The organism is Streptomyces sp. NPDC055254, assembly GCF_053606025.1.
Genome location: NZ_JBSGQV010000023.1, coordinates 1 through 55832, shown reverse-complemented (window position 1 = coordinate 55832; position 55832 = coordinate 1). Strand labels below are relative to the sequence as shown.

53 protein-coding genes and 2 pseudogenes (1 of these 55 running past the window's edge) are annotated in these 55832 nt (G+C 71.3%); 42 read left to right on the top strand and 13 right to left on the bottom strand.

Annotated features, from left to right (window positions below; genetic code table 11):
- A protein-coding gene (locus ACWFQ8_RS21675) for a SpoIIE family protein phosphatase (protein ID WP_453787888.1) crosses the window boundary here: on the top strand, positions 1–1396 show its 3' portion. It extends 668 nt beyond the left edge of the window; 1396 of the gene's 2064 nt are visible here — the last part of the coding sequence; the start codon falls outside the window, past its left edge; it ends in the stop codon at positions 1394–1396.
- 14 nt (positions 1397–1410) lie between these two features.
- Here ACWFQ8_RS21675 and ACWFQ8_RS21670 read toward each other — a convergent pair whose 3' ends face one another.
- From ACWFQ8_RS21670 to ACWFQ8_RS21660, 3 genes are all read right to left on the bottom strand, one after another.
- The gene (locus tag ACWFQ8_RS21670) at positions 1411–2289 is read right to left on the bottom strand and encodes an isocitrate lyase/PEP mutase family protein (RefSeq protein ID WP_453787887.1); all 879 of its coding nucleotides are present in this window, start codon (positions 2287–2289) and stop codon (positions 1411–1413) included.
- Positions 2290–2448: 159 nt separating this feature from the next.
- Positions 2449–3942: a cellulose binding domain-containing protein gene (locus ACWFQ8_RS21665; protein WP_453787886.1), complete on the bottom strand. Its 1494-nt coding sequence runs from the start codon at positions 3940–3942 to the stop codon at positions 2449–2451.
- A gap of 622 nt (positions 3943–4564) precedes the next feature.
- Complete coding sequence (locus ACWFQ8_RS21660; protein ID WP_453787885.1) at positions 4565–5758, bottom strand: hypothetical protein; 1194 nt, start codon at positions 5756–5758, stop codon at positions 4565–4567.
- Between the two features lie 1002 nt (positions 5759–6760).
- Here ACWFQ8_RS21660 and ACWFQ8_RS21655 point away from each other — a divergent pair.
- Entirely contained in the window at positions 6761–8137 is a 1377-nt protein-coding gene (locus tag ACWFQ8_RS21655; protein WP_453787884.1) for a replicative DNA helicase, read from the top strand.
- 275 nt (positions 8138–8412) lie between these two features.
- Positions 8413–9189, top strand: a complete 777-nt coding sequence (locus tag ACWFQ8_RS21650) for an NUDIX domain-containing protein (protein ID WP_453787925.1) — start codon at positions 8413–8415, stop codon at positions 9187–9189.
- Here the strand turns inward: ACWFQ8_RS21650 and ACWFQ8_RS21645 are convergent.
- Positions 9173–10303: an XRE family transcriptional regulator gene (locus ACWFQ8_RS21645; protein ID WP_453787924.1), complete on the bottom strand. Its 1131-nt coding sequence runs from the start codon at positions 10301–10303 to the stop codon at positions 9173–9175. The two genes, ACWFQ8_RS21650 and ACWFQ8_RS21645, sit on opposite strands and share 17 nt — an antisense overlap.
- 577 nt (positions 10304–10880) lie before the next feature.
- Between ACWFQ8_RS21645 and ACWFQ8_RS21640 the strand changes: the two genes are divergently transcribed.
- The 19 genes from ACWFQ8_RS21640 to ACWFQ8_RS21550 all read left to right on the top strand — a co-directional run bounded on the left by ACWFQ8_RS21640 (position 10881) and on the right by ACWFQ8_RS21550 (position 24357).
- Positions 10881–11150, top strand: coding sequence for a DUF6284 family protein (locus tag ACWFQ8_RS21640; protein ID WP_453787883.1), 270 nt, complete (start codon positions 10881–10883; stop codon positions 11148–11150).
- Positions 11147–11416, top strand: a complete 270-nt coding sequence (locus ACWFQ8_RS21635; protein ID WP_453787882.1) for a hypothetical protein — start codon at positions 11147–11149, stop codon at positions 11414–11416. Before ACWFQ8_RS21640 ends, ACWFQ8_RS21635 begins: the two co-directional genes overlap by 4 nt.
- 56 nt (positions 11417–11472) lie before the next feature.
- Positions 11473–12489 (top strand): hypothetical protein, encoded by a 1017-nt coding sequence (locus ACWFQ8_RS21630; RefSeq protein WP_453787923.1) that lies wholly within the window; start codon positions 11473–11475, stop codon positions 12487–12489.
- Positions 12486–12824, top strand: coding sequence for an RRQRL motif-containing zinc-binding protein (locus tag ACWFQ8_RS21625; RefSeq protein ID WP_453787881.1), 339 nt, complete (start codon positions 12486–12488; stop codon positions 12822–12824). Before ACWFQ8_RS21630 ends, ACWFQ8_RS21625 begins: the two co-directional genes overlap by 4 nt.
- Before the next feature lie 44 nt (positions 12825–12868).
- Positions 12869–13483, top strand: a complete 615-nt coding sequence (locus ACWFQ8_RS21620) for a hypothetical protein (protein WP_453787880.1) — start codon at positions 12869–12871, stop codon at positions 13481–13483.
- Positions 13484–13485: 2 nt separating this feature from the next.
- Complete coding sequence (locus ACWFQ8_RS21615; RefSeq protein ID WP_361752383.1) at positions 13486–13701, top strand: hypothetical protein; 216 nt, start codon at positions 13486–13488, stop codon at positions 13699–13701.
- Between the two features lie 680 nt (positions 13702–14381).
- Positions 14382–14852, top strand: coding sequence for a hypothetical protein (locus tag ACWFQ8_RS21610; protein WP_453787879.1), 471 nt, complete (start codon positions 14382–14384; stop codon positions 14850–14852).
- 16 nt (positions 14853–14868) lie between these two features.
- Entirely contained in the window at positions 14869–15261 is a 393-nt protein-coding gene (locus tag ACWFQ8_RS21605) for a hypothetical protein (RefSeq protein WP_453787878.1), read from the top strand.
- A 15-nt stretch (positions 15262–15276) separates the two neighbouring features.
- Positions 15277–17445: a type IV secretory system conjugative DNA transfer family protein gene (locus ACWFQ8_RS21600; RefSeq protein ID WP_453787877.1), complete on the top strand. Its 2169-nt coding sequence runs from the start codon at positions 15277–15279 to the stop codon at positions 17443–17445.
- Entirely contained in the window at positions 17442–17900 is a 459-nt protein-coding gene (locus tag ACWFQ8_RS21595) for a DUF6197 family protein (RefSeq protein ID WP_453787876.1), read from the top strand. Before ACWFQ8_RS21600 ends, ACWFQ8_RS21595 begins: the two co-directional genes overlap by 4 nt.
- Positions 17901–17916: 16 nt before the next feature.
- The gene (locus ACWFQ8_RS21590) at positions 17917–18072 is read left to right on the top strand and encodes a hypothetical protein (protein ID WP_453787875.1); all 156 of its coding nucleotides are present in this window, start codon (positions 17917–17919) and stop codon (positions 18070–18072) included.
- 105 nt (positions 18073–18177) lie between these two features.
- Positions 18178–18363: a hypothetical protein gene (locus ACWFQ8_RS21585; RefSeq protein WP_453787874.1), complete on the top strand. Its 186-nt coding sequence runs from the start codon at positions 18178–18180 to the stop codon at positions 18361–18363.
- On the top strand, positions 18360–19004 hold the full coding sequence (locus tag ACWFQ8_RS21580) for a hypothetical protein (RefSeq protein WP_453787873.1): 645 nt from the start codon (positions 18360–18362) through the stop codon (positions 19002–19004). Before ACWFQ8_RS21585 ends, ACWFQ8_RS21580 begins: the two co-directional genes overlap by 4 nt.
- An 85-nt stretch (positions 19005–19089) precedes the next feature.
- Positions 19090–19815 carry a DNA methylase gene (locus ACWFQ8_RS21575; RefSeq protein ID WP_453787872.1) on the top strand — a complete coding sequence of 242 codons (726 nt, stop codon included), beginning with the start codon at positions 19090–19092 and terminating at the stop codon, positions 19813–19815.
- A complete protein-coding gene (locus ACWFQ8_RS21570; RefSeq protein ID WP_453787871.1) occupies positions 19812–20717 on the top strand; it encodes a bifunctional DNA primase/polymerase in 906 nt (301 codons plus the stop codon). Before ACWFQ8_RS21575 ends, ACWFQ8_RS21570 begins: the two co-directional genes overlap by 4 nt.
- Positions 20714–21025 (top strand): hypothetical protein, encoded by a 312-nt coding sequence (locus tag ACWFQ8_RS21565; RefSeq protein ID WP_453787870.1) that lies wholly within the window; start codon positions 20714–20716, stop codon positions 21023–21025. The genes ACWFQ8_RS21570 and ACWFQ8_RS21565 overlap by 4 nt, the downstream gene beginning before the upstream one ends.
- Positions 21022–22563: a YfjI family protein gene (locus tag ACWFQ8_RS21560; protein WP_453787869.1), complete on the top strand. Its 1542-nt coding sequence runs from the start codon at positions 21022–21024 to the stop codon at positions 22561–22563. Before ACWFQ8_RS21565 ends, ACWFQ8_RS21560 begins: the two co-directional genes overlap by 4 nt.
- Positions 22564–22908: 345 nt before the next feature.
- Positions 22909–23103 carry an excisionase family DNA-binding protein gene (locus tag ACWFQ8_RS21555; protein ID WP_359116978.1) on the top strand — a complete coding sequence of 65 codons (195 nt, stop codon included), beginning with the start codon at positions 22909–22911 and terminating at the stop codon, positions 23101–23103.
- Positions 23104–23175: 72 nt separating this feature from the next.
- Positions 23176–24357, top strand: a complete 1182-nt coding sequence (locus tag ACWFQ8_RS21550) for a site-specific integrase (protein WP_453787868.1) — start codon at positions 23176–23178, stop codon at positions 24355–24357.
- A 266-nt stretch (positions 24358–24623) separates the two neighbouring features.
- Here the strand turns inward: ACWFQ8_RS21550 and ACWFQ8_RS21545 are convergent, their stop codons facing one another.
- Entirely contained in the window at positions 24624–25688 is a 1065-nt protein-coding gene (locus ACWFQ8_RS21545; protein ID WP_453787867.1) for a DUF5954 family protein, read from the bottom strand.
- Positions 25689–25885: 197 nt separating this feature from the next.
- Here ACWFQ8_RS21545 and ACWFQ8_RS21540 point away from each other — a divergent pair, with 197 nt between their 5' ends.
- The gene (locus tag ACWFQ8_RS21540) at positions 25886–26431 is read left to right on the top strand and encodes an N-acetyltransferase family protein (RefSeq protein ID WP_453787866.1); all 546 of its coding nucleotides are present in this window, start codon (positions 25886–25888) and stop codon (positions 26429–26431) included.
- 184 nt (positions 26432–26615) lie between these two features.
- Here the strand turns inward: ACWFQ8_RS21540 and ACWFQ8_RS21535 are convergent, their stop codons facing one another.
- A complete protein-coding gene (locus ACWFQ8_RS21535; RefSeq protein ID WP_453787865.1) occupies positions 26616–27062 on the bottom strand; it encodes a DoxX family protein in 447 nt (148 codons plus the stop codon).
- 198 nt (positions 27063–27260) lie between these two features.
- Here ACWFQ8_RS21535 and ACWFQ8_RS21530 point away from each other — a divergent pair, with 198 nt between their 5' ends.
- The 5 genes from ACWFQ8_RS21530 to ACWFQ8_RS21510 all read left to right on the top strand — a co-directional run bounded on the left by ACWFQ8_RS21530 (position 27261) and on the right by ACWFQ8_RS21510 (position 32011).
- Positions 27261–27674 (top strand): hypothetical protein, encoded by a 414-nt coding sequence (locus ACWFQ8_RS21530; protein ID WP_453787864.1) that lies wholly within the window; start codon positions 27261–27263, stop codon positions 27672–27674.
- 428 nt (positions 27675–28102) lie between these two features.
- Positions 28103–28804, top strand: coding sequence for an SLAC1 family transporter (locus ACWFQ8_RS21525; RefSeq protein WP_453787863.1), 702 nt, complete (start codon positions 28103–28105; stop codon positions 28802–28804).
- Positions 28805–28813: 9 nt separating this feature from the next.
- Complete coding sequence (locus tag ACWFQ8_RS21520) at positions 28814–29248, top strand: VOC family protein (protein WP_453787862.1); 435 nt, start codon at positions 28814–28816, stop codon at positions 29246–29248.
- Positions 29249–29361: 113 nt separating this feature from the next.
- Positions 29362–31656, top strand: a complete 2295-nt coding sequence (locus tag ACWFQ8_RS21515; RefSeq protein ID WP_453787861.1) for a phosphatase domain-containing protein — start codon at positions 29362–29364, stop codon at positions 31654–31656.
- The gene (locus tag ACWFQ8_RS21510) at positions 31646–32011 is read left to right on the top strand and encodes an NTP pyrophosphohydrolase (protein WP_453787860.1); all 366 of its coding nucleotides are present in this window, start codon (positions 31646–31648) and stop codon (positions 32009–32011) included. Before ACWFQ8_RS21515 ends, ACWFQ8_RS21510 begins: the two co-directional genes overlap by 11 nt.
- Positions 32012–32022: 11 nt before the next feature.
- On the opposite strand, the gene ACWFQ8_RS21505 is transcribed toward ACWFQ8_RS21510, so the two are convergent.
- Entirely contained in the window at positions 32023–32526 is a 504-nt protein-coding gene (locus ACWFQ8_RS21505; RefSeq protein ID WP_453787859.1) for an SH3 domain-containing protein, read from the bottom strand.
- A gap of 356 nt (positions 32527–32882) precedes the next feature.
- Here ACWFQ8_RS21505 and ACWFQ8_RS21500 point away from each other — a divergent pair, with 356 nt between their 5' ends.
- Entirely contained in the window at positions 32883–33257 is a 375-nt protein-coding gene (locus tag ACWFQ8_RS21500) for a YbjQ family protein (RefSeq protein WP_453787858.1), read from the top strand.
- 69 nt (positions 33258–33326) lie between these two features.
- Positions 33327–34760 carry a VWA domain-containing protein gene (locus ACWFQ8_RS21495; RefSeq protein ID WP_453787922.1) on the top strand — a complete coding sequence of 478 codons (1434 nt, stop codon included), beginning with the start codon at positions 33327–33329 and terminating at the stop codon, positions 34758–34760.
- 96 nt (positions 34761–34856) lie between these two features.
- On the opposite strand, the gene ACWFQ8_RS21490 is transcribed toward ACWFQ8_RS21495, so the two are convergent.
- Positions 34857–35861, bottom strand: coding sequence for an EamA family transporter (locus ACWFQ8_RS21490; protein ID WP_453787857.1), 1005 nt, complete (start codon positions 35859–35861; stop codon positions 34857–34859).
- Positions 35862–35889: 28 nt separating this feature from the next.
- Between ACWFQ8_RS21490 and pdxR the strand changes: the two genes are divergently transcribed.
- The 3 genes and pseudogenes from pdxR to ACWFQ8_RS21475 all read left to right on the top strand — a co-directional run bounded on the left by pdxR (position 35890) and on the right by ACWFQ8_RS21475 (position 39666).
- Positions 35890–37365 (top strand): MocR-like pyridoxine biosynthesis transcription factor PdxR, encoded by a 1476-nt coding sequence (pdxR, locus tag ACWFQ8_RS21485; RefSeq protein WP_453787856.1) that lies wholly within the window; start codon positions 35890–35892, stop codon positions 37363–37365.
- Positions 37366–37473: 108 nt separating this feature from the next.
- Positions 37474–37950: pseudogene (locus ACWFQ8_RS21480) on the top strand (MFS transporter); the annotation flags it as partial.
- A gap of 60 nt (positions 37951–38010) precedes the next feature.
- Entirely contained in the window at positions 38011–39666 is a 1656-nt protein-coding gene (locus tag ACWFQ8_RS21475; protein WP_453787921.1) for a beta-N-acetylhexosaminidase, read from the top strand.
- Positions 39667–39701: 35 nt separating this feature from the next.
- On the opposite strand, the gene ACWFQ8_RS21470 is transcribed toward ACWFQ8_RS21475, so the two are convergent.
- From ACWFQ8_RS21470 to ACWFQ8_RS21460, 3 genes are all read right to left on the bottom strand, one after another.
- Positions 39702–40016, bottom strand: coding sequence for a DUF3040 domain-containing protein (locus ACWFQ8_RS21470; protein WP_453787855.1), 315 nt, complete (start codon positions 40014–40016; stop codon positions 39702–39704).
- Between the two features lie 129 nt (positions 40017–40145).
- The gene (locus ACWFQ8_RS21465; RefSeq protein WP_453787854.1) at positions 40146–40955 is read right to left on the bottom strand and encodes an endonuclease I family protein; all 810 of its coding nucleotides are present in this window, start codon (positions 40953–40955) and stop codon (positions 40146–40148) included.
- 171 nt (positions 40956–41126) lie between these two features.
- Positions 41127–41939: a glutamate ABC transporter substrate-binding protein gene (locus ACWFQ8_RS21460; RefSeq protein WP_453787853.1), complete on the bottom strand. Its 813-nt coding sequence runs from the start codon at positions 41937–41939 to the stop codon at positions 41127–41129.
- Positions 41940–42332: 393 nt separating this feature from the next.
- Here ACWFQ8_RS21460 and ACWFQ8_RS21455 point away from each other — a divergent pair, with 393 nt between their 5' ends.
- Positions 42333–42887: a TerD family protein gene (locus tag ACWFQ8_RS21455; RefSeq protein WP_453787852.1), complete on the top strand. Its 555-nt coding sequence runs from the start codon at positions 42333–42335 to the stop codon at positions 42885–42887.
- 267 nt (positions 42888–43154) lie between these two features.
- On the opposite strand, the gene ACWFQ8_RS21450 is transcribed toward ACWFQ8_RS21455, so the two are convergent.
- The gene (locus ACWFQ8_RS21450; protein WP_453787851.1) at positions 43155–43763 is read right to left on the bottom strand and encodes a TetR/AcrR family transcriptional regulator; all 609 of its coding nucleotides are present in this window, start codon (positions 43761–43763) and stop codon (positions 43155–43157) included.
- A 177-nt stretch (positions 43764–43940) separates the two neighbouring features.
- Here ACWFQ8_RS21450 and ACWFQ8_RS21445 point away from each other — a divergent pair, with 177 nt between their 5' ends.
- The 6 genes from ACWFQ8_RS21445 (at position 43941) to ACWFQ8_RS21420 (ending at position 50677) form a co-directional block, all read left to right on the top strand.
- Positions 43941–44855: a phosphatase PAP2 family protein gene (locus ACWFQ8_RS21445; protein WP_453787850.1), complete on the top strand. Its 915-nt coding sequence runs from the start codon at positions 43941–43943 to the stop codon at positions 44853–44855.
- On the top strand, positions 44852–45892 hold the full coding sequence (locus ACWFQ8_RS21440; protein ID WP_453787849.1) for a DMT family transporter: 1041 nt from the start codon (positions 44852–44854) through the stop codon (positions 45890–45892). Before ACWFQ8_RS21445 ends, ACWFQ8_RS21440 begins: the two co-directional genes overlap by 4 nt.
- Before the next feature lie 29 nt (positions 45893–45921).
- Positions 45922–46182 (top strand): GlsB/YeaQ/YmgE family stress response membrane protein, encoded by a 261-nt coding sequence (locus ACWFQ8_RS21435; protein ID WP_453787920.1) that lies wholly within the window; start codon positions 45922–45924, stop codon positions 46180–46182.
- Between the two features lie 242 nt (positions 46183–46424).
- A complete protein-coding gene (locus tag ACWFQ8_RS21430; RefSeq protein ID WP_453787848.1) occupies positions 46425–48146 on the top strand; it encodes a peptide-N4-asparagine amidase in 1722 nt (573 codons plus the stop codon).
- 27 nt (positions 48147–48173) lie between these two features.
- Positions 48174–49859 carry a serine/threonine-protein kinase gene (locus ACWFQ8_RS21425; RefSeq protein ID WP_453787847.1) on the top strand — a complete coding sequence of 562 codons (1686 nt, stop codon included), beginning with the start codon at positions 48174–48176 and terminating at the stop codon, positions 49857–49859.
- A 653-nt stretch (positions 49860–50512) separates the two neighbouring features.
- Positions 50513–50677 carry a hypothetical protein gene (locus ACWFQ8_RS21420; protein WP_453787846.1) on the top strand — a complete coding sequence of 55 codons (165 nt, stop codon included), beginning with the start codon at positions 50513–50515 and terminating at the stop codon, positions 50675–50677.
- Positions 50678–50815: 138 nt separating this feature from the next.
- Here ACWFQ8_RS21420 and ACWFQ8_RS21415 read toward each other — a convergent pair whose 3' ends face one another.
- Positions 50816–51310: a ricin-type beta-trefoil lectin domain protein gene (locus ACWFQ8_RS21415; protein ID WP_453787845.1), complete on the bottom strand. Its 495-nt coding sequence runs from the start codon at positions 51308–51310 to the stop codon at positions 50816–50818.
- Between the two features lie 184 nt (positions 51311–51494).
- On the opposite strand from ACWFQ8_RS21415, the gene ACWFQ8_RS21410 reads away from it, so the two are divergent.
- Positions 51495–54407 (top strand): AfsR/SARP family transcriptional regulator, encoded by a 2913-nt coding sequence (locus ACWFQ8_RS21410; RefSeq protein ID WP_453787844.1) that lies wholly within the window; start codon positions 51495–51497, stop codon positions 54405–54407.
- A 28-nt stretch (positions 54408–54435) separates the two neighbouring features.
- A pseudogene (locus ACWFQ8_RS21405) lies at positions 54436–55572 on the top strand (IS1380 family transposase); the annotation flags it as partial.
- Between the last annotated feature and the right edge of the window lie 260 nt (positions 55573–55832).

Here is a 55832-nt window from a genome sequence, read left to right as displayed (position 1 = left end):
GCCCGACCGCGACCAGGTGCGGTCGGTGAGCTTCTTCCCGCTGAGCGGGGCGGGGGGCACCCGGCCCGGAGTCGGCGGGCTGCTCGTCGACGTGACCGACCGGGAGCAGGCCCTGCTCGAAGCCACGGCCGCCCGGCAGCGGCTGGACCTCCTGGACCGGGCGGCGGCCCGGGTCGGTACCACCTTGGACCTGGAGGTCACCGCCCGCGAGCTGGTCGACGCGGTGGTGCCCGAGTTCTGCGACGGCGCCGTCGTCGAACTGGTCGAGTGGATGGACGAGTCGGAGATGTTCGACCCCGGACTTCCCCTGGTCACCCGCCGGATCGCGGCCCGAACCACCCTCCCGCCGCCCGCCCCCGAGCTCGTCGGCGGCCTGGAGCGGATCACCTACCCGCCCGGCTCCGGCATTCACGACATGCTGAGCACCGGCCGACCGCTCTCCGTCGTCGTCGACGAGGAGTTCGCGATCCGGACCGCCGCCCACCAGGACCGGGCCCGCCTGCTGCTCGACAGCGGCCTGGCCGGCATCGTCATCGCCCCGCTCATCGCCCGGAACACGGTCCAGGGCATCACCATGTTCGGCCGGGCCGCCCGCCGCCCGGCCTTCACCGAACAGGACGTCACCCTCGCCGGCGATCTCGCCTCCCGCGCCGCCCTCTGCCTGGACAACGCACGCCTCTACGGCCGGGTCCAGGACATCGCACTGACCCTCCAACGCGCGCTGCTGCCCAGCGCCGTGCCGACCGGCGACCACGTGCGCGTCGCCCACCGCTACCTGCCGGGCAGCCGGATCACCGAGGTCGGAGGCGACTGGTACGACGTGATCAACCTGCCCGGCGACCGGGTCGCCCTCGTCGTCGGCGACGTCATGGGACACGGCGTGCCCGCCGCCGCGTCGATGGGCCGGCTGCGCATCACGGCCAAGGCACTGGCCCGCCACAGCCGCGAGCCCGAGGCGCTGCTGGCAGAGCTCGACGCGTGCGCCCGGGAAGCCGGCATCGAGCTGGCCACCTGCCTCTACCTCGTCTACGACCCGCACACCGGCCGGGCCCGCGTCGCCAACGCCGGCCACCCCCCGGCCCTGGTGCGCCACCCGGACGGCACCGTCGAGACCGTCGGCGAGGGACTGGGCGTCCCGCTCGGAGTGGGCGGCGTTCCCTTCCGGTCGACCGGCATCGATCTCCCCGAGGGCGCGGTGCTGGCGCTGTACACCGACGGTCTCGTCGAGGCGCGGGGCCAGGACATCGATGCGGGCCTGGAGGCGCTGCGGGCGCAGCTGCGCACGGCCGCCGGGCCGCTGGAGGAGAGCGCCGACCGCATCCTGGCGAACCTGCTGCCCGCCGGGGCGACCGACGACACCGTCCTCGTGCTGGCCCGGATCCACCGGGCGGCGTAGCACTCCGGCCCCGCTCAGGAGGTCCGGACGCCGCGCCGGGGACGGCCCAGGTTGCGGGCCAGCAGCTCGGTCGAATGGGCGACGCCGACGACGGGGCGGACGGCGGCGTCCGCGTCCCCGATGTCGGGCAGCCGGCCGTCGTCCGCCTTCAGCTCCAGCAGTGCCTCTTCCATCGCCCGGTGCGCGGCGAACAGGCACGGGGTGCTGTAGACGGCGGCGTCGACGCCCAGGCCGTCGAGTTCGGTCAGTGAGAGCCGGGGGGACCTGCCCCCGCTGATCTGGTTGAAGAGCAGCGGCTTGTCCCCGGCCGCGGCACGGATGCGGGCCAGCTGACCGGTGCTCCGTACGCCGTCCACGAGCACCATGTCGGCGCCGGTGGCGGCCAGTCGCTCGGCCCGCAGCAGCATCTCCGACTCCTCCGTGGCGTCGGTGCGGGCCACGACGAAGAGGTCCCGGCGCGCGTCGAGCACCGCCTCCAGCTTGTCGAGGTACTGCGGCAGGGGCAGGATCTGCTTCCCGTCCGCGTGCCCGCAGCGGCGCGGCCGCTGCTGGTCCTCCAGGACGACGCCGGAGGCCCCGGCCCGCTCCAGCCGGCGCACGACGTGGCCCGCGACCTCCGGGTCGCCGTAGCCGTCGTCGACATCCACGAGGAGGTGGTGGTCGGGGAAGGCGGAGCGCAGGCGCTCCGTGAAGGCGACCATGTCCGGCCAGGCGATGAATCCGACGTCCGGCAGGCCGTAGAAGGAGGCCGCGAAACCGAAGCCGGAGACGAACAGGGCGTCGTAGTGCCCGGCCGCCACCGACGCCGAGTACATGTCGTACACCCCGACCAAGGGCGTCGTGCCCGGCTCCGCGACGAGTTCCCGCAGCGCACTCCCGTAATGCCCGACCACCGTGCCTCCTCGCCCGCGGGATCCCGGCGGGACCCCGCGGACGATCTTCGCGGGGCGGGCCGGTGCAGGAACGATCCGGCCCGCCCCGGCCGCGGGTGTTTCACCCGGACGGTCGGCCGCGGGGGAGTGAGGGAGAGGGGGAGCGGGAGCGTTACCGGACTACTTGAGCGCCGCGAACGCCTTGGTGAAGGCCAGCGGCTCCTGGAGGATCGAACTGCACGTGGCGTCGGCGTAGTTGACCGCGCCGGCCGCGCACTGCTTGTCACGGGTGGCCGACCACATCGCCAGCCGCCCGATCCCCTTGGCCGCCGCGAAGTCCACGAGCTGCGTGGCGTCCGAGACGGTGAAGATCTCGGTCGTCACGTCGTTGACCCCGATCATCGGCGTCACGGCGACGGCCTTCCACGCCGCCGCGTCGGACAGCCCGAGGACCCCCTTGAGCTGAGCCTGCGTGGCCGTCGCCGCATCGATCGCGTACTGGCCCATGTCACCGCTGTACGCCGGCCCGTAGTCCATGGCCATGATGTTGACGGCGTCGACGCGCACCCCGTTCGTGCGGGCGTCGGCGAGCAGTGCCACGCCCGGCTGGGTCAGCCCCTCGGGCATGACGGGCAGGGTGAACGCGACGTCGAGGCCGGGGTGGGACTTCTGGAGCTTGGCGATGGCCTGGGCGCGACGTGCGTTGGCCGAGGTGTCGGGCAGGGCGGCGCCCTCGATGTCGAAGTCGACCTTGGTGAGCCGGTACTGGTCGATGACCTTCCCGTACGCGCCGGCCAGCTCGTCGGCGGTGGCGCAGTTCAGCGCCAGCTCGTGTCCGGCCGCACCGCCGAAGGAGACCCGGACGTCGCCGCCCTGGGCGCGCAGCGCGTCGATCTGGGAGGCGACCTTGTCGTTGGCGAGGTCGGTGACCCCGCCCCACAGCGGCGCACAGCCGCCGCCCGAGGTGATGAAGGCGAGGTGGAACTCCTTCACGCCGGTCTTGGCGGCGGTGTCGAGGAGGTCGTAGGAGGGGAACAGCGAGGTGTCCACGTACGGGGCGAACCGCGCACCCGCCACCGGGACGGGCGGCGCGGTGGGGGTACGGGTGGGCGAGGGCGAGGAGGTGACGGACGCGGTCGGGGTGGTGGGCGCGGGAGCGGTCGGCGTGGCCGACGCGGTCGGAGCGGAGGTGGGCCGGACGGTGGGGCGCCCGCTCGGCGGGGGCGTCGCGGTCGGGTCGGCCGAGCACTTCTGCCCGTTGATCTTGCAGCCGGTCGGGTCGCCCGGTGCGGCGCCCCCCTTCGTCACGAAGCCCACGGTGACCGAGGCGCCGGCCGCGAGCGTCCCGTTCCAGCCGGCCGGCTTCACGGTCACGCGGTTCCCGTCGACGCTGTGCGAACCGTTCCACAGCGACTCGACGGAGGTTCCGGCCGGAAGGTCGAACTGCAGCGTCCAGTCGGACTGCGCCGTGCCGGTGTGGTTGGTGATGACGTACTGACCGGTGTAACCACCGCTCCAGGACGTCGACTTCGTGTACACGGCCCCCACGGCGGAGGCCTGCGCCGTACCGGAGAAGGCGAACGCGGCGCCTCCGACGATCACCGCCGCCCCGATCACCCCCACGGCCTTCGTCGTACGACCTGCCCTGCGCCGGTGACCGCCTGTGCTGTTCATCGCGTGCCCGCCTTGGTTGTGTTACTGGGGAGTTGGGTGATGCGGGCAGCACGCTAGCCGCCTCGAACCGGACATTCGTTCGTTTGTGGGCGCCCGTAACGAACCTTAGGTTCCACTTAAGGAAGGGGAAAGCGGGACATCAGGAAGCGGCGTCGCCGAGCCCCTGCGTCCCAGGGTTCTCGGCGCCTCGCCGTCCGTGACAGTCCACACAGATCTATCGTGTGCTGGATGGGGTGGCTCCCTGATTGGCTCCCCGCACGTCAAAGGGCCGTCTCTCGCGTGCGGCACCTGCCTCGTTGCGGAACTTACGGTGCACCGTTGTGAGCTTGAAGGGACAGCCCTTTGGCAAGCGCGAGGGCGGGTGGTGCCGTTGACCCCTGGCTCGTACGACCCAGGGGCGGCCCAACTGCCAGCGCCATTCGCACAGCCGGTGACCTACCGGAGGGGTACGGCGGGAGCGGGCGCAAGGCCTTGCCTGACTCAGCCCGCCTATGAACCAGTTTCCGAGGAGCCATCAAGGCCACCGGCCACCCCTCGAAGGCCTGCAGCCGGCCCAGGAGATTGGACGCCACCGGGTGAAACCGCTCAAGGCAGCCCCGTTCATGCTCGGAGAAGTAGCCCTTCACCTCCCCTGCTGCAGGTTCCGAGCAGCATTCTTCGCTGCCTGCTCCACCTCGGAGCGCGACATTCCCTCACGCGCCGCGTACTCGGTGACTGCACCCTGAAACCTCTCAGCCGCCGTGCGCCATGCTTTCCACTGCGCCTCGAAGGCTTCCCCCTGGAGGCCGGCGAGCTTCTCTTGAGCTTCCCTGCTCGATCGCCGCAGATTGATCAGCTCGTCCGGGACGTCCTCTACAGCCTGGCGCTCGCCCGTCCCTTGCTGTGTCACGTCAGGCATGTGGTCTTTGGCTGCCGTCCGGCGCGAATGTCCGTCGGCCTGCCGCTCCTTCCGGGGCCGCGGCGTCCCGTCGGTACTGGGCCGAGTCCCTTCACCGTGGTGGTCTACCCAGGTCTGGTAGTCGTGGGTCGTTGTCCAAAAACCGCTGCGATCGAGCGGCCTCACGGGCACCACCAAGCCGGCGGGGGCCTGACGTATGAAGTCGTCCAGGGTGATGGCAGCGGGCTGCGAGTCGACGTGCGTGGAGCCACAGCCGGCAAAGCGCTTGAACGGGCAACGGTGCCCCTCTCGGCTTGTGCACTTCCATTCAAGCACCTTCCGGTATCCACCGAGGATGCGAAGTTCGTAGCGCGGATTGTCGATCTGCGGGAGGCGGGCCTGGTTGGAGCGGAGCATGGCGACGCTCGCACCACTGGCGATGATGGAACTGTCGGTATGCCAGGCAACTGCGTCCCGTTTGGCGGCCAGGGAACGACGTGTCCGTTCCCTGGCTCCGTACGCTTGCTTAAACGGTGAGTGCTGCATCTCGTACGAGACGTGCAGATCTCCAACGAGAAGAACATCCGAGCGCGTACGGCCGTCGCTGGCACGGGCCTCACGCAGCGCCTTGAACCCCTCGGACTCACCTACTCGCTCGACGCGATCGCAGTACGCCTTGTGCTCATCGCTCTCCAGTGCTTGGTACGGATGGTCGGCGCATTCATTGGGCTGGTGGGCAATGACACGGCTGCCGTTGCGACAAAAAGTCCTCATCCAGTGGGTGACCTTGTCGTCATCCCAACACCAGGCGCACTTCACCAGCTGGCGGCGCGTGGAGTCACGGTTGTCGGAGACCAGGCGCATCCACTCGATGTCACTGAGCCGAGTAGCATCAACCTTGCCCCGGCCGTCGGTGATGTAGATCAGGTTGTTATGCACGACAGATCCGCTCCTCTGCTCCAGGGAACATCTGTAGTCCAGTGACTTTCGCGGGCATCCAGGCTTATGGTGCAGCACAGCGCTGACAGCAAAGCCCCGCTTCTACGGACTGGGGCCGCTCGCCGTTGGACCCCTCACCCCGGTTCGGCAAGGAGCCCTCGGCGCTGCTGAGCGCGGTGCGAGTGCACCACCAGCATCTCCTTCGAGGTTCGACCAGTCGGGCCACCCACTGCGCACTCCCCAACCTCAACTCCCCCAGATCCTCGTGGGAGGTCAAGCCAGCTCGAGCGAACCTGCTGCGGCCAGCCAGGACAGGTGACTTGTCCCGCTGCGCGGCTGACACCCTGCCCCTCTCACTGCAGCCACGACAAGACATAGATCGCTAGCGCGTTCATGCCCACGGCGACGACCGTTTGAACAGTCGTAGCCAGCAGCAACGCTCCCAGTCCCTGGGGTGCTCCGCTGCAGTCCGAGCTGGCCGTCCTCTTCTGACAGCAACCCATGTGTGCCTCCTCCTGGTTGGACTTCCAGCATTGGGGGTGGTCGGCAGGACATGAGCAGTTCGCGTCACAACGAGTCAGTTCGCGGGTTCGGGTAAGTGCCTGACCTGCGAGCGAAATCCGTGCCACCCTGCGACGGAGACACTCGGAGACACTTGGGGGGCTAGTGGGGACGACGAGAGGGAAGCGCGGACTAGTAATGCCGCCTGAGGACCAGGTACCCCCTGGACCACACCGACAGATGCTTATCGCGCTGCATGAGACCTACGCCGCGGCTGGCCGTCCGGGGCTTCGTCAGATATCGCAGGGACTACTGCTTGACGACTCCGCCCCGGCGACGCTCAACTATCAAGCGATCGGGAAGATCCTTAACGGCAGGCAAATCCCAAACCCAAAGCAACTGACTAGTCTGACTACATGGCTCCTTCGCGAAGGAGCTGGCGGAGGAAGGTTCGCAGATAAGGATTACAGTCAATTCATCGACCACCTCCAGGCTCTATGCTTGAGCATTCATCAGCAGCATGGAATTCGAGCAGTCAGCGCAGAAGAATATCCCAGCACAGTCGGTTCGAGTCACCAAATCGAAGACGAAAGGAAGCTTCTGGGTTGCATGATATTGTCGCTCGACGCCATTTCAGACACTGAAGGGGTAATCGGTCGAGACGACTTCGTCGACGAGTTCAACGGTAGGGTGTACACCGCCCTGATAGCTCTCTATAGTAGCGGCAAGAGCGTCTCCATCGAGGGAATCCTCGAAGAAATGGAGAACCCATCATCAGTCTCGCCAAGTCGCGCTGCGCACCTCTTGCATGGCATCGTGGCGGATGCACCTGATCCCCATACTGGGGAAATTTACTCCACCCGAATGTCAAAGAGATCTTTTGCGCGCAAAATTTCGGTCGCCAGTGAAGAGGTGGCGGAGCTCGCAAAGTCGATGTCCAAGGCCGACGACCCGGAGACCGACCTTCTGTCCCGACTCGTCGAAGACAAGCTCCTTAGTACCTCATTCCCGCTGAGTTCGATATATCGGGCAACGGATGCCATTGAAGGAGCCCTAGATGTCGTAGAGGCGGTTGGGTCATCACGGGGCCCCATAGGCATACCTTCCGGGTTTCGAGAGCTCGACTGCTTGAACTCTGGTTTTCGCCCGGGTGAGTTGATTGTGGTCGCCGGGGCTTCCAAGATGGGTAAATCCACACTGGCACTTAACTTCCTTCGCGCCTGCTCCGTCGCCAGCAACCGCCCCAGCGTTCTGGTGTCCTTGCAGTTCACCCGCTACGAGATCATGATGCGCCTAATGTCGGCAGAGGCGAGTGTTGCGCTAAATCACATGACTGCCGGCACTATGGACAATGTGGAATGGACTCGTCTCGCCCAGAGAATGCCGAGCATCAGCGGCGCCCCGATGCACATAATCGACGAGCCGAGCTACTCGGTCGATGAACTCGTTCGAACGTGTAGAAAACTCGTGAAAGTCAACGGAGTTTGCCTTGTGGTGATCGATAGTATCGACCTGCTATTTCCCGGCCTCGAAATGGCGAGCGATGAAATGGAGCGGAGCCTTGCTGCGGCGGCACGCGAGCTTCGCGCCATGGCAAAGGAGATGGACCTTGTCGTGATAGCTTTCTACCAGTTGGGGCGAGTCGCGACCGATCGTCGTAGCGCTAACCAACCCGAACTGCACCATGTTCCATGGGCGCTGGAAAGCGCTGCGGATATTGCGATTCTCCTACATCGCGAGGATGCGTACGAATTGGACAGCCCTCGGGCGGGCGAAGCCGATTTCATCATCGCCAAGAACCGCACGGGGCCTTCCGCAGTCATCGTCACTGCTTTCCAAGGGCACTATGCGCGTTTTGTGGACATGAGCCAATCTTAGTTAGCGAGCCCTTCCCCCACCCCTAGCCGCAGGCGCAGCCGCACCGGGAGCATCCCGCCTCGGCCCTTGGCCTTCGGCCGTCGTGCTGCCAGAGGTGTGTCATGGCCGTGATCACTCGGCATGTTGGTCACCAGCCCTGGGCACGCTCCGAGGTGCCCGTCCCCGCGATGCCCTCACATCAGATCAGGAGAGAGATGAGCATGGCTGAGCCTTCCGTCCTTCTCCCCGATTACGCTGGTCATGACCAGCTGGCGAACGGGGAGAGTGCTCTGAGGATGGGACCGAAGTCGACGAGGGTCTACCAGACGATCCGGTCTTGGATCGAGTCGGGCAAGTACAGCCCCGGCGAAAAGCTTCCCTCCGAGCGGACCATGAGCGCTGAGCTGGAGATCGGCCGTACCGCCCTACGGCAGGTGCTCGCACGACTGGCGAGCGAGCACCTCATCAAGGCGTACGACCGCAGCTCGTACCGAGTCGTGGGTGGCGAGACCGTACCCACGCCGGCAGAGCAGGAGCCCTGGACGATCCACGGCAGCAGGACGGTCTACGAGAACCGGTGGGTGAACCTCGACCTCGTCGACGTTGAGCCTCCCGGGGTCGAGCGGTTCGAGCACCACGTGGTGCGCCTCCACCACGTGGCGATCACCGCTGTCATCGATGAGCAGCAACGCGTCCTGATGTTGTGGCGCTACCGCTTCGTCCCGCAGCAGTGGGGATGGGAACTCCCCGGCGGGATCGTGGACGAAGGCGAGGACGCGGCCACCACGGCGGCACGCGAGACTGAGGAAGAGACCGGTTGGCGTCCGACGAGCGTGGAGCACGTCGTGACGTATCAGCCCATGATCGGCATGGTTGATTCACCTCACGAGATCTTCGTGGCACGGGGCGCGGTGAAGGTGGGCGAACCCACGGACATCGAGGAAGCCGGGCAGATCGCCTGGGTGCCACTCGCGGACATTCCCCGGCTCATGGCCGAGGGGAAGCTCATGGGGTCAGGAACCCTGGTTGCCCTGCTGCACGTCCTCGCGTCGCGGGCTACAGCCGCCCCGTAAGTAGCTCCACACGCCGGCGGTGCCGCACGGACCCCGTGCGGTTCGCCAGCAGTCGCGCCTGCTGGAGGTTCGAGCGGGCCTCGTCGAACTCGCCGCGAGCAAGGTGCGCCTGCGTCAGGTCGCTGTGCAGTCCTGCCTTGGCGCGGACGAACGTGGGATCCGTCGCCTGGAGAGACGCGTACAAGTCACCCATGGCCGAGCTGTCGCCCAAGAGCGCCAGCACGTTTCCCCGCCAGCGCGCCAGGTGGTCGGCGTTCAGGAAGATGCTCAGCATGTCGGAATCCCGAGGATTCGCGCCTTCGGGCAGCGCGGACGCCGCCCGGTCCAGCGCATGACGGGCATCGTCGTGCATGCCGGCGGTAGCGCACAGCTCCGCTTCGGCCGCACTCAGCCAAGCCCGAAGGCGAGGCGACTGCCGCTCTGCGTGGGTGCGCTGCGCGTCCCGAATCAGCTCGACCGCCATCTCGGGTCGGCCGGCATCACCCAGGACGTACGCCTGCTCCCCCATGGCGTGGGCCAAGTACTGCGGCGCGTCAGCATCCTGCGCGGCGCGCTTCGCCAGCTCGTAATGTCGCCAGGCGCGCTCCACAGAACCCGCGTCCAACGCTTGCCAGGCTGCCAAGGTCGCCGCCCCTGCCAGGGCCGTTGCGATGGGACGGCGAGTTCCAGGCAGGACCGCGAAGGTGAGCGCATCCTCCATCGTCGTCAGGTGACCGTTCATCTGGTCGACCAGGCCCGACGCGCCCATCTGCCGATCCATGGTGCGAAGTAGCTCCGTCTGGTCCATGAAGGTGCTCACCATGGAATCGCTGACGCTCCGCGCCGAGTCGATACGACCCAACAGGTCCTCATAGCCGTCTGCTTGCTGTGGGGCCGAGCGTGCAGACTCCCCGCCCAGTTCGGCATCCGTCACCCCGAGCAGCGGCCGGAGGATCACGGCGTACCGCTCTGTGATGGCCCGTCGGCCGTTCTCCCACTCCGACACGTACGTCTTCAGGCTCGCGCTCGATGCGACATTCAGCATGTGCTGCCGCGCGTAGCGCTCAATCTCGAAGATCAGCCGCTCCTGCGACCATCCCCGCGCGGTACGAACAACTCGTAATCCCTTGCCCACGTGCATCGCCTCCGATGGCCGTGCCACCTGGGGAGGGATTAACCAAATCGCCGCAGGTGGGAGCGGGTTAACACCCTTGAGGTTAACCCCTGTTGGCTACCGAGAGCCCCTGTCTGAGCCGTTTCCTGAAGTCACACCGGAACACACCGGCAAGCCCCGAACGAACCAGGGGCTTGCATCTGGTGCGCACCAGATGCCATCCTTCTGGTGCGCACCAGATGGCCCGTACGGGCTCAGTCTTCCTGTGTACGCAAGACCGATAGCACCACTCCACAGCCCGGAGGAAAGCCCCGAGGGGTGAGTACGAAGGCAGCGTTCGTTGTTTGAGAACTGAACAGAGTGCCGGCCCAGCCACCTGCACAGGGGTGGTCGATGGGTCCTAGCGAACCAACCTTTTTCGCAGGCCTTTCGGGGCCTGCGGTGAGCACCAGTGCTCACGGTCCCCGGCATCTACGGATGCCGGGAGGCCGTGGCTGCTCGTGCGAGCGAGATGCCACCCGAACGCAGTGCAGCCCCGGCGGTAGGACGCCGGGGCTGCTGTTCGGGCCCCGTTCCTGTCTGAGAGGAGCAAGGCCCAATGAAGTCCATCGTTGCACGTCACACGGGTGTTACCCAGCTGCCGGCCGACCTGGAGCCGACGGATGCGGAGCTGGACGCGATCGAGGCGGAGATGCCGGTCATCTCCGCCGAGGTCGAGCTGTGGGACGCACTGATCGTCCTGCTGGACCGGCCGATCACGGAGTTCGACGCCCGCCGGATCCGCCGGGCCCACAACCGGGTGCTGACCGCCCGCCGGGACGCGGCCAACCGCGCCGCTGGTACGCAGGTCTCGGGGGACGCGGCATGAACGACCGCACCGAAGCTCACGTCGACCTGCTGGAAGCGATCGTGGATGCACTGGATCTGCCGCTGCCGTCGATCGAGAAGGCGGACGAGCGGCTCTACTACCGGCTGCTGGAACGCCGGGCCCTGGCTGTGCGGATCGTCATCGAGTCGAACCGCGCCGTCACCCGGGACCCCCGGTTGGCCGCGGACGCGATCCGCATCCGCACCGCTGAGGAGCCCGTCACCTACACCCCGTTCGAGCCCGTGAAGGACGGGGTGGACCGGTGAACGGCCGCCCGCTGACGGGAGCCCAGAAGGCTGTCCTCGGTCTGGCGTTCGTCCCGATGCTGGCCACGGGTGCGGCTGGCGGGTACGGGACGTACTCCAACATCAAGGGCGTCTACAACTCCGGCACTGCGCTCGGCGCGGTCGCCGCCGGTGAGGGCGCCACGGCCGTCCTGGCGCTGGTGCTGCTGGGGCTGACCATGCTGGGTCAGTCCTCCCCGGCCGTGGTCCGTGCTGGACTGTGGGCGCTGCCGGCCGCCGCGTCGGCCATGTCCGCGGTCGCCGCCCCGGACGGGCCCCGCACCGTCATCTACGCGATCACCCCGCTGGGCATGTCCGTTTCGGCCGAGGGCATGGCGTTCCTTGCCCGCCGGATCGTGGTCCATGTCGATGGCCGGGACGCCGAGGCCGAAGCAAAGGCCGCGTCGGTGGTGCAGGCGCTGGCCTACCACCGCGCCCGCGCCGCCAACCACCCTGACAAGAAGATCCGGGAGCGGTCGGATCGGGCGTCGTGGCGTCTGGCCCGCAAGGTCGGCAGGTCGGACAGCACGCTCGGGGCCCGGCTGCTGGATGTACAGCGGGAGCGGATCACCACCGGTGCGGACGTGGCCCTGGGTGACATGTTCGCGATCACCGTCACACCCCCCGCCGAGCCCGTCACGGCTGGCCGTGACGCCGTCACGGCGACCGTGACTCCCGCCCTCCCCCCGGCTCCCGAACCGGGCTCCGACGAGGGTCCCGTCACGGGTGGGCGTGACGCGGAAGACACGCAGGTCAGCGACCCATCGCCCGGTCTGGAAGAGGGGGACGTCACGCCCTCCGTCACGCCTGCCGTCACGCCCGTGACGCTCGACGAGGTCGCCGCCATCGCCGGGGTGCCCACCCCACTGATCGGGGAGCCACTGACCGACGAACAGATCGTCGTCGTCCTCCGCTATCTGCGCTACTCCACCGACCCGCCCCTGTCCTATCGGCAGACCGCCGCGGCCTTCCGCGACTCCGGATTCACCGGCGGCGAAGCCCGCATCCGGGGCGCCTGGGCCACCCTCATGGCCCAGGAGGAAAGCCCCCGGTGAGCCCCCTCCCCGTCTACCGGTGGCACCTCGCACCCGAGGGTCTGGCCACCCGTCGTCAGCTCCGAGCCGTCGGGCTTCGGCCCGGAGGGCAGGACGTCGTCGCCCAACTGGAGAAACCCCGCCGCCGACGGGACCCGCTGATCGCCTACCTGTACCGGATCGACCGGGCCCGGCCCGTGCGGCCGATGACCCCCAACCGGTGGGCGGCCCTCGCCGAAGCGGATGCGGCCCGCCGCCGCTGCCCGGTCTGTCGGGATCACCTCCCGTACGTGATCCCGACCTCCCTCGGCATGTGCGTGGCCTGCCACGACTTCCCTGAACAGCGCGCCGCCTGAACACCCGACGCTTCACCCCTGAGCACCGGAAGGAGGGGGCCGCCATGTCCGGCATCGACTGGGACAAGGAGTTCACCCGCATGAACCCCGCAGCCCCGGAAAAGCCCAGCACGTCGTCCAAGTTCTCCGCCAAGTTCGGCGGAGTACGCCGCAACACCGCCGCTCTCGCCGTGTGCGGCACCATCGCCGTCCTCGCCGTGTGCGGCACCGTCGTGGCCGTCACCAGCATGCAGGGCGAGCAGGCCGCCCAGGACCGCGCGCGGGCCAAGGAACAGGCCGCGAACACCCTGGTCGAGGTCGAGGCCGACAAGCAGCGGGCTCAGACCGAGGAGGCCGCGGCCAAGGCCCTGTACGAGCGGGAGATGGCCGTCTACCTGGAGTGCATGAAGGTGAGGGCGGCGGCGGTCGCCAAGGCCGCCTCCTACGAGGTCGCGAAGATCCCCGCCTGCGCCGCCCCCACCCTCGGCGGAGCCTCGGCACCCAAGGCCAAGGAGGCCGCCGGCGGTTCCGGCGGTGGCGTCACGTCCAGCCCGTGGCTGTGGGTGGCGCTGGTCGGCGGCGGCGGGCTCGTCGCCTACAAGAAGCTCTCCGCGCCCTCCGGTTCCGGTGCGATCACCCCTGCGAACAACAAGGGATTCACCTTCGAGAAGGGTGCCTGAGAATGACGCTCCAGTTCTTCGCCCTGGCCCTGTTCTGCTGGGCCCTGTTCTTCACCTTCAAGAAGACCAAGGGAAAGCAGATGGCGATCTGCATCATGCTGATCGTCTCCGGGATCTTTCTCCCGTACACGCCGTTCAGTGACGAGATCCGCAGCACCCTCGAATCCGTCTTCAACACCGCGAACGACACCGTCAGCGACATCGGCACGTCACGCTGAGTCGACTCTGTGCCGGTTACTGGTTACCGGTTACAGCCCCCAGACGCCGCGCATGGGCCGCCCTGGACGGCCCGAACCGGCGCCCGCAAGGCCTGTAACCGGTAACCGGTAACCCCCGAACTACACAGTGTCATGAAAGGAGGCTCGTGGAACTCCTCATCCTGCTCGCCATCACCTACCTCGTCGGCGTCGACAACACCCACGGCAAATACGAGCAAGCGGGCATCAAGAAACCCCCACCCAAACCGAAAACCAAATGGCAGCCCACCCGGGCGCCCGACACCTTCCGAAACGCCCCCTACAACGCCGCAGCGAAAGCGCATTACGGGCTGCTGGCGGGTGCTCACTGGGCCGGTGGACTGCGTGACGGATGGCGGTCCGCCTACCTGAAAAAGCCCGGCGCCGCGCCTTCCGGTTCGCCTTCCGCCACGACTCCTCCGGGGTCCTCTGCGCCTGCCTCCGGGGCAACGGTGCCGCCGAAGCCCACGACACCGCCGACGCCCTCCACACCCCCGACGGCCCCGTCGCCGAAGCCTCCAACGCCGCCGACCGCGCCGCCTCCGCCGCCGTCTGCCGGCGCACCTCCCACACCTGCTGCAGGGCCGACGATCCCGCCGCCCGGCACGGTCTCTGCACCTCCGACCGTCACGATTCCCGAGCAGATCAGGAAGGACCCTGCGATGCAGCCCAACCCGCCCGTCCCGCATACCGCGACCGTCGACGCCAACGGCGTCCACGTCACCACCGCCCAGGGGAAGTCCCGCACCTACAGCAGCGGCGAGGTCATCACCCTCACCCAGGTCATCGACCTCGCCGAAGGCGCCGCCACCCTGTGCCAGACCAGCATCGACACGGCCATGGAGCTCGTGGACGAGTCGTCGCAGCTGGCCGCGGACTGCGATGCGCTCGTCGCCGAGATCACCGAAAAGGGCGTCGGCACGAACCTGATCGGCAAGTGCGAGCACCTGAAAGAGCAGCTCGACCTTCAGGCCGCCGCCGCGCAGAAGCTCCACGACCAGATCCAGGGCGGCGAGGAGGCCTGCCGGACCGCGTCCGCGAACGCCGAGGTCCGCCACGGACAGATCTTCCGGGCCGTGGCGGACTCTCCGCTGACCAAGCCCGCCGAACGCGACTTCTACAACGCCCGATAGCCGAGGAGCAGCCCGGATGTCTGTCACAGAAACCCTGAAGGACGCCGCCACCTACGCGGCCCTGCGCACGAAGCTCGCCTGGCTCACCCACCAGGTCCACGTCCACGCCGAGACCGTCACCAAGCTCGCCACTGACGTCGACGAGACCGCAGAGCAGATGCAGGACGCCTCCGAAACGATGAAGGCGCTGGCCGTGGACGCGGCCACCACCGCCGAGTTCGCGGACGCCGCCCTGACCATGACGGGCGCCAAGGACGCGGCCGGCGCCTACACGGCGGCGGCGGACAGTGCGGCCGCGGCCGCCGACGACGCGAAGACCACCACCGAGGCCGAGCACGGGGGCATCGCCGACGCGGTGGACACCTCGCCGGTCGAGATGGCCGAAGCCGCCTTCTACACCCAGCAGTAGGAAGGAGCAGAGGCCATGGGGCCGACCCGAACCCAGTTCATCCAGTACGCGCCCGCCGCCCTCGCCGTGGGGGCGCTCACGGTCGGCCCCTGGTCCGCTCTCGCCGCCGCGGCGGCCGGAGCGGGGGCGTGGGCCATCAACGCCTCCGCCCCCGCCCTGCGGTCCCTGATCGCCTGCGGGATCACGACCAGCGGGTGCGGCATCGCCGCCCACGAGATCCTGGCGAGCGGGATGGACCCGCTGTTCGCTCTCGGTCTCGCCGTGCCGGCCGGGGCCGCGGCCCTGGCTCACTGCCGCAACACCGGCGGTGAATTCGTAGCCCTGCAAGCCACGATGGCCGCGGTTCCGGTGGGGCAGTCCTCGCAGGTGCAGGTGATCACTGCGTGGTGGGCGGAGTTCATCTCCGGCCCGACCCAGACCGAGGGCCGCAAGCTCATCCAGCCCGGGGCCGTCCTCGCGCACCTCGCCCTCGACGTCGGAGACGAGCACGTGTCGTTCACCGGGGTCATCACGCTGCCCCAGGGCCAGCAGGTGAGGGTGAAGGCCGCGGACATCGCTTCCGTCTACCGGGTCCCCGTCTCGCAGGTGGAGCTGGGCGACCCCAAGCACTACGCGCCGAACGCACTACCGGTCACCGTGCACCTCAAGAAGGCGACGGCCGCGCCGGAGATTGCGGCCGGCGTGCCGACGACTCCCGAGGAAGTGTGGGCCGCGCACGTCGCCGTCCCCGACGGAGCGATGCCCGGCACGCGCCTGACCCTGACCCGCTACGACGGCCCCCTGGACTGGGAGGGCATCGCCACCCGGGAGCGGAAGGCCATCGGAACCGTCAATATCCAGGACCTGGCCGGGAACCTCGACCTGTCGAACATCCAGGTCGCCCTGGCCGCCACCGACAAGCCCACGCAGATGGGCGTGCGTGTGATGAAGGAGCACACGCTCATGCACGGCACGATGCTCTCCACCGTCGTCGACGAACTGTCCATGGACTCCCGCGGATACGTCCGCCTGGGCACCTACATCGACGCGCAGCCCGCCCTCGTCCCCCTCGCCCAGCCCGGATCCGGCGCCCGCCACCTGTATCTCGTGGGCGGATCCCGCTCTGGGAAATCGGGGGTGCTGGAACAGATCCTGCTCTCCGCCCACCGCTCCCGGATCGCGGTGATCCTCTCCTCCCCGCAGGCCGGAACCATCGCCGGAGCACCCCTGGCCGCTCACTGCGGGGACGGTCTGGACGAGGCGATGGGCGCCCTGCGCCTGGCCTACGCGCTGATGCTCGACCGCGAGAGCCGCTACCGCTCCCCGTCCTTCCCCTTCACCGACCCGCTGGTCCTGGCAGTCATCGACGAAGCACACATGCTGCTGGCGACCTCCTCGCCCTATCACGCTGAGGCGAAGGCGATCGTGGAGCAGATGACCCGCCGGTCCCTCAAGCGCGGGATCGGCGTGGTCCTGGCCACCCAGACCCCGCTCGCCGAGGACCTGGGCAATTCCTCGATCATCCGCTCCCAACTCCTGATCGGCGGCGGTGCGGTCTTCCTGCGCTGCGCCAAGGGCCAGGGATCCCTGGTCGGGGCGAACGCGGTCCAGGGGGCGGAGGGAATCGACCTGTCGCTGATCCCCGACTCGTGGCCCGGCCAGGCCCAGAAGGTCGCCGACCGTGACATGTCCGGCCTTGACACCACCGCCGTCGCCAGGCCCGAGGACGCCACCTTCGGCCTGGGCTACCTCCTCACCCCCGGATCCCAGGCCGTCCAGTTCCGCTCCCTCTACCTGGACGTCCCGCCCGCCTCCCTCGCCGGAAACCAGCAGCCCGTCCCGGTCGAGCACTGCGAAGCCTGGCAGCACCGGGAGGCGATCGCGCAGACCCCGATGGTCGATCAGCGGGGCAAGAACCTGATCGGCAGCCTCGCCGATCTCCTCACCAAAGCCCAGCACGGAACATCCGCGCTGCCCCAGCAGCGGGCCCAGAACGACCCCGCCGGCCCCGCACCCGCTTCGGAAGGACAGGAGCTGATCAAGCCGCGAATCCTCGAACTCCTGAGGGAGGAAGCCCTCCCCATGACCGCCGAGACCATCGCCCGAAAGCTTGGCACCACCGCAAACAAGATCAAGCCCCGCTTGACCGAGCTGAAGAAGCGCGACGAGATCACCAACGAAAACGGACTGTGGAGGGCAGCATGAACCGCACCACAACCCGCTTCACCCCCATCGACCCCGACCTGTATGCGAAAGCGTTCCAGCTCCTCGACCCCACCCCGGAACCCGACGTCCCCACGGCCCCGGCCGCGCCCGCACCGGCGCCCGCCGTCCTCGCCGCGACCCCGCCTGTGCACCGGCCTGGCCCGGTTGAGAAGACCCTGACCGACGCTCTGGCGTTCCTCGACACCCACGGCTGGGCCAAGCACCGCCTCATCCACCCCGAGGGCGCCCGCTGCTCCATCGGCGCCCTGCGCGCTGCCGCCGGCACCCGCAACACCACCTACCGCGACGCCGGAAACCTGCTCCTGGACGAGGCCCGACGCCAGCACGGCAAGCAGTGGGACGCGATCCCCACCTGGAACGACTCCCACACCGGCCCCCAGGTACGCAGCGTGTGGGAAGCCGCCATCCAGCGCGCACACCACCTGAACATCTGACGGCTGGAGCCACCGCGTGTCGTTCTCCTTCACCGACCCCAAGCCGAACAACGAACCGTCCTTCTCCTTCACCGGACCGGCCGACGTGGAAGAGCAGCTGCAGGCGATCGCCGACATGGCACACGAAATCCTCCGCCTCGTCGCCGCCCTCCGCAGGCAGCTCAACAACTGAACGCCCCGTCACCAGACAACGAGGGCGGCCCCTCTCGCCAGAGTCCGGGCCGCCCTCACCCATGTCCGACCGCGCCACCAGTCCTCAAAGCCGAAAGGCCACTGCGTGAACCAGCCCCTGCGCGAACGCGTCGCCGACGCGCTCGCGCTCCTCACCGGCACCCACATCGTCCGCTGCCCGCACCCCGGCTGCCGGGTCTCGGTCCGCTACCGGCACGTCGCCCCCGACGAGGCCAAGCGGCTGACCGACCTGGCCACCGACCACACCCGCCACGGAGGAGAAAACACATGACCAGCACCACGATGCCGTGGTTCGAGACCCTGACCGACAGCGTCGCCGCCCTCGGCGCCGCCGCCCGCGAAGCCCGCACCGCCCACCGGGCCGCGCGGGCCGCCGGCGCGCAGTACCACCTCCACCGGCTCCGGAACGTCGACGGCGCCGTCACCGTCCCCGGGCAGACCGCGACGGTTCCGGAGCGGCCGCACGACCGGGCGGTCCTCGTGATCGTGGCCTCCCACCTGGCGCACGAGTGCCGCATGGCCGAGCTGTACGACGACGCGGCCGCCGCCTACGCCTTCGGCGCCGCCTGGGCCATCGGGCGCGTGCTGGACGGTCAGCGGCCGCCCCTCGTCGCGATCAGCCGCCAGGCCGACGGCCGCACCGCCATCCCCGACGAGCTGTTCCCCGTCCCGCCCGCCTTCAAGGGCCTCGACCACTGGAACGGCCACGCACGGTTCGAGCAGGCCCGAGCGGAGCTGGACCGGGTCGGTGACCTCTGGGCCTACGTCCGCGGCCTCGACGAGCCGGACATTCCCGACACTTTCGACCTGCTCGACGTCAACGAAAAGCTCGCCTCCGCCCCCGACGCCGCGTTCGCCTACGGCCAGATCGCCGAATCCGCGCTCACGTTCACGCTCCTCGACCGCCGCTAGCTACGCCGAGGGCGGCCCCCCTCTCGCCAAAGTGCGGGGCCGCCCTCGTCAACCAGCACGTTGCATCGAACTGGAGGACTCCAGCATGACCCACACCGCCGACATTCGGCGAGACCACCGGCCGCACCTTCTGGACCTGTACTCCTGCGCTGGAGGCGCGGGCCGTGGCTACGACCGGGCCGGATTCAACGTCACCGGCGTCGACATCCGCCCCCGCCCGAACTACCCCTTCACCTTCATGCACGGGGACGCCCTCACCGTCCTCGCCGAACTCATCACCTCCGGTGAGATCCACCGCTACGCCGTCGTTCACGCTTCCCCGCCGTGCCAGAAGCGGTGCGCGCTGACCGTGGGGACCAACAAGTCCCGCGGCTGGGGCGGCCAGCACGTCGACCTCGTCGCGCCCACCCGGGAGCTTCTGGAGGCGTCCGGGCTGCCGTACGTGATCGAGCAGCCCGACGGCAAGGCCGATGTCCGCAAGGACATCACCCTGTGCGGGGAGATGTTCGGCCTGGGCGTGCTGCGGCACCGCAACTTCGAACTCGGCGGTTGGACCGCCGTCCAGCCCAAGCACCTGCGGCACCGTGGCCGGGTGCGTGGCTGGCGGCACGGCAAGTACCACGACGGGCCGTATGTCGCCGCCTACGGCAACGGCGGTGGCAAGGCCACCGTTGCCGAGATGCAGCAGGCGATGGGCATCGACTGGACCGACGTCCGCGAGGAACTCACCGAAGCCATCCCGCCGGCCTTCTCCGAGTGGCTCGGCCGTGCATTCCTCGCCCGTACCTCGGCCGGGGCGGTGGCGGCATGAGGACCGCGACCGGGCACCTGAGTACCGCACTGTGGCTCGCCGAGATCGGGTTGCCCGTCCTGCCCCTGCGCGCGAGCAAGCTCCCTGTCGGGAACTGTGTCGCCTGCACCGGCAGCAAGGGCGCCGGGCCCTGCCGGTGCGGGGACCGGCCGAATATGAAGTTCGCAGGGCCCTGCCAGTGCCCCGCTCCCTGCCACGCCTGGGCCGCCGCCACCACTGACCCGGCCGTCCTCACCTCCCCGGCCTGGGCCCGCGCCTGGCGGCAGGCCGGTGGGGTCGCCTACCACCCCGGCGGCGCCCATCTCACGGTCGTGGACCTCGACAACGCCGACGCGGTCGCATGGGCCCGCCAGGCCCTGCCCGCGACCAAGACCGTGGCGACAACCCGGGGGGAGCACTGGGTCTACCGGGGCGCCATGCAGTCCGCCAACGGAGTCCGGCCCGGTGTGGACATCAAGTCCCTGATGTCCTACGTCCGCTGGATCAACGCCGGGACCGGCACCATGACCGTCCTGCCCGATGCCGTGCGTGCCCTGGTCGGCAGGGAAGAGTCCACCTCCGCCCGGTCCCAGGGAGGGGAGGTGGACTCTTCCTCACCGGCCCGCGCCACCTGGGACCGATCGGTCGCCACCGGCTGCCGCCACAACGACACCTTCGTCCGCACCGGCCTGCAGCGCGGGCTCGCCAGGATCACCGCCTGCAGGGATGAGGGCGCCGGATCCAAGGCCTACGGAGTCGCCCGCTTCCTCGCCAACCAGCACACCGCCTGCCCCGGCCCCTGCGGCCTGGAGATCCTCGCCCGGCACATCATCGACGCGGCCGTGTCTGTGGACGTCCCCGAGGCGTACGCCGAGCGGGCCGTCGCCAACGGATTTTGCGCCGTCCTGGTGAAGGCACCATGACCGCCCGCCCCAGTCCCGCCGAACCGGCCACCACCCCGGACGGCAGTGGCGCGCCGAAAGTCGTCGCCGAAGGCGTCCCTTCATCAGTTCGCCCTGACCCGCACGCCGACGACGGCCGCCGGCCCGTCGCCTGGCTCCACATCGTCGCCCCGCCCTCGCACGGCGCCAGCCCGAGCGTCCGCTCCTGGTGCTCGTGCGGCCGGGACCTGTTCGCCGCAGGCCGCGCCCGCGCCCTCGCACTCATCGCCGACCACGCAGAGCACCGAGAAGCCTGCTCCCGCCTCACCCCGCGAAGGGAAGCCGCATGACCACGCACGACCCCGAGCTGTGGGCCGGATTCGACGAGATGACCCCGGAGGACGTCGCCGGGCCCGTGTGGGAGGAGCCCGTACCGCTCAACCCGCGCGGGCAGCTTCCCACCTTCCCCGTAGACGCCCTGCCTGACTGGCTCGCCGCCATGACGGCTGGGGTCGCGGAGGAGACGCAGACGCCCGTCGACCTCGCCGGGTGTCTCGCGCTCGCGGTCGTCGGCACGGCCGCCGGCGGGCGCCTCACCGTCACCGTGCGCGGGCAGTGGAGCGAGCCGGTCAACCTCTACACCGCCGTCGCCCTACCGCCCGGCAACCGCAAAAGCGCCGTGTTCGGGCTCATGACCAAGCCCCTCCTCGCCGCCGAGAAAGCTCTGATCGAGCTGACGGCGCCCCAGCGGGCCGAGGCCGCAGCGTCCGCCCGGATCGCGAAGGCCGCCGCCGAGAAGGCCGAGAAGGTTGCGGCCAACGCCGACGCCGACAAGCTGGCCGATCTGACCGCCCAGGCCGTCTCTCTATCGGATGCCGCCGAGCGGGCCGTCGTACCGGCCGAGCCGCAGCTCGTCGCCGACGACGTGACCGCCGAGAGCCTGACCAGCCTCCTCGCCCAGCAGGACGGACGGATCGCGATCCTGTCCCCGGAGGGCGAGATCTTCGAGATCATCGCCGGACGCTACTCCGGCGTCCCGAACATGGGGATCTTCCTCAAGGGCCACGCCGGCGACATGGCCCGCGTCAACCGCCAGGCTCGCGACGCCCAGTACATCGAGAACCCCGCCATCACCATGGGCCTGGCCGTGCAGCCGGAGGTCCTGGACTCCATCGGGCAGATCAAGGGCGCCGACGGCCGCGGCCTGCTCGCACGCTTCCTCTACTCCAAGCCCGAATCCCTCGTCGGCTACCGCAACCTCACCCCCGAACTCCTCAACCCCGACACCGCCAGCACCTATGCACAGAACCTCGGGCGCCTGGCCCTGACCCTCGCGGGCTGGACCGAGACCGCCGAACTCACCCTTACTCCGGGGGCGGACGCCGTCCTGCTGGCCTACCAGCGCGTCACGGAATCCCGCCTGCGCAAGGACGGGAGCCTCGCGCCGATCGTGAACTGGGCCAGTAAGCGCGACGGAGCCGTCGCCCGCATCGCTGGCCTCCTCCACCTCGCCGCCCACCCCGAGGACGCCTGGACCCGGCCGATCGCCGCCGCGACCATGGCCGCCGCCACCCGCCTCGGGGACTACTTCACCGCCCACGCCCTCGACGTCTTCAACGCCATGAAGGCCGACCCCGCCCAGGCAGCCGCCCACACCGTCCTGACCCACCTGACCGACACCCGCACAACCGCCTTCACCAAACGCGACCTCTTCCGCGCGATGCCCCGCAGCGAGTTCCCCGCCATGGGCGACCTCGACCCCGCCCTGGACCTCCTGGAGGAACACGGCTGGATCCGCCAGCAGCCCCCGCCACCCCGCACCACACGCGGCGGCCGGCCGCCCTCACCCCGCTACGAGACCCACCCCCGCATCACCCCCGCCGCCTGAAAACCCCCCAACCCACTGACAGAATTGACAGAACCTCCCGACCAGCCGCCTGACCTGCGGAAACGAGCACTTTCGGAGGTGTGACAAAACCTCCGAAAACTCTGACAGAACTCCAAAAACCTCGCCGCAGGGCGAGCCGCCCAGTCTGACAGAACCTAGGTTTTCGAGGTTCTGTCAGAGTTTTTTGAGGTTTTGTCACACGGCCCGAACCGGCCGAAACAGCAGGTCAGAGGCCACATGCCGAGGTTCTGTCAGTTCTGTCAGCGATTCCGGGCCCCTGCGGGGGCGCTGGTCTCGCACACCTGACACTTCATGGACCGGAAGGAACGTCATCACGTGGCACTGATGGTCGAACCCGAGCGGCGGCTGCACAGCGTGGAGGAAGCAGCCGAACTCCTCAACGTCGGCCGCTCCACAGCGTTCGAGGAGATTCGCCTCGGCCGGCTGCGGACCGTCCGCGTCGGTCGACGACGGCTCGTACCCACCGAGTACCTCGACGAGTACGTGGAACTTCTCAAGACCGAAGCCTGCGCCGCCTAAGAAAGTGCGACTTCCACAGCGGGGCCGTCCCTACCAGGGTGCGGCCCCGCTCTCATGTCTGAAAGGTGCCTGATGGACAGTGAGCAGAAGCAAGCTCGCAAGGCAGGGAACGGAGAGGACTCGATCTACTGGGACGAGTCAAAGAACCGGTACATCGGCGCAATTTCCCTGGGCTACACCCCTTCGGGTCAGCGACTCCGCAGGAAGGTCTCCGGTCGTACGAAGGCTGAGGTACGCAAGAAGCTGCGGGACCTTAGGGCCGAGATGGAGAGGGGCAGCCGCACGCCAGCTCACTACACGGTGAAACAGGCGGTTGAAGCCTGGTTGGAGCAAGGGCTCAAGGGCAAGGCCGAGTCGAGTCGGTCCACATACCGGAGCCTCGCCGCGGCGCACATCTATCCGCACCTGGGTTCGGCGAAGCTCCGCGAACTCGACGCTGACCAAGTGGATGCTTGGCTCGACGACAGGAAGGAGGCGTTGGCGACAACCTCTCTGCGGTTGGTGCACTCGGTCCTCAGCCGCTCGATCACGCACGCACAGCGGCGCGGCAGGGTGCCGCAGAACGTGGCCACACTTGTTAGCGTGCCCGACGGTAAGGTCGGCCGCCCCAGCAAGTCCCTGTCCCTGGAGCAGGGGGCGGCCGTGTTGAACGTGGGGGAGGGGACATGGATTCACGCCTACGTGGTGCTCGCCCTGCTCGTGGGCATCCGGACAGAAGAGACGCGCCCTCTCACGTGGGACCGGGTGCACACTGACCCGCCGGACGGCAGCGAAGCACACATCGACGTTTGGCGCTCTGTACGAAGGCACGGTGAAACGAAGACTCAGAAGAGCCGTCGCTCGCTAGCCATGTCTCGCAGAGCCGCGGAGGTAGTACGTGTGCACAAGGCTCGACAACAGGCCGCGTGCCGGGCTGCTGGGCGCGAGTGGAGTGCCGACGGACTCGTGTTCCCCGCGGACGCGGGAGGGGTACGGACGGCAGAGAATGTCCGCCGCAACCTCCGCAGGCTGCTGAAGGAGGCCGGGTTCTCGGATCCATCGGCATGGACGACCAGGGAGTTGCGGACGAGTTTCGTCTCACTGCTCTCCGATCACGGGCTCAGAATCGAGGACATTGCCCGGCTGGTCGGCCACAGCGGTACGCAGGTCACCGAGAAGGTCTACCGGAAGCAGATCCGGCCCGTGATCACGAAGGGCGCCGAGGCTATGGACGAAATCTTCGGGTCCAGCGGAGACGCCAGTCCTTCTCCATGAGCCGATTTCGGGGCCGTGGCTCCCCGTTTGGCTCCCAGCTGATGCCCCGCAGTTCTGGCAGACCCTGTGACCTGCCAGAACGCGGCGGCCAGCGGCAATCTCGGCTTACGTTCCACTTAAGGCAGCGGTAAGCAGGCGATCAGGAAGCGGGCCGCGGAGCCGGCCGTGCCGCGCTCGACCACCCTGGCGCGGGCACCGCCGGAGGGACTGGTTCGCGGGAGGCGGTCCGAGCCGGAGGACTTCCCGCCGTACGACGGCCCGCTGGGTCAGTCCTCGGGGAGGACCCGGCCGTCCTCGTCGAGGGCGAGGTGGATGCGCGCGGGGTCCTGGCTGTTGACGTCGGACGGGCGCGGGCCCTCGGGCCCGTCGGGACCCCAGCGAAGCAGGCGCCGGGTACGGACGATCTGGTACACCGTGCCTTGGAACTCCAGCTGGTTCACGCGCCCGACCCGGAGCGAGTCGGCGGCCTCGGCGTACGCGGCCAGTTCCGCGGAGCCGCCCGCCGCACACGTACGGGCGTCGGTCTGCGGGCCCGCGTCCTCGGGGATGTGGCCGCGCATCCTGGGCCACATCCAGGTCAGCGCGAAGTCCAGCGACTTGCGGGCCGCGTGCGCGGTCGCGTGCGGGCCGCTGATCGGCCTCCAGCCGCCCGAGGCCCGTTCCACGACCGTGAACGTCGCCGGCAGCAGCAGGACGTCCGGGTGGGTGTCCACGGCGCGCTCCGCGTCGGCCCGTACCTCTTCCGGGAACCGCTCACCGGTGTAGCGCAGGCCCCGCAGCGCCAGCCGCTCGACCGCCTGGGTCGGGGTGACGGGCGCGTCCGGATCCAGTACGAGTCCGTCGTCGATCCCCGGCTCCCGCACCGCGCGGTCCCAGTCGGGGACCGGAGGCTCCGGATCGGTCGGGCGCGGGGGCTCCATGCCGCCCGGGCCCGAACCCGCGTACTCCTCGGCCCGTACGATCCGGTACCGGGTCCCGCCCGCCGCGAGCTCGTCGACCCGCTCGGTCTCCAACCGGGCGACGGCCGCCAGCAGTTCCCGGCGCTCCGCCCGGTCCTGCGCCTCGTCCTTGGCGCGGAACCACAGGCACGAGTTCAGCGCGTCGCGCGCCTGCTGCGGGCAACCGGACGTCACCTCGATCAGCACCCGCCACAAGGCCCCGTCACCGTCGCGCCGCGCCGCCACCCCGAACAGCGGGCCGCGCACCACCACGTCGCCGGCACGCGTCACGGCGTCGACCGCATCCGCCTCGACGGCCGCTTCCACCGGCTCCACGGGCACCCGCACCACCATCGGCCGCGACCCGCCCGGTCCCACATCCCCACGGTCCATGCCCCCCATCCTGCCGACCGCGCCACGCCCCCGCCCCGGATTCGCCGATTCGCCACCCCTCACACGTCCGACGGGTCATCCTTCGGGGGCGAGGGTTCGGAGGTCGTAGAGGTAGGTGCGGTCGTTCCCGCGAACGTGAAGGACGCGAATGCTCCTTGCGCCGCCCGGGCGCAGGCAGCGCCTGGGATGCTCCTCGTATGGAGCAGGAGAGGACGCCCGACCTCACCCGGATCACCGGAGAGCATCAGGTCGCTCCCGGGCTGCGGGAACAGCTCGTCGACTGCTGGATCGCCGTCACGAACGCCGGTGGCGCTGCGGGATTCCCCTTCCCGCCCGTCCATACGGACGACGTCGCGCCCGTCGCGGACGAGCTCCTCGGGCGTCTCCACCCGTCGCGCAGCCGACTCGTCGTCGCCACCTTCGACGACGCCCTCGCCGGATGGGTCGTCCTCAACCGTGATCCCTTTCGGCTCGTCGCCCACTGGGGCACGGTCCATCACCTCCAGACCCGTCCCGTGTTCCGCGGTCGCGGGGTCGGTTCCGCCCTCATGCGAGAGTTGCACACGGTTGCCCGTGACGAGTGGGGGCTCGAACAGCTCCGTCTCGCGGCCCGGAGCGGCGAGGGGCTGGAGAAGTTCTACGGCCGCCTCGGCTGGCGCGAGGTCGGCCGCTGGCCCAGGGCCCTGCGCTTCGCGCCCGACGACACCCGGGACGAGGTCCTGATGCTCCTCGATCTCCTCTGAGCAAGAAGCCCCGGGACCTACCCTTCCCGCCGCGTCCGAGACCGCGCAGCCCAGGTGGTGGAGTCCCGCCCCCGGGGGCTCCTCCCGGAGCGGGCTCCATGGATTGCCGCCGCCCGGCAGTCCGCCCATCACAGCCCAGGACGAATTCTGCCCCGCTGACCGAGGCGTACGGAGGATCGTTCCGTCAGGCCGCCACGGCCTCGTGGCGGGGGTCGCTGCCCCGGCCGGCCGTGCGCGCGCCGAACAGCCGCTCGGCGGCGAAGGCTCCGGGGCCGGTGAACACCAGCAGCAGGAAGGCCCAGCAGAACATCGCCGAGGACTCGCCGCCGTTCTGCAGCGGCCAGAGCGCGTCCGGCTGGTGGACCGTGAAGTACGCGTACGCCATCGACCCGGAGGCCACGAAGGCGGCGGAGCGGGTTCCCAGGCCGAGGAGGATCAGGCCGCCCGCCACCAGCTGGATGGCGGCGGCGTACCAGCCCGGCCAGGCGCCGACGGCGACCGTGCCGCCGCCGTGGGCACCGCCGAGGACGCCGAAGAGCGAGGCGGCGCCGTGGCAGGCGAAGAGCAGTCCGGTGACGATGCGGAACAGCGCGACGGCGTAGGGCTGGGCGGCGTTGAGACTTCCGGTCACGGAGGGCTCCTTCAAGTGGGGGGAGGGGGAGGGTTCCGCGATATGTGCTCGACGCGCACGTCGGCGAGCACAGGTTAGGTAGACCTAAATTGACTGGCAAGGTCGATTTCCGGCCGCCGGGGACGCGGGCCCGGCCCCGTGTCCGCGGCCCGCCCGGCTCGCCGCGAGCGGCGCCGCGACGGAGGATGGGGAGTTGTGATGACCGTACTCGTAGTGGGTGTCCCGGAGGGCGAGGAACTGGAGCGCCTGCGGTCGCGCATCCAGAGCGACCCGCGCTTCCGGGTCATCTCCCATGCCGACGAACCGGCCGTCGCCCTCGCGCACGCCCGCGTCCTGCTGCCCGACGTCACCGTGCTCGCCCTGCCGGACGGCCTGGACAGCCTGGACACCGATCCGGGCGTCCTCGGGGTCTTCCGGGGGGTGCGCGCCCTGGACCCGCCGAGCGGTGTGGTCCTGCGGACCCCCGCCGACGGCGCGCCCGTGCCGGCCTCGGGCCTCGCGGTGGACGGGGCGGTGCACATCGTCAGCGAGGGCGACCCGGACGGCCTGGCCCGGGCCCTGCGGACGATCGGCCTCCGCCGGGCGAGCTGCGATCCGGACGGCTCGCACTGACCGACCCGCCCCGCGCCCGCCGTGTGTCGCCCCCGTGGCTCCGGGTCTGTCGCCCCCGTGGCCCGGTCCGGTGGCCGCCCCTTCCCGCCCCCACGCGGGTGCCCGGCGCGTCCGCTGGCGGGCCGTCCACCGGTGGTGTCCGCTGGAGGGATGAGCCCTTCCTCCCGGCGTGCCTGGTGGGCCGGGCTCCCGCCGGCGGCGGGAGCCGCCGTGATGGCCGCCGGCATCCTCTCCGTCGGCCTGCACCTGGTCGGCCACGAGGTGCTGTCGCTGGTCGCGCTGGCGCTCGCCGCGGCCCTGTGGGTCGTACTCGCCGCCGACTTCACGGCCCGGCTGACGGGCGACCGGCGCCGGTTCCGCGCCGAGGCCTACACCCCCCCGCGCTCACCGCCGTCGCCGCCACCACCGTCCTCGGCACCCGGCTGTCGATGCTCGGATGGCGGAACGTTGCCATCGCACTGCTCGTTCTGTCCGCGGCGCTCTGGCCCGGACTGCTCGTCGCGGTCGTCCGGCACTGGCGCCGGCGCATGCCCGGCGTGGCCTTCCTCGGCTGCGTCGCCACCCAGGGGCTCGCGGTCCTCGCCGCCGTCCTCGCCACCCCGGGCGGCCCGGACCGGCTCACCCCGGCGGCACTGGCGGCCTTCTGCCTCGGCCTGCTGCTCTACGCGGCGGCGCTCGTCCGGTTCGACCCGCACGAGGTGGCGCGCGGCGCGGGGGACCACTGGGTCGCGGGAGGCGCGCTCTCCATCTCCGCGCTGGCCGGGTCCAAGCTCCTGGGGTCACCCGTCTGGACCGGCGCCGCGCACACGGCCCTGCGGACCGCCACCTTGGTGCTGCTCGCCGTGTCCCTGGCCTGGTACGCGGTCCTCCTCTACGCGGAACTGCGCCACCCCCGGCCGCACTACGACATCCGCCGCTGGGCCACGGTCTTCCCGCTCGGTATGACGGCCGTCGCCTGCCTCTCCGCGGCGGAGCCGGCCGGCGTCGCAGGGCTGCGGCCGCTGGGGGAGGTGCTGCTCTGGATCGCGGTGGGCGCCTGGCTGCTGACCTCGGCCGCCTTCCTCGTCTCGCGCCGGGCCGCCCTGCGCCGGGCCCCGGCTCCTGTGGCGCCGCCCGGGCCCTCTCAGTAGGGTCCCGGCATGGCATACACGTTCCAGGTGACCTTCGACTCGACCGATCCGCACCCCCTCGCCGACTGGTGGGCCGACGCCCTCGGCTGGGAAGTGGAGCCGAGCGACGAGGCGTTCATCCGGGGTCTGGTCGCCGCCGGCCACGCGAGCGAGGACGACACGACCACCCACAACGGCAACCTCGTCTGGAAGGTCGGCGCCGCGATCCGCCACCCCGGGGGAGACCAGCAGGCCCCGCGCGTGCTCTTCCAGCTGGTGCCCGAACCCAAGACGGTCAAGAACCGGGTCCACCTGGACGTCCGCGCCGGCGGCGAGGACGGCAAGGCCGTGGTCGAGCGGCTGCTCGCCAAGGGCGCCGTCTTCCTCCACGACGGCCGCCAGGGCCCCTACGAGTGGGCCACCCTCGCCGACCCGCAGGGCAACGAATTCTGCATCACGTACTGAACGGGCCCGCGTCACGTACTGAACCATCCCCGCCGCCGCGGCCAGGCGTAATCGAGTACCGGGCACACCCTCCCGCAGGTGAGAATGAGCCATCTCGACCCGGGAGGAACCCCATGAGCCAGGACCGCCTGACTCTGCACGACCTGCTGCCCGCGCAGGAGCTGGCCGACGCGATCGAGGCGGGCCACGTGAGCCGCAAGCGCCACCCCGATCTGCCGCTCTCCCTCTACACGTACACGCGGACGGCCCAGTACGAGGGCGTCTGGAACCGGGTCACCACGCGCTGCCGCGGACTCGTCGCCGACGACACCAACGGCGCCGTCGTCGCCCTGCCGCTGCCGAAGTTCTTCAACGTCGGGGAGCACGAGTCGGGTCAGCCGTACGCGCCCTCCCTGCCCGACGAGCCGTTCGAGGTCTACGACAAGGTCGACGGCAGCCTCGCCGTGGTCTTCCACTACGCGGGCAACTGGCGGGTCGCCTCCAAGGGTTCCTTCATCAGCGCCCAGGCGACCTGGGCCCAGCGCCGCCTGGGCACCAAGGACACCGCCGCCCTGCGCCCCGGCACCACGTACCTCGCCGAGATCCTCTACCCCGGCAACCGCATCGTCGTGAACTACGGCGGCCGCCAGGACCTCGTCCTCCTCGCCGCCTTCGGCCCGGACGGCGCGGAAGTCCCCCTCGCCGAGGCGGCCTCCCACTGGGAGGGCATCGGCTCCGTCGTGACCGTGTGGCCCGCCATGCCGCTCGACGCGCTGATGGCCCTGGCCGAGTCCAACACCCTCCCCGGCGGCGCCGCCGTGACCGGCACCGACGCCGAGGGCTTCGTCCTGCGCTTCGCCTCCGGCGTCCGCGCCAAGGCCAAGCTGTCCGAGTACGTACGGCTGCACAAGGTGGTCACCGGAGTCACCGAACGCGACATCTGGCGCGACCACGGCATCCAGCGCTTCTCCGGCCGGCCCGCCACGCACATCGCCCGGATCCTCGGCTGCCCGCTCGCCGAGGTCGAGGCATCGGGCGGCAAGCCGCTCGATGCGCTGCTGGAGCAGGTACCCGACGAGTTCGACGCCTGGGTGCGGCAGGTGATCGCCCGTCTGGAGGACGCCGCGGCCCGGCACGAGCGAGCGATCGACGAGGCGTACGCGGGCCTCGCCCACCTCGCTGCCGACCGCGGCGCGTTCGCACGGGCCGCCAAGGCCCTGGGGGACCGCAAGCTGGCGGCCGCGATGTTCCTGCGGCTCGACGGACGGCCCACCGAGCTCACCACCTGGCGGCACGTGCGTCCCGAGACGGCCGACCCCTACCTGACCGACGAGGAGAACGCGGCAGTGCCCGAGGAGGCCCGCGTACCCGCGCCCCAGACGGCGCCCGCCCCCAGGACCGGGACGGACGCCGCCGCGCCCGCGCGCCGGGCCGCGCCGCGCGTCCCGGCGCCGGCCGCGGTCCGCGGAGCCGACCGCGCCGACCAGGAGCGCCCCCTGCCCGTCGCGCACCTCATGACGGGTCTGCCGGCCTCGGGCAAGACCACCGCGGCACGTGCCCTCCAGGCGGAGTCCGGCGGCCGGATGCGCCGCGTCAACCTGGACGACCTGCGGGCCATGCTCGACCTGCCGGATCCCGAGCGGGCCCGGTCCTACACCCACGAGCAGACCGTGCTGGAGATCCAGGACGCGGCGGTCCGCGCGGCCGTCGACGGCGGTTTCGACGTGGTCGTCGACAACACCCACTTGACCAAGAACATCCCCAAGCGCCTCAAGGCGGCGGTCGGCGGACGCGCCACGTTCGTCGTGCACGACTTCACCCACGTGCCGCTGGAGGAGTGCCTGCGCCGGGACGCCGCCCGGGAGCGCCGGGTCGGCGAGGAGATCATCCGCATCCTGGCCGACAAGCACCACAAGGCCCGCAAGGGCGGCTGGCGGCTGACGGCGGACTGGATGAACGGCACATCGGGCGCCGCGGCCGTACCGCCCGTCCGGGAGTACGTCGCCGACCCCGCACTGCCCGCCGCCGTGATGTGCGACATCGACGGCACCCTGGCGCTCACCGGTGACCGCGGCCCGTACGACTTCTCGCGCTGCGAGCTCGATCTGCTCAACGAGTCGGTCAAGCACGCCCTCGACGCCTTCCGGCGGGCCGACGGCGACACGATCGTGCTGCTCTCGGGGCGCGGCGAGGAACACCGCCCGCAGACCGAGTCCTGGCTGCGGCGGCACCAGGTGCCGTACGACGAGCTGTGGATGCGCGCGGCCGGCGACACGCGCCGCGACGACGTCGTGAAGGCCGAGCTGTTCGACGCGCACGTCCGCGACCGGTACGCGGTGCGGGTGTCACTCGACGACCGGGACCGCGTCGTGGCGGTCTGGCGCCGGATGGGCCTGCCCACCTGGCAGGTCAACTACGGTGACTTCTGACCGCGCGGTGAAGGTGCTGATCGTGGACGCCGCGAACGTCGTCGGGTCCGTGCCCGACGGCTGGTGGCGGGACCGGCGCGGCGCGGCCGAGCGGCTGCGCGACCGGCTGGCCATGCGGGAGGAAGGCGAGGAGATCGTCCTCGTGGTCGAAGGCGCGGCCCGGGGCGTGGAGTCCGTTCCCGGCGTACGGGTGGATCCGGCGCCCGGGAGCGGCGACGACCGGATCGTGGAACTGGCCGCGGCCCACGCGGAGCGCGACTGCGTCGTGGTCACCGCCGACCGCGAACTGCGCGAACGGGTCCGGGCGTACGGCGTGCGGTGCGTGGGCCCGCGTGCCGTACGCCCGGCGGACTGACCGGCCGCGCGTCAGCGGCAGTACTTCACCGTGCTGCGGTTCTGGACGTAGCGGGCGGAGACCCAGCGCTCCCGCTCGTAGCGCGCGCGGTCCTCGTCGTCGGAGCCGTTCTCCCGGCCGCCGTCGTCCCAGCCGCCGTTCTCCTGGTCGTTGTCCTGCCCGTTCTCCTGGTCGTTGTCCTCCTCGTGCAGGCGGTACCACAGACGGTTCCCGTCGACCGCCTGGCCGTACTTCTTGCACTCGATCTCGACCTTGCGGTTCGGGTAGACCTGACCGACGATCCGCGCCCGCGTGGTCGGCTCGCTGCGGACCTTGAGCGGCCCGCGGGAGACGACCTTGCCGATGACGTACCGGTCGTACGCGGCGGCCTGACCGGCGGCGACACCGGTGACCGCTGCCCGCGACGGGGTGTCGACGACCGGATTCTCGTCGGCGACGGCGACGCCCGCCCCGACCAGACCGAGCACCAGGCTTCCGGTGGTGAGAGCGAGGATGGTCCTGGTGGGCTTCAGCATGAGCCGGCTCCTCTACGAAGACATCCGCCCGGCCGCGGCGCGCGGCGCGGGGCGGCGACCTGGCGGTCGCCACGGACGACTATGGCGACGCGAGGGCGCGCGATCCCGATGACTCACCGCGATTTAGCCCGAAATGCTCAATCCGTTCTGCCGCCGAACGGCCGAGCGGACGCATCGGCGCCGCCCGCCGCCCCGTCTTCGTACCCGGCACCCGTAACCCGTCGTCCGCCGCGCGGCCGGTCCCCGGCTGCGCCGGTTCGGCCTGGTCGCGCCCGTGTCCGAACCGCACGAGACGCCCGGGCCCGCCCGGCCCCTCCCGGATGCGCGGGGCGCCGCGCCGCGCGAGAGTGGGTGCCATGGGTATCGAAGACTACGGCGGCGGCGCCGGGGCGCATCAGAGCGGCGTCCTCGTCGTGACGACCAACGACGTCCCCGGCTACCGGGTCGAGCAGGTCATCGGTGAGGTGTTCGGACTCACGGTGCGCTCCCGCCACTTGGGCAGCCAGATCGGCGCGGGCCTGAAGTCGATGATCGGCGGCGAGTTGAAGGGACTCACCAAGACGCTCGTGGAGACGCGCAACCAGGCCATGGACCGGCTCATCGAGCAGGCGAAGGCGCGTGGCGGCAACGCCGTCCTGATGATGCGCTTCGACGTGACCGACGCCGCCGACGTCGGGACCGAGGTGTGCGCGTACGGCACGGCCGTCGTGCTGGTTCCCTCCTCCACCTGAACCCCGGTCCGCACGGACCACCTGTGCGCCGGGCGCCCGGCGGGCAGACTGGATGCCGTGACGACGACACTGAACAAGGGCGCCAACGTTGCGGTCGCGGCGATCAGGGTCAGGGCCGTGCTCGGCTGGTCGGCCGGGCACGGCGTACCGGACGTGGACGCGTCCGCCCTCCTCCTGACGGGAGGCGGACGCGTCCGCTCGGACGCCGACTTCGTCTTCTACAACCAGCCGAACCACCCCTCCGGGGCCGTACGCCACCACGGCAAGCGGCCCGGCGCCGACACCGTCGAGGTCGATCTGGGCCTGCTGGAGCGGGACATCGAGCGCGTCGTCCTCTGCGCGTCGGCGGACGGGGGGACCTTCGGACAGGTGCCCGGCCTGAACCTGCGCCTGCTCGACGCGGTGTCGGGGGCCGAGCTGGCGCACTTCGCCATGGAAGCCGGCACCGAGACCGCGTACGTGAGCGGTGAGCTCTACCGGCGGGCGGGGGCGTGGAAGTTCCGGGCAGTGGGGCAGGGGTACGCGAGCGGACTGGCCGGTCTGGCCACGGACTTCGGCATCAGCGTGGACGACGCTCCGGCGGTGCCGCAGCCCACCCGCGCGGGCGTGCCCGCGCCCGCCTCGCGGCCCGTGCCCGTCGCGCCGGCGCCGGCCCCGCCCGTCACTTCGGCGCCCGCCCCGCCCGTAGGGACGGCCCCGCGCGCACCGGCCGCCGCCCCCGGGGGCCCCGCCGTCCGCATGGCCAAGGGCGAGGAGCACCTGCCGCCCGACATGCGCGAACGCCTGTCCTTGCGCAAGCGGCAGGTGGCGGTCAGCCTCAGCAAACAGGGCGTCACGGCGCTCACCGCCCGGGTCGTCCTCGTGCTGGACGCGTCCGGCTCCATGGCGGCCCACTACACGCGCGGCACCGTCCGGGGCGTGGCCGAACGGATGGCCGCCGTCGCGGCGCAGCTCGACGACGACGGCCAGATGCAGGCGTGGACCTTCGCCTCCCAGCCCGCGCGCCTGCCCGACCTGGTGCTCGGCGAACTGCCCGCATGGCTGCGCCTGCACGTGCGGGTCGGGCAGTTCAGCCTGTTCGGCCGCAAGAAGCCGCCGAAGGGACTGGAACCGGGCCAGGTGGACATGCGCTCCGTCGGCATCGGGAACGAGGAGCAGAAGGTGATCGCGGAGGTCCGTGCCTACGTGCGCGCCCACCCCGTGCCGGATCCCACGCTGGTCCTGTTCTTCTCCGACGGAGGGGTGTACCGCAACGCCGAGATCGAGCGGGAACTGCGGGCGGCGGTGGAGGAGCCGGTGTTCTGGCAGTTCATCGGCCTGGGGCAGGCCCAGTACGGGGTGCTGGAGCGCTTCGACACCCTGCCCGGGCGGCGGGTCGACAATGTCGGCTTCTTCGCGGTGGACGACATCGACAGGATCTCCGACCCGGAGCTCTACGACCGGCTCCTGTCGGAGTTCCCGTCCTGGATCCGGGCCGCCCGGCAGGCCGGCATCCTGCGCTGAGAGCACTCACGGGGACGGGCGCCCCGACCGGGACGTGCGGGACCCCCGAGCAGCCCGCCCGCCCCGACCACCGCACCCCGTCAGGGACCCTGTGCGTCACCCGGCCCCGCGCGGTTCCCCGTGCCCGGTCCGCGGTCGTTCCCCGCGTCGGGAGCCGGGCCGACCGCCGCGCCCGTCGACCGCGCTCGTCCCGGCGGCGGCGTTCGCCCGTGCGCTCCCGGCCGGGGCCCGGCGCGGCGGGCGGAGTCCCAGCGCGAGGCCCGCGACGACCACGGCCAGCCCCAGCCACACGGCGGGGGCCGGTGCCCCGCTGCCCGTGAGCGCCACCGCGCCCGCCGCGGCCAACGGTGCGACACCGGTGAGCAGTCCGGCCCGCCCGGCGCCCACCGCCGCCACCGTCCGGTACCAGAGCAGGAACGCCACCGCCGTCACCAGCACGGCCAGGTATCCGGTGGCCGCCCACTGCGCCGTGCCGAGCGCCCCCAGCTCGGCCGGCCGTTCGAAGGCCACCGTGAGCCCCGCCAGCATCACCGCCCCCAACCACACGGCGTGCACCGAGACCCCCCACGCGCCGTGCCGGCGCAGTACCGGCACCGCGAGCAGCGTGAACCCGGCCTCGCAGGCCAGCGCGAGCGCGGCCCACGCCACCCCGGCGGCGTCCGTCCGGCCCGTCCCCTCGACCAGGACCGCCCCGGCGACCACCACGGGCGCCGCGCACAACACCTGGCGACTGGGCCGCCGCCCTTCCAGGAACGGTCCGAGCAGCCCCAGCAGGATCGGTACGGAGGCCACGGCCACGGCGATGACGGCCGGTTCGGCGTGCGCGACCCCGCGCACCACGGCCACGTTGAACAGCACCAGCCCCGTGGCCGCGATCCCGGCCAACCACAGCCACTCCCGGCCGCGCGGGCGCAGCACCGGTACCCCGGCCACCCGGGCCAGGGCGAGCAGCAGCAGCGCGGCGGCCGCGTACCGGACGGCCTGGGGGCCGAACAGCGGGGCGTCGACGAGGGTGCTGGACACGGTGACGCTGCTGCCGACCAGCGCCATCCCGATGATGCCGGGTGCCAGGTCCCGGAAGGCAGAGGATGTGTGCTCCATGCCTCCACCCTGGGGCCACAATGGACCCATGAGCAGGTCCAAAGGAGCCCGGTCCCAGGGGTCCGATCCAGATCCCGCCGCCGGATCCGACTTCCTCCAGCTCGACATCGGCCAGGCCCCGCCCGGCGGCCGTACCGACTGGCTGGCCGGCCGGCTCCGGGCGGCCATCGCCGACGGAGTCCTACCGGTCGGCAGCCGCCTGCCCGCCAGCCGTGTGCTCGCCGCCGAACTCCGCGTCTCGCGCGGGCTGGTGACCGAGGCGTACCAGCGGCTGGCGGAGACCGGCCAGGTGTCCGGTCGCGGCCGAGGCGGCACGGTCGTGGTCGCGGCGCCGACGCCCGCCCCAGCGCCGTCCGGCACCCCGGAGCGCGGCGGCCCGGTGGACGCGTTGCGCGCCGTACCCTGCCGGATCGACCTCTCGCCCGGCGTTCCCGACCTGACCGCCTTCCCGCGCACGGCCTGGCTCCAGGCGGAGCGCCGGATCCTGAACGAACTCACCCCGGCCGACTTCGGCTACGGCAATCCGCAGGGCGCCCCCGCGCTGCGCGAGGCGGTCGTAGGCTGGCTGGCCCGGAACCGGGGCATCCGCGCGGACCCCGACGACGTGGTCGTCGTCGCGGGCGTGGCCCAGGCCCTGGGGCTGCTGGCCCACGTGCTGCGCGAGGAGGGTGTCCACCGGGTGGCCGTGGAGGACCCGGGCTCGCTCGGCGCCCGACAGCAGTTGGAGTACGGACGGATGGAGACGGTACCGGTACGGGTGGACGGGGCCGGGCTGGACGTCACCGCCCTGCGGGCGAGTGGCGCCGGGGCGGTACTGCTCACCCCGGCGCACCAGTTCCCGACCGGTGTCGTGCTCGACGGCGAGCGCCGCCGGGAGCTGCTCGGCTGGGCCGCCGCCGGAGGAGTGGTCGTCGAGGACGACTACGACGCCGAGCACCGCTACGACCGCGCCCCCGTCCCCGCGCTGCGCGCCCTGCTGCCCGAAGGGGTCTGCTACGCGGGGAGCGTGTCCAAACTGCTCGCCCCCGCACTGCGGCTCGGCTGGCTGCTGGTCCCGCCGCGCCTGCGCGACGCCGTCCTCGCCGCGAAGCGCTACGCCGACCTCGGCAATCCGGTGCTCAGCCAGCTGGTCCTGGCCCGGCTGATGGACTCGGGCGAACTGGAGCGGCACCTGCGGTTCGTGCGCCGCCGCCACCGCCGACGACGGGACGCGATGCTCGAAGGCCTCGCCGAACGGCTGCCGTCCGCCCGCGTGCACGGAGCGGCGGCGGGCCTGCACCTGATGGTCACCTTCGACGGGGCCGGTTTCGAGGACACCGCCCTGGCCTCGGCAGCCCTGGCCCTCGGCGTCAAGACCCACCCGCTGTCCTGGCACCGCGTCAGGCCGGGACCGCCGGGCCTGGTCCTCGGATACGCGGCGGGATCGGCCGGTGAGATCGAGGAGGGCGTCGGCGTCCTGGCGACGGCCCTGGCGGGCCTCGGCGCCGGGGCGCGGCGCCGGTGACCGCCACCCGCGGCACCGCACGGCGCGGCCCCGCACCGGACCCGCGTGGACCGGCGAAAACGTCATTGTCGCCGCCGCTGCCCGGGCCCGGTCCGAGGACGGCGGTTCGGCATGGTCGCCGGCAACCTGATCGGGGGCCGCTACGCGGACCGGGCGCTCATGCCGATGCTGTACGTCACCCTGGGCGCACTGGCCCTCACCCTGGCCCTGTTCACCGTCACCGCGCACATCAAGGCCGGCGCCGCCGTCACCGTCGTCCTCATCGGCGCCCTCGGCTTCGCGACCGTACCGCCGCTCCAGAAGCGGGTCCTGGACCAGGCCGCGAACGCGCCCACCCTGGCCTCCGCCGTCAACATCGGCGCCTTCAACCTCGGCAACGCCCTCGCCGCGTGGCTGGGCGGCCTCGTGATCGCCGCGGGCTTCGGCTGGACATCGCCGAACCGGGTGGGTGCGGCCCTCGCCGCCTCCGCGCTGCTGCTCGCCCTCGTTTCCGGCGCGCTGGAGCGGCGTACGACGGCCCGCGCGGCCGGCGGCGGCCGACGCGTCGCGGACGGCGCCCCCGCAGCCCTCGACGCCCTGATCTGACCCCCCGGTCGCGCGTCCGTGTCCCCCGTGCCAGGTTGGTACGGGGGACACGGACGCATGATGAGGAACAGGAAGCGGTACACGAGGGTCCACGTCATCGCGACGGCCACGGTCGCCGCGCTGGTCACCCTTGCCGTGCCCGGCTGCACGGCGGCCTCCGACGAACCCGGCGCCCCCACCTCGCCGGCCAGTGCCCCGGCCGCCTCGGCGCGCGCCGCCGCGCCCGGCGACCTGACCGTTCCGAGTGCCGCGACCGGCCCGAGCGATCCCGTACCGAGCCCGTCCCACCCCCTCTCGACCGCCCCGCGCACCGTCCCGGCCGTACGCGAGCACACCGCCGCCCGGGGCCCCGGCTGGAAACCCGCCCCGGGTGCCCGCGTGGTCGTCGCCCAGGGCGATACGGCCGCGCTGTCCGACGAGGGCCGCCTGCTGGCCGGCGAACTGGGACTCGCCTTCGCCGACGCGCAGGCACCCCGGTCCGGCGACGTCGAACTCGACCTGGGAGCGGCGGGCTCGGGACCTGCCGAGTCGTACACGCTCTCCGTGGGCGACGGCCGGGTGCGCATCACGGCGCCCGACGAGGCCGGGGTCTTCTACGGGACCCGAACCCTCAAGCAGGCGGTGAGCAACGGCGGTTCGGCCCCCGAGGGCACCGTGCGGGACGGGCCCGCCAAACCCCAGCGCGGCCTGAACCTCGACATAGCCCGCAAGCACTTCACCCCCGCCTGGATCGAGGACCGGCTGCGGGAGATGGCCGACCTCAAACTCAACCAGCTCGGCCTGCACTTCTCCGACGACCAGGCCTTCCGGATCGAGTCCGACAGCCATCCGGAGATCGTCTCCACCCCGCACCTCACCAAGGCCCAGGTCAGAAGCATCACAGCGCTCGCAGCCCGCCTCCACATCACGGTGGTCCCGGAGATCGACTCGCCCGGACACCTCGGCGCGGTCCTGCGCGCCCACCCGGACCTGCAACTGCGCGACGTACGGGGCAAGGCGATCGCGGGCGCGGTCGACATATCCAATCCCGCATCGGCCCGGCTCATCGACGAACTGCTGCGCGAGTACCTGCCCTTGTTCCCCGGCGGGGCCTGGCACCTGGGCGCGGACGAGTACCAGGCACTCGTCGTACGCGACCCGCAGGCCTCCTTCCCCCAGCTCACGCGCGCGGCCCAGCAGCGGTACGGACCGACGGCTCGGGTGCAGGACCTGGCGACGGGCTGGCTCAACGACCGCGCCGACGTCGTGCGGCCGTCGGGCAAGTCGCTCAAGGCGTGGAACGACGGCTTCTTCCGCGGCGGGGTGGCCACCGCCGCCAAGGACATCCAGGTCGAGTACTGGACGGGCAAGGAGATAGGCGCCCGCCCGCCGCTGGAGTACCTGCGCGAGGGCCGCAAGCTGGTCAACCTCAACGACGAGTACCTGTACTACGTGCTGGGCGAGCCGAACCAATTCACCTACCCCACCGGCCGGCGGATCTACGAGGAGTGGACCCCGCTGGTGCTGCGCGGCACCTCCGCCGTGCCGGCCGGGTACGGGGACCAGATCCTGGGCGCCCGTCTGGCCGTGTGGTGCGACCTGGCCGGCGCCCAGACCCAGGCCCAAGTGGCCGCCGGCATCGGACTGCCGCTGGCCGCGCTCTCCCAGAAGGTCTGGGACGAGCGCCCGCCGCGGATGCCCTGGGCCGAATTCAAGGCCCTGGCCGACCGCCTCTGACCACGTCTGACCGCCTCCGACCGTCCTGGCGGTCCTCAGGTCCGGTCGGTCGCCGAACCCCGGCCCCTGTTCTGCCAGCGCCGATGGATCCACTGCCCGATCAGCGGCAGGGCCGTGAACACCGTCAGGATCCAGGCGGCGGCGAAGGCCCAGATCAAGCCCTGCGCCACCGTGACCGAAGCCGCGACCAGCAGCGCGACCGTCACGGCAGCGAGCAGGCAGGCCGCCGTGACGCGGTTGCGCCGACGGGTGGACCGCAGGATCCGGTCGAAGGAACGATCACTTTTGAGTTGGGCTTCGATCGCGGAGAGGGCGCGCTGCTCGCGGTCGGAAAGTCCGGCTCCGTCCATCACGACGTACCTCCGTCGGCTGTTTCCGCCGGGCGCGGTCCGCAGCCTCTGGCCTGCGAATACCCGGCCTGGAACGGCCCAACCCCCGGCGGCCCCCGCGCCCGCCCCGCACCTCCCGACGACCCGCGGTCACCAGATGGAGGCGACCCACTCCGGGTGGTCGATGAACGGGTTCCGATTGTGCTGGTAGGTATCGAATATGACCTGGTTGCGGCGCTGCTCGAAGGCGTCCGGCGGGTCCTGCTGGTGCCACTGCTTGAGTACGCTGATCCGGCCGTGCGCGGGAGCCGAACCGTTGCTGACCTTGTCGTTGAGTTCCAGGTTCGCGAAGCCGTCGCCGCCCTCGTAGCGGACGGCCATGTAGAGCAGCATCCGCGCCACGTCGCCCTTGACGGCGTTGCGCGGCTCGAAGGAGTCGCTGTCCGTCAGGCTCCCGGGCGCCTCGGCGACGGGGCTGCCGCCCTTGTCGAAGTCCTTGTTGCCACGGGTGCTGTTGACCGTGACGTCCTCGGGGCGCAGGTGGTGCAGGTCGGTGCCGGGCCCGGTGGCCGTTCCGAAGTCGCCGTGGCTCTTGGCCCACACGTGTTCGCGGTTCCAGTCGTTGGCCCCGCCGCCGTTGGTGGCCTTGGACTGGGAGCGGCCGGAGTAGAGCAGGATGACGTTGTTCGGGTTCGCCGGGTCCTGGTCGGTGACCTTCAGCGCGTTCCACACGCCGTCGTAGGAGACCTTCGACTGGTTCCTGATGATCTGGTGCAGGGCGGTCTTCAGCGCGGCGCCGGTCTTGCCCTCGGCGCTCGCGTAGTAGGAGTCCGCCGAGGCGGCCGCGGCGGCGTGGGGGGCCGCGGTCCGCTGCTGTCCGGCGGACGCGGCGGCCGGTACGGCGAACAGCGCGGCCGTCGCGAGGCCGGCGGCCCAGGGAGTCAGGCGCGAGATTCTCATCTGTGGGGGTACCTCTCCACACGCACCGTCCCCGCCCGGGGAATTGGCGGGGTGTCAGGTGGCAGAGCGAGGTTCACATTGTCATGTGCCCAACAGGTGAAAACCACGTGTCGGCAGTGCGGATCTTGTTCGGGGATCCGTGATCCGTCCCGGCCGCCGCGTGGAGGGACGTCAGTTCGTCACGGTGAGCGGCGGGGCCGGCTCGTACTTGTAACCGGGGCCGAAGTTCTTCTTCACGGCCTGCTCCCAGGAGCCGTCCTCCACCATCTTCTTCAGGGCGGAGTTGACCTTGTCGCGGAGCTCCGTGTCGCCCTTCTTGAGGCCGATGCCGTAGTTCTCGTTGCTCATGGCCAGGCCGGTGAGCCTGAACTTGCCCTCGTTGCCCTTGCGGGCGGCGTACCCGGCCAGGATGGCATTGTCCGTGGTCAGGGCGTCGACGATGCCGTCCTGGAGGGCGATGAGGCACTCCGAGTAGCCGCCGAGCTCCAGGACGCTGGCCTTCGGGGCGAGGCGGTTCTTGACGTTCTCCGCCGAGGTGGAACCGCTCACCGAGCACAGCTTCTTGGTGTTGAGGTCCTCGGCCTTGGTGATGCTGTTGTCGTTGGCACGGACCAGCAGGTCCTGGTGCGCGAGGAAGTAGGGGCCGGCGAACTCGACCTTCTCCTTGCGCTTGTCGTTGATCGAGTAGCTCGCGGCGACGAATTCGACCTCGTTGTACTGGAGCAGCAGCTCGCGGTCGTTGCTGTAGACCTGCTTGAACTCGATGCGGTCCGGCGCGTAACCGAGCTCCTTGGCCACGTACGTGGCGACGTCCACGTCGAAGCCGGAGAACGTGCCGTCCTCCTCGCGCATGCCGATGCCCGGCTGGTCGAACTTGATGCCGATGGCGAGCTTCCCCTTGACCTCTTCCTCGCCCAAGCACCCGGAGGTGGTGAGCGCGATGGCGATCACTGCGGCGACCGCACCGGCCTGGGGAACCTTCATGCTGCACTCTTTCCTCGGGTACGCGGGGCGCACCGCCGGAGCCCGTCCAGCGGTGGCTGGGGGAAGGCGCCGGCGCGCGGGGAACCGCGGAACGTGGGGGTACGTCGTGACACGTGTACGAGGAAGCTAGGAAGGAGACGGCCGCACCGTCACTAGATCTGAGTAAAATTTGAGGATAACGATCCGGTTCCGTCGAAGGATCTTCGGTTGAACCGGGTCCGAGCGGGGCAAGGGGCCGAGCCCCGCCGGGACGCGGGGGCTCGCCGCGCGGCGAGCCCCCGGCCCGGCCGGGCCGGCGGCGAAGTGGCCGGTAACGTACGGTCGTTCGGGCGGGAAGCCCGGGCCGCGTGGGAGCATGGCGGGGCAAGATCTGGTGAGTGGAGGGGGAGATCGGTGACCGGTGTACGCAAGGGCCTGGCCAAGGTGGAGGTCGCGCTGAGGTGGGACCCCAGCCCCGCCGGGACCCCCGCGAACGATCTCGACCTCGTCGCCGCGGTCTACGCGGCCGCGGACCTCCACGGGACCCCCGTCCACCTCGTGCACTTCGGCAGCCGGTCGCCCGACGGCACCATCACCTTGAACCGGGACAGCCACACCGGCCAGGGCTTCGGCTTCGACGAGGTGATGACCCTCGAACTGAACCGGATGGGGGCCGAGCTCCAGCGCGTCGTGGTGGGCGTGGTCATCCAGGACGCCGGCGGGTCGGCCGGGCCGGGGGAGCCCCGGCGCAAGACGTTCGCCGACATCGGGGGCACGGGGATCCGGATCCGCGAGGGGCACACCGATCTGGCGCAGGGCGACTTCGCGTCCGTGCCGGGCTCCACCGCCGCCACGATCGCGGAGTTCACGCGCGACGCCTCCGGCGCCTGGTCGCTGGACTCGGCGGACCTGCGCGGTTCCGACGCGGATCCGGAGGAGTTCGCCCGGACCATGGGCATCCGCCGCTGACGGACGCCGCCCGCCGGCGGACGCGGGCATCGGCGGACGCCGCCGACCGGGTGCGGTCCCCGCGGGGTCCCGGCCCCGGTCATGCTGTCGCCGCCGCCGCCGCGCCCGGTGAGGCCGCCGCGGCCGGCATCCGGATCCGCCCGGATCGGGCGGCGGCCGCTCGGCGTGCGAGTGACCGCCGCCCGGTCCGGGCGGTGCGCTGCCGCCGTCCCCACGAGGCAGCGCGGGCCGGCCGCCGTCAGGTCATCGTGACGGCGGTCGGCCGGTTCAGGGGGCCCGGGGCGGGGTGAGTCCCAGGGAGGGGAGGATGGCCGCGTCGATGAACCGGAGCAGGTAGTCGGCGTCGGCGAAGCGGCCCTCCAGTACCGGCAGGATGCGTACCAGGCCCATGAGCTGCGCGGGCAGGAACTCCACGGCCGGGTGGTTCGCGCGGATCTCCCCCCGCGCGACGGCCCGCTCCACCATCGCGTCGAAGGCCGCGAGCTCCGGTTCGACCAGGGCCGTGCGCAGGGCCGCCTGCAGCTCCTCGTCGTCGAGCGCGGCGTGGCCGACCGCCTGCATGAGGCGGGTGTCGCGGCCCGAGGTGCAGGCCGCGATCCGGGCAGCCTCGCGCAGGTCCTCCGCCAGCGTCCCGTTGTCCACCGCGACGAGCGTGCCCCGCCGGCCGGCGCGCAGGGCCGCGGCGACGAGCTGGGGCTTGGTCTTCCACTGCCGGTAGAGCGTGGACTTGCCGCAGCTGGCCCGCGCCGCGACGCCCTCCATGGTGAGGGCCTCGTACCCGTCCTCGCGCAGCTGCTCCAGGACGGCGTCGTAGAACTCCTGCTCCCGCTCCGGGGTGATCTTGGAGCGGCGCCCGGGGGGCGGCGTCGACGTCATGGGGTGCGGCTCTCCTCGGAGGCGGCTCGGCGGTGTCTTCCGATACGGAAGTGTACGGGAACGCGAGCGTATCGGTACACCTGCGTATCGATACGCGAATGTATCGATACACTGGCGTGTCGATGAGTGCGCAACGTCCCTCCGGACGTTCGCCGGGAGCAGGAAGGGGGACGGGGGATGACCACCTCTCACGCCGTACCCGGCGGCCCGGGAGCCGGCCGGCCTGCCGCGCGCCGCCGCCTCGTACAAGAGCTGCTGCTCGTCGTGAGCCTGTTCACCGTGTACAAGGCGGGCAGGGCGTTCTCCACGGGCCGCACGGGCGAGGCCTTCCGCAACGCGGACTGGATGCGCGACGCCGAACGCGCCCTGCACCTGCCCGGCGAGGGCGCGGTGCAGCGTCTGCTGCTGCACGCGGACCCCTTCGTGTACGCGGCGAACACCTACTACGCGGCGGTGCACTTCCCCGCGACCGCGTGCTTCCTGATCTGGCTCTACCTGCGCCGCCCCCGGCACTACCTGTGGACGCGCCGGGTGCTCGCCGTGCTCACCGGTGCCGCGCTCGTCCTGCACCTCGCCTTCCCGCTGGCGCCCCCGCGGCTGCTCGGCGACCCACAGCTCGTCGACACCGGCCGGCTCTACGGACCCACCGTCTACGGCGCCGCCCCGGCCGCCGACGGCATGGCCAACCAGTTCGCGGCGATGCCCTCGCTGCACTTCGGCTGGGCCCTGATGCTCGCCCTCGGGATGATCGCCGCCAGCGGCTCGCGGTGGCGCGTGCTGTGGCTGCTGCACCCGCTGGTGACGCTGCTCGTCGTCGTCGGCACGGCCAACCACTACTGGCTCGACGCGATCGTGGCGACCGTCCTGCTGGGGGCGGCGCTGCTCCTGGTGCCCCGGCCGGCGGCCGAGACCGTCCCCGACGCGGGCCCGGCCGCTCCGGTCGCCTCCGGCGTCGTACGCGTCCCGCCGCCCGCCGGCGTCGGGGCCGGCACGGGCGCCGGGGCGCGGTCGGGCACCGAGGCCGGGGTCGAGGCGGGGGTCGGGGACGGCGCCGAGGCCGGGGCCGAGGCGGGGGTCGGGGTCGGGCCGTGAACGCCACCCTTCTCGCGGTCGTGCTCTGCCTGGCCTCGGCCGTGGCCTACGCGTCCGCCGCCGTCGCCCAGGAACGCCTCGCGCGGGCGTCCGCCGACACCGCGCGCGAACGCGTCTCCCGCAGTGCCGGCCGCCTCCTCGGCTCCGGCGCCTGGTGGTGGTCGGCCGGCCTGAACACCGCCGCCGCCCTGCTGCACGCCGCGGCCCTGCGGTACGGACCGCTCACCCTGGTGCAGCCGCTGGGCGCCCTCACCCTCGTGGCGGCCGTGCCGCTGGGAGCGCGCCGGGCCGGGCGGCGCGTGGCGCCGACCGAGTGGCGCGGCACACTGGCCACCGTCGCCGGGCTCGGCCTGCTCCTGCTCCCGGCCTCCGGTCCGGCCCCCGACGACACGCTCACCCTGGCGGAGGCACTGGCCGTGTCCGGGGCGACCTCCGCGGCCGTCCTGCTGCTGACCGTACGCACGGACCCGGGCTCGGGGCTGCGGCACGCGACGGCGTCCGGGCTGGCCTCCGCCGCCGCCTCCGCGCTGACCCAGACCGTCGCCGTGGCCGCCGGCCGGGGCGGCGCCCTGCTCAGCGCGCGGGTCGGCGTGGTGGCGCTGCTCGTGGTGGTGTTCGCGGTCGGCGGGATGCTCCTGTCGCAGCGGGCCTACCGGGGCGGTCTCGGCGCACCGCTCGCCGTGGTGAACCTCGCCAATCCACTGGCCGCCGCCGCCATCGGCACGGTCCTGCTCGGCGAACGGCTCCAGGGCGGCGTGCTGGGCCTGTTGCTCGCCGGGGGCGGCGCCGCCGCCGCGGCGCGCGGGGTGCTCCTGCTGACCCGGACGCCTTCGAGCGCCGCGGCCGGGGAGGCTCCCGCTCCGACGGCGGCACTGGCACCGGCCCCGGCACCGGCCCGCCCCGCGCCGCCCCTACCCGTACCGGTGCGCACGGCGACGGCCGTCGGCGCGTTCGCCCCGGCTCGCACGGTCCCGCCTCCGCCGCCCGGCGGAAGAACCGTTTCGGCCGGGACCGCGTCCTCATGGGAGAACGCGTGAACGACCGAACGGAGTGACCTGGCACGGGGATCGTCGGCTGGATCGTCCTGGGACTGCTGGCGGGAGCCGTCGCCAAGGTGCTGCTCCCGGGCCGGGACCCGAGCGGTCTGCTCGGAACCACCCTCGTCGGTGTCGCAGGCGCCTTCACCGGCGGCCGGCTCTCGGCGAAGTTCCTGGACCGGCCGATCCGGACCGAGTTCTTCGACCCCGCGACCTGGGGCTCCGCCATCGGGGGCTCCCTGGTCCTGCTCATCGGCTACCGCATCCTCTTCGGCCACTCGCGCGACTGACGGCGCCCGCCGCCCGCTCGCCGGCCGCCCCACCCCGTCGTGGCCCGGTCGCGGGCGCCGGTGGGGGGAGAGGCCGGGCGGGCCTGATCGTCCTCGGCGCCGGTTGTCTGCGACGCCACACCGCTTCCACGCCGCCGGCTTCGCCCGGCCGGGGTCCGTCCGCCGCCGAGGGGCGAGATCGCGCCAGAGTGGGAGTACGGGCCCTGGCGGCGGGCCGGTGGGGCCGGTTTCACTGCGGGGCCATGAGACGACACAGGATCACGGGCCTGCTCGGCGCGATCGCGCTGGCGGCGGGCACCCTGGCCGGCGCGGGACCCGCGAACGGCGCCACCGCGCCCGAGTTCGGCGGCCCCGTCAACACCCCGACCGCATCCGGCGGTTCCGTCCCCGGTCGACCCGGCACCCTGCCTCCCGCCGTGCCCGGCGCCCAGCGGGCGGACGAGCCGCCCGCCGAGTTCGGCACCGACTGGCACGACCCCCTCACCCCCGCCCCGCCCGTCACCCGGCCCGCGACCCGGTCCTGCCAAGTGACCCTGGCCGAGGCCCAGTTCAGCGACTTCACCCCGTACCGGGGAAGCTACGCACCCCCCACCGCCTGCGGCGCCGCCCCATGGGCCAAGGTGGTGCTCCGCCTCGACGGCAAGGTCAAGGGCCGTCAGTACGACCGCCTCGGCAACCTCACCCTCGGCGGTGTCGAGGTCCTGCGCACCTCCACACCCCAGCCGTCCCCCGACGGGATCACCTGGTCCGTGGAGAAGGACGTCACCCGCTACCGCGACACCCTCGCCCGCCCGCAGCCCGTCGAGATGCTCATCGGCAACGTGGTCAACGACACCTACACGGGCGTCATCGACGTCGTGGTGACCCTCACCTTCTACGCCGCCGAGGGCCGCACCGCGCCCGCCGACACCCCGGACCGGGTCCTCCCGCTCACCTCCCCGGAGGTCGTCACCCCGCGCAACACCGAGCGGCTGCTGGCCGAGGTGTACGCCACCGGTTCGGGCGGCGGCTGCGAGGAGTACTGGTACATGACCGTCCCCGATGCCGCCCCGTACTCCTGCAAGGCCGCGGGCGGCCCCTACCGCGAGGTGCGGGTCTCCGTCGACGGGCGCCTCGCCGGCATCGCCGCGCCCTTCCCGACCGTCTGGACCGGCGGCTGGTCCAACCCCTTCCTCTGGTACGTGACCCCCGGCCCGCGCGCCTTCGACGTCCAGCCGATCCTCTACGACCTCACCCCCTACGCCGCGCTCCTCAACGACGGCCGACCGCACCGCATCGACGTGTCCGTCGCGGGAGTACCGGCCGGGCAGAGCGGTTGGAGCACCCCCACCAACCTGCTGCTGTGGCAGGACGAGGGCCGCGCCGTCGTCACCGGCGCCCTGACCCGCCACGAGGAGAGCGCCCCCGCGGGCTCCTCGCGGTGGACGCCGGCCGGACCCGGCACCGAGCACCGCCTCGACACCGAGGGCGGTCACCGGCTGACGGTGGCCGGGCACCTGAACACCTCCCGCGGCAGGGTCACCACCACCGTCACGCGCGCCGTCCGCAACACCTCCGTCCACCGCTGGACGGACGGCGAGGACCGCGACGCGCTCACCGCGAGCTGGACCGACGAGGAGAGCGTGACGCGCGGGGCGACCACCACCCGGACCGCGCGCACCTACACGATGGACGGCGAGAGCACCCTCGGCGCCGGGGACCGGCTGCGTACGGTGCTCTCCCTCGGGGACCGCTCCGACACCGTCACCCTGCGCGGCGCCCGACGGGTCGGGGCCACCCGGCTGGACAGCACGTACACCGGCGACGCCACCTACACCGCGAACGTTCCGCGCGACCAGCGCCACGCCGTCGCCGGGACCTCCGCGCGCCACCAGGTGTACGGGTCCGCGGTGCATGGCGGGTGTTACGACCGTACGATCTCCACGGTGCAGGGCACCGTCACCGCGGACCGCTTCGGCTGCTGACGGTGCGGGCACCTACGATGACCGGCCATGGACACGAGTGAGGCCGGCAGACAGCTGATCGACGGGCGTTTCGAGCTGGTGGGGCCCCTGGGCAGCGGCGGTATGGGTACGGTGTGGCGCGCCCGCGACATCGCTTTGCACCGCGAGGTCGCCCTCAAGGAAGTGCGCCCGCCGGACCCGGCGACCGCCGCCGCCCAGCCCGGTCTCACCGTCCAGCTGCGCGAGCGGGCCGTGCGCGAAGCGCGCGCCCTCGCCCGCCTCGCGCATCCGCACGTGGTGACGATCCACCACATCGTGGAGCCCGCGGCCGGGACGGACGGCCACCCGTGGATCGTGATGGAACTGGTCAAGGGCGGTTCGCTCCACGACCGGCTGGCGAACGGGCCGATGCCGGTCGCCGACGTGCTGAGGCTCGGCCTCGACGTGCTCTCCGCCCTGCGCGCCGCGCACGCGGAAGGAGTGCTCCACCGTGATGTGAAACCGGCCAACGTGCTGTTGCGGCCCGAGGGCGGGGCCGTGCTGACCGACTTCGGCATCGCGGCCCTGCACGGGTCGACCGGGCTCACCTCGACCGGGGTGCTGATCGGGTCGCCGGAGTACATCGCGCCCGAGCGCGTCCGGGGCGAGGAGGGGCTGCCCGCCTCCGACCTGTGGTCGCTCGGCATGCTGCTGTACGTGGCCGCGGAAGGCGTGCACCCGCTGCGCCGGGCCACCAGCCTGGCCACGGTGGTCGCGGTACTGGACGAACCGATCCCGGCGCCGGTCCGGTCCGGGCCGCTGGCGCCCGTACTGGAACGGCTCCTCGTAAGGGATCCGGCCGTGCGCCCCGACGGAGCGCTGCTGGAACAACTGCTCCGGGACGCGAGCACTGCTCTCGCGGGGGCCGCCGCCGGCCCGTACGCGCCGCACGCGCAACCCGTCCCGCAGGGGCCGCAGCAGCCGTACGGGCAGTACGGTCCGCCGGCGACCGCGACGGGCCCGACCTCCGTCCCGTCGCCGTACGGCACGGGTGCCTCGCCCTACACACCCACCGCGCCCCACCCCGCGCCGGCCGTGCGCCGCCGCCGGGCCCTGTGGGCCGCGGCCCTCGTGGCGGTACTGGCGGCCGGCGCCGCCGGTCTCGTCCAGTGGCTGCCGGACGGCAGCCACTCCGAGGGCGGCGCGAAGGCCGGCCCCTCCGCGACGCCCGCCGTGCCCACCTCCGCCGGCGCGGTCCTCACCCCGAACGCCACGGTTCTCAAGACGCCCGCGCCCAGGGCGAGCGCGCCCCGGGGCAGCATGCTCACCCCCGCCAACATCCGTACCGCCCTGGAGGCCTTCAAGCAGCAGACCGGCACCACCACCTTCGTGGACCTCAAGGTCTACGACGGGTACGTCATCGCCTCCATCCCCACGGCCGCCGGCGCCGAGACCGTCGACTCCTGGCAGTACCGCGACGGGGCCGCCAAGCGCACCGGCCCCAGCGGCACGGTCGAGGAGGGAGAGCCCCTGATCGACATGACCACGGTCGCCTGGGACGCCCTGCCCGGCCTGCTGGAGCAGGCGCAGAAGGACCTGGAGGTCCCCAACCCCACCTCGCGCTACGTCATCGTCGAGCCGTGGATGATGGACCAGGTCCCGTGCATGCGGCCCTACGTCAGTGACGAGTACGGCCGCGGCGGCTACGTCCTCGCCGGCATCGACGGCAGGGTGAAGAAGATCGTCCGCTTCTGAAGGCCAGTGCGAACCGGTGGTCGCGGTGGAGCCGCCCGCGGCACCGGCCGCGCGGGCGCCGCATCAGCCGCGACCGGGCCGCCGCCTCCCCCCGGGGGCGTGCGGCCCGGTCGCGTCCTCCCGGTACCGGATTCCGGGCTGCGGTTTCGCCCGCCCTCGCGGGGGGCCGGACCGCTGCCCGGAAGGGCGCTCTAGCCTCGCGCTTTCACGTCACGGACTGTCCGACTGGTGATCACGTAAGCAGAAAGTGCCTCTGACCAGCAAGAATGAGGATTTTCGAGGTTCTTGTTCCCGCCACCGTCGGAGGCACTTCCCAGGTGAAGGAGCGTATCGGGTCCTATCCACGTGTCCGCTTCGAGGGCGGCGGCCGGTCGGTGGTCTCCCAGGCGGGAGGCGTACTGCGTAACACGGGATGTGGATGCCATGACGAGAACAGTGAACGACACGACGTACTGGAAGCAACGGATGCGTCGCATCACGCTGTGGCTGGCCCTTCACGGCGTGGACGTGGGGCCCGCCTGCTGCCGTGGACGACCGACGACGGCCGACCGTGCTACCTCGCATTCGTCGAGGCCGGTGTCGCCCGAATCGCGGCGGCCACGGAGGCCAGTCTGTTGCGGTCGGGCCGGACAGTGCTCGCTCACGCCCGGGCGATGCGTACCGAGCCGGAGCTGTCCACCGTCGAACTGCGCGTTCTGGTGGCGCGATCGTACGAGGCGATGCACGACGCACTCACGGTCGCGGAGCTACGCGGTGCCCGCCTCGACGTCTCGGGGGACGGACCGGCCGGTCCGTCCCCCGAGTCTGCCCAGCCGTGACGTCACCGCGCAGGCGCCCAAGTGCCGAGGCGGCGGGACCGCGATGTCCGCGTACCGCTTGCCAAGAGCGCGAGCCGTCAGCGCGAGCCGAAAGTGCGAGCCGTCAGCGCGAGCCGTCAGTGAGGCCGGCCCCCGCACTCACGGGTTGATCGATCCCACCTGGGTGATCACCCAGCGGGACGCCGTCTCCTTGCTGTCCCGGAAGACGACCTCTTCCCCGACTGCTCCGCCCGCGTGCAGCCACTCCTGGCTCGTGACATGCACGATGGACTTCGGGCTGCCGGAGGTGGTGTTCCACTTCTGATAATCGCCGCCGTTGCACAATCCCGTGTAGACGTCCGCGCCGTTTCCGTCGAGGCAGTGCTTGTAGTGGGGGTTTTCGAAGACGCCGTTGATGACGGTCCACACCTGGCTCGCCCTGCGGTCACAGTTGCCGAGGACCACGTTTCCCTTGTTCGACGCGATGTTCGCCACCTGCAGGCAGGAGTTGCTGCTGTTTGCGTTCTTCACCTGGTAGATCGGCACCGGCGCCGCCGCCTGCGCCGAAGCCGGGGCGCCGGCCAGCAGCGTCGATCCCATGGCCAGCGCCGCCCCGGCGCCGGCGAGACGTGCGAAATTCTTCTTGTTTTCCATGTCTTATCCCCTTGAGTTCGGCGAATCGGTGGTTCTGCTCCCGGGTTGCCTCGAGACGTCCACAACCTCTCGCACGCCGTCCTCACGCCGTCCCCACCACGTCACCACCGGCCGGTGGGTGGGCGTTGCCGCGAACCCTGTGCTTTGATCTTCTTACTGGTGGCAAGGGGGAGAGGCCGGGAGGATGGACTTTCGCATTCTCGGTGCGCTGGACGTCCGGACAGGCTGTGAGCGGGTGCCGGTGCCCGGGGCGCGTCGCCAGCGACTGCTGGCAGCACTGCTGCTGGCGCCCAACATCGTGGTGTCGCTCTCCAAGCTCATCGAGATGACCTGGGACGACGAGCCACCCCCCACCGCCACCAAACAGCTGCGGAACTCCGTCTCGGCGCTGCGGGAATGCCTGGGTGACAGCGACCGGCGGCTCATCCTCACCGAGGAGCCCGGCTACCGCGTCCGCGTCGACACCGCCCGGCTCGACTCGCTCCGCTTCGCCGCCGGGGTGGCCGAGAGCCGCCGCCACGCCGCCGAGGGGAGACTCGAGCGGGCGGTCCAGCTGATCCGGCCGGCGCTGGGCCTGTGGCGTGGCCCCGCACTCGACGGGCTGGGCACGGCGGCCCTGGCCAGATCCGCCGCGCGGCTGGACGAGCAGCGGCTCAGCGCGCTGGAGCAGTGCGCCAGATGGCGGCTGGAACTCGGCGAGCACCACGAGGTCGTCGACGATCTGGCGGATCTCGTGCACGACCATCCACTGCACGAGGGCCTGCACGCCCAGCTGATGGCGGCGCTCGACCACTGTGGCCGACGCGCGGACGCGCTGGCTGTCTTCCACCGCCTCAGAACCCGCCTCGCCGAGGAACTGGGGGTCGGCCCCGGCCCCCGCACCCAGCGGCTGCACGAGCGGATCCTGCGCGGTGAATCCGGAGCCCGCCGGGTCGACCGGGTGCGGCGGGACGATCCCGGCGGGGCGACCGGAGCCCTGCCCGCCCCGAGGCCGCCTCAGCCCGCCACGCCACCGGTGCCCCGTCAGCTGCCACAGGCGATCCGCGACTTCACCGGCCGTGCCGACCACCTGGCGGCGCTCGACGCGCTGTTACCGCCCGCCGGCGGTCAGGCCGTGGTGATCTCCGCCCTCGACGGTTCAGGCGGCGTGGGCAAGACGACCCTCGCGGTGCACTGGGCCCACCGCGTCCAGGACCGCTTCCCGGACGGCACACTGCACACCAACTTGCACGGTTACGGGCCCGGCAGGCCCGCGACCCCGGACGAGGTCCTCGACGATTTCCTGGTCGCTCTCGGCGTACATCCGGCGGCGGTGCCGGCCGGGACCGGCGCCCGCTCGGGACTGTTTCGCACGCTGGCGACGGGGCGACGCATGCTGATCGTGCTGGACAACGCCAACAGCGCGGAGCAGGTCCGGCCGCTGCTGCCGGGAGCGCCCGGATGCATGGTGCTGGTGACCAGCCGCGACAGCCTGACCGGGCTGGTGGTCACCGAAGCCGCGTACCGGATCACCCTCGACGTGCTGTCTCCGGACGAGGCCTCGTCCCTGGTCGTGGGCATCATCGGCCCCGCTCGCGCCCAGGCGGAGCCGGCCGCGGTGGAGAGCCTCATCCGGCTGTGCGCGCGATTGCCACTCGCGCTGCGGATCGCCGCCGGGCGTGCCGCCGCGTACGAACATGTCGCCGTCGCCGACATCGCCGACGAGCTCGCCGACGAGGACTCCAAACTCGACGCACTGAGCTGGGGTCAGGATCCCTACGCCGCGGTCCGCAACGTACTCCAGTGGTCCTACGCACAGCTGCCGGCAGCGCAGGCGAGCCTGTTCCGGCGCCTCGGCCTGCATCCCGGCCCGGACATCTCCACACCCGCCGCCGCGGCCCTCGCGCGCCTGCCCCCACACACGACACGGCGACTGCTGCGGGCGCTGGCAGACGCGCACCTCATCGAACCGGTCGCGCACGACCGATACCGCTTTCACGATCTACTGCGCGCCTACGCCGGCGAACTGGCCGGTGCGCACGACTCCAAGGCCGAACGGGGACACGCTCTCGACGCGATGCTCACGTGGTACGCCCACACCGCGCACACCGCCGACCGTCTGCTCTACCCCACCTGCACCCGTGTGGTGACGAACCCCACCGAGTCAGCCCATCCACACCTCCTGGCCGGCCGTGACGACGCCTGGGCGTGGTTCACCGCGGAACGGGCCAACCTCGTCGCCGCCCTGCACCACGCTGTCGACACCGCCATGGACCGGTACGCACTGCACCTCGTCGACGCTCTCGGCTTCCTGGTGCTCATGGGCGGCTGGCAGGAGCGCGTCGACACCGCCACCGCGGCCCTGCACGCGGCGCGGCGCTCCGGCCGGATCGATCACGAAGCCAACGTCCTGCTCGCTCGTGGGGAGGCATTGGCACACCTCCAGCATCCGGACGCGGAGCGGGATCTCATCCGCGCCTGCGCCCTGGCCAAGGACGTCGGCAACAACCACATCCAGATCGCCGCCCGCACCGAACTCGGCCAGCTGCTGCGCCGACAGACCCGCCTCGTCGAGGCGCTGCGCCACTTCGACGAGGCGCTCGTGCTCAGCCGGGGCTTCGACACCGGGCGATGGGAAGCGGTGGCGGAAGGCAACATCGCCGAACTCCACGCTGACCTCGGCAACCCCCGCCTCACCATCGAGCACGGCATCCGAAGCGCTCGACTGCGCCGTCGGCTCGGCGACAGGGACGGTGAGGCATGCGCGCTCTCGGCCATCGCCAGGGGCATGCAGGGCATCGGCGACCATGACAGGGCTGTCGTCCTGTGCCGGCGCGCCGTCGACCTCGGTCGCAGGTCCATCGGCAGCCACGACGAGACACTGGCCTGGCCCTTGGCGGTCCTCGCCACGTCATTGGACGCCCTCGGGCGCGAGGACGAGGCCCTCGCCTGTCGACGAGAGGCCGCCGCCATCTACACCGATCGAGGCCTGGACGCCGAGGCGGACGCGATGCGGCAGCACATCCGACGCATCCGTACGGCAGATCCCGGGCCCTCCGGACCGCGACCCGTCGCCCACGCCCTGGCGGAAGCGATCGAGCGCGGGACGCGGCGATGAGCGCCCCGAGGCCACGCCTACTGCCGGCGTGCTGCGGGCCGAGCCGGCGGTGTTCGGCCCCGTCGCCTCGGACCCGACAGTCTCCCGCTTGCTCGATACTCTGGCTGCGGCCGGCCCGAAGGCCCTGACGGCGATCCGCACCGCCCGATCCGAAGTGCGGAACCGAGTGTGGCGCCTGGCCAAGCAGGCGGCCCCGGACGCCTCGGGGCAGGTGATCGTGGACATCGACGGGGTGCTGGTGCTGGCCCACTCCGACAAGCAGGACGCCGCCGCGACCTGGAAGAAGACCTATGGCCACCACCCGCTGATGGCGTTCGTCGACCATGGACGCCCCGGCTCCGGTGAGCCGGTCGCGGGCCTGCTGCGCCCTGGGAACGCCGGCTCCAACACCGCCGCCGACCACATCGAAGCCACTCAACTCGCGCTGGCTCAACTGCCGAAGTCCTACCGGCGTGGCCGGCAGACCCTGATTCGCACCGACTCCGGCGGCGGGACGCATGAGTTCGTCGCCTGGCTCGCCCAGTGCGGCCGGTGGTTGTCGTACTCGGTCGGGATGACCATCACCGATGCCATCCATACCGCAGTCCTGGCCGTCCCCGCCTCGGCCTGGACGCCCGCCGTGGAGCCGGATGGCGAGGTGCGCGACGGCGCCTGGGTCGCCGAGATCGGCGGCGACTGCTCGAAGGGCTGGGCGCAAGGCATGCGGCTGATCGTCCGCAAGGAACGCCCGCACCCCGCAGCACAGTTGCGTCTCACCGATGCCGACGGACTGCGCCTGACCTGCTTCGCCACCAACACTGCCGACGCCCCGATCGCCGCGCTGGAGCTGTGCCACCGCCAGCGCGCCAGGGCCGAGGACCGCATCCGCGCCGCCCGCGCCACCGGCCTTACCAACCTGCCGCTGCACGATGCCGCTCAGAACCGGACCTGGCTGGAGATCGTCCGGCTCGCGCTGGAGCTGCTGGCCTGGCTGCCGATGCTCGCGCTGACCGGCACCGCCCGCCGCTGGGAGCCCCGCCGCCTACGGCTGCGGCTGTTCTCCGCCGCCGCCCAGCTGATAACGACCAGCCGCCGCCGATACCTCCGCCTTGCCCGGCACTGGCCCTGGACCGAGATCATCACCGCCGCGTTCAAGCGCCTCGACGCCCTACCAAACCCAGACTGACCAGCAACGACCCCGCCCCGACGAAGCTTCACCGCACCCCGGAACCGTGGAAGCCGGCGCCCACCCGACGCGACAGCCGGGCTACCGGCCTGCCCCCACACCATCCGAAAACGAAACGAGTCACCAACAACAAGCTGATGACTCGTCACGAAAGATCGAGGCTAATACTCCAGCTGTAGATCGTGATCTTCATGTCTGCGTTGCGGCTTGTCGCCGGTAGTGGCTGGTCTGGGATCGGGCCTGATGGCGACGTCGCCAGT

Coding starts and splice junctions, on each gene's coding strand:
- ACWFQ8_RS21665 (WP_453787886.1), bottom strand. CDS start 3,942: ATGAACAGCACAGGCGGTCACCGGCGCAGGGCAGGTCGTACGACGAAG.
- ACWFQ8_RS21650 (WP_453787925.1), top strand. CDS start 8,413: ATGGGACCGAAGTCGACGAGGGTCTACCAGACGATCCGGTCTTGGATC.
- ACWFQ8_RS21640 (WP_453787883.1), top strand. CDS start 10,881: ATGAAGTCCATCGTTGCACGTCACACGGGTGTTACCCAGCTGCCGGCC.
- ACWFQ8_RS21635 (WP_453787882.1), top strand. CDS start 11,147: ATGAACGACCGCACCGAAGCTCACGTCGACCTGCTGGAAGCGATCGTG.
- ACWFQ8_RS21630 (WP_453787923.1), top strand. CDS start 11,473: ATGCTGGCCACGGGTGCGGCTGGCGGGTACGGGACGTACTCCAACATC.
- ACWFQ8_RS21620 (WP_453787880.1), top strand. CDS start 12,869: ATGTCCGGCATCGACTGGGACAAGGAGTTCACCCGCATGAACCCCGCA.
- ACWFQ8_RS21615 (WP_361752383.1), top strand. CDS start 13,486: ATGACGCTCCAGTTCTTCGCCCTGGCCCTGTTCTGCTGGGCCCTGTTC.
- ACWFQ8_RS21610 (WP_453787879.1), top strand. CDS start 14,382: ATGCAGCCCAACCCGCCCGTCCCGCATACCGCGACCGTCGACGCCAAC.
- ACWFQ8_RS21605 (WP_453787878.1), top strand. CDS start 14,869: ATGTCTGTCACAGAAACCCTGAAGGACGCCGCCACCTACGCGGCCCTG.
- ACWFQ8_RS21600 (WP_453787877.1), top strand. CDS start 15,277: ATGGGGCCGACCCGAACCCAGTTCATCCAGTACGCGCCCGCCGCCCTC.
- ACWFQ8_RS21595 (WP_453787876.1), top strand. CDS start 17,442: ATGAACCGCACCACAACCCGCTTCACCCCCATCGACCCCGACCTGTAT.
- ACWFQ8_RS21580 (WP_453787873.1), top strand. CDS start 18,360: ATGACCAGCACCACGATGCCGTGGTTCGAGACCCTGACCGACAGCGTC.
- ACWFQ8_RS21575 (WP_453787872.1), top strand. CDS start 19,090: ATGACCCACACCGCCGACATTCGGCGAGACCACCGGCCGCACCTTCTG.
- ACWFQ8_RS21570 (WP_453787871.1), top strand. CDS start 19,812: ATGAGGACCGCGACCGGGCACCTGAGTACCGCACTGTGGCTCGCCGAG.
- ACWFQ8_RS21565 (WP_453787870.1), top strand. CDS start 20,714: ATGACCGCCCGCCCCAGTCCCGCCGAACCGGCCACCACCCCGGACGGC.
- ACWFQ8_RS21560 (WP_453787869.1), top strand. CDS start 21,022: ATGACCACGCACGACCCCGAGCTGTGGGCCGGATTCGACGAGATGACC.
- ACWFQ8_RS21555 (WP_359116978.1), top strand. CDS start 22,909: ATGGTCGAACCCGAGCGGCGGCTGCACAGCGTGGAGGAAGCAGCCGAA.
- ACWFQ8_RS21550 (WP_453787868.1), top strand. CDS start 23,176: ATGGACAGTGAGCAGAAGCAAGCTCGCAAGGCAGGGAACGGAGAGGAC.
- ACWFQ8_RS21545 (WP_453787867.1), bottom strand. CDS start 25,688: ATGGACCGTGGGGATGTGGGACCGGGCGGGTCGCGGCCGATGGTGGTG.
- ACWFQ8_RS21540 (WP_453787866.1), top strand. CDS start 25,886: ATGGAGCAGGAGAGGACGCCCGACCTCACCCGGATCACCGGAGAGCAT.
- ACWFQ8_RS21530 (WP_453787864.1), top strand. CDS start 27,261: ATGACCGTACTCGTAGTGGGTGTCCCGGAGGGCGAGGAACTGGAGCGC.
- ACWFQ8_RS21525 (WP_453787863.1), top strand. CDS start 28,103: ATGCTCGGATGGCGGAACGTTGCCATCGCACTGCTCGTTCTGTCCGCG.
- ACWFQ8_RS21520 (WP_453787862.1), top strand. CDS start 28,814: ATGGCATACACGTTCCAGGTGACCTTCGACTCGACCGATCCGCACCCC.
- ACWFQ8_RS21515 (WP_453787861.1), top strand. CDS start 29,362: ATGAGCCAGGACCGCCTGACTCTGCACGACCTGCTGCCCGCGCAGGAG.
- ACWFQ8_RS21505 (WP_453787859.1), bottom strand. CDS start 32,526: ATGCTGAAGCCCACCAGGACCATCCTCGCTCTCACCACCGGAAGCCTG.
- ACWFQ8_RS21500 (WP_453787858.1), top strand. CDS start 32,883: ATGGGTATCGAAGACTACGGCGGCGGCGCCGGGGCGCATCAGAGCGGC.
- ACWFQ8_RS21490 (WP_453787857.1), bottom strand. CDS start 35,861: ATGGAGCACACATCCTCTGCCTTCCGGGACCTGGCACCCGGCATCATC.
- pdxR (WP_453787856.1), top strand. CDS start 35,890: ATGAGCAGGTCCAAAGGAGCCCGGTCCCAGGGGTCCGATCCAGATCCC.
- ACWFQ8_RS21475 (WP_453787921.1), top strand. CDS start 38,011: ATGAGGAACAGGAAGCGGTACACGAGGGTCCACGTCATCGCGACGGCC.
- ACWFQ8_RS21470 (WP_453787855.1), bottom strand. CDS start 40,016: ATGGACGGAGCCGGACTTTCCGACCGCGAGCAGCGCGCCCTCTCCGCG.
- ACWFQ8_RS21465 (WP_453787854.1), bottom strand. CDS start 40,955: ATGAGAATCTCGCGCCTGACTCCCTGGGCCGCCGGCCTCGCGACGGCC.
- ACWFQ8_RS21460 (WP_453787853.1), bottom strand. CDS start 41,939: ATGAAGGTTCCCCAGGCCGGTGCGGTCGCCGCAGTGATCGCCATCGCG.
- ACWFQ8_RS21450 (WP_453787851.1), bottom strand. CDS start 43,763: ATGACGTCGACGCCGCCCCCCGGGCGCCGCTCCAAGATCACCCCGGAG.
- ACWFQ8_RS21445 (WP_453787850.1), top strand. CDS start 43,941: ATGACCACCTCTCACGCCGTACCCGGCGGCCCGGGAGCCGGCCGGCCT.
- ACWFQ8_RS21430 (WP_453787848.1), top strand. CDS start 46,425: ATGAGACGACACAGGATCACGGGCCTGCTCGGCGCGATCGCGCTGGCG.
- ACWFQ8_RS21425 (WP_453787847.1), top strand. CDS start 48,174: ATGGACACGAGTGAGGCCGGCAGACAGCTGATCGACGGGCGTTTCGAG.
- ACWFQ8_RS21420 (WP_453787846.1), top strand. CDS start 50,513: ATGCGTACCGAGCCGGAGCTGTCCACCGTCGAACTGCGCGTTCTGGTG.
- ACWFQ8_RS21415 (WP_453787845.1), bottom strand. CDS start 51,310: ATGGAAAACAAGAAGAATTTCGCACGTCTCGCCGGCGCCGGGGCGGCG.
- ACWFQ8_RS21410 (WP_453787844.1), top strand. CDS start 51,495: ATGGACTTTCGCATTCTCGGTGCGCTGGACGTCCGGACAGGCTGTGAG.